The sequence below is a fragment of the Mesorhizobium sp. CA7 genome (assembly GCF_020165015.1).
Lineage (GTDB): Bacteria > Pseudomonadota > Alphaproteobacteria > Rhizobiales > Rhizobiaceae > Mesorhizobium.
The window spans coordinates 1-55497 of the sequence record NZ_JAIUHH010000018.1 but is presented as its reverse complement, the minus strand read 5'-3'; the positions used below and the strand labels follow the sequence as shown (position 1 = coordinate 55497).

At 62.9% G+C, this 55497-nt stretch carries 62 protein-coding genes (1 of these 62 only partly in view); 6 read left to right on the top strand and 56 right to left on the bottom strand.

All coding sequences use genetic code 11. The annotated features are described in order from the left end of the window. On the bottom strand, nt 1-1657 hold the 5' portion of the coding sequence (locus LB552_RS24500; RefSeq protein ID WP_224610708.1) for a hypothetical protein. Its footprint begins 344 nt before the window's first position; the window shows 1657 of its 2001 coding nt (coding positions 1-1657); its start codon is at nt 1655-1657; the stop codon falls past the left edge of the window. Next, entirely contained in the window at nt 1654-3171 is a 1518-nt protein-coding gene (locus LB552_RS24495) for an NAD(P)H-hydrate dehydratase (RefSeq protein ID WP_224610794.1), read from the bottom strand. Before LB552_RS24495 ends, LB552_RS24500 begins: the two co-directional genes overlap by 4 nt. Nucleotides 3172-3517: 346 nt before the next feature. Here LB552_RS24495 and LB552_RS24490 point away from each other — a divergent pair, with 346 nt between their 5' ends. Further along, nucleotides 3518-3856, top strand: a complete 339-nt coding sequence (locus LB552_RS24490) for a P-II family nitrogen regulator (protein ID WP_018428041.1) — start codon at nt 3518-3520, stop codon at nt 3854-3856. A gap of 50 nt (nt 3857-3906) precedes the next feature. Continuing rightward, complete coding sequence (gene glnA / locus LB552_RS24485) at nt 3907-5316, top strand: type I glutamate--ammonia ligase (protein ID WP_095765489.1); 1410 nt, start codon at nt 3907-3909, stop codon at nt 5314-5316. Nucleotides 5317-5685: 369 nt separating this feature from the next. Here glnA and LB552_RS24480 read toward each other — a convergent pair whose 3' ends face one another. Further along, the gene (locus tag LB552_RS24480) at nt 5686-6723 is read right to left on the bottom strand and encodes a glutamine synthetase beta-grasp domain-containing protein (protein WP_095765491.1); all 1038 of its coding nucleotides are present in this window, start codon (nt 6721-6723) and stop codon (nt 5686-5688) included. Nucleotides 6724-7032: 309 nt separating this feature from the next. Here LB552_RS24480 and LB552_RS24475 point away from each other — a divergent pair, with 309 nt between their 5' ends. Next, nucleotides 7033-7227, top strand: a complete 195-nt coding sequence (locus LB552_RS24475) for a DUF2735 domain-containing protein (RefSeq protein ID WP_224610706.1) — start codon at nt 7033-7035, stop codon at nt 7225-7227. An 86-nt stretch (nt 7228-7313) separates the two neighbouring features. Here LB552_RS24475 and LB552_RS24470 read toward each other — a convergent pair whose 3' ends face one another. The 11 genes from LB552_RS24470 to LB552_RS24420 all read right to left on the bottom strand — a co-directional run bounded on the left by LB552_RS24470 (nt 7314) and on the right by LB552_RS24420 (nt 20164). After that, nucleotides 7314-9203: an MFS transporter gene (locus LB552_RS24470; protein ID WP_224610705.1), complete on the bottom strand. Its 1890-nt coding sequence runs from the start codon at nt 9201-9203 to the stop codon at nt 7314-7316. 282 nt (nt 9204-9485) lie between these two features. Next, nucleotides 9486-9950 carry a cupin domain-containing protein gene (locus LB552_RS24465; RefSeq protein ID WP_224610704.1) on the bottom strand — a complete coding sequence of 155 codons (465 nt, stop codon included), beginning with the start codon at nt 9948-9950 and terminating at the stop codon, nt 9486-9488. A gap of 113 nt (nt 9951-10063) precedes the next feature. Further along, entirely contained in the window at nt 10064-10855 is a 792-nt protein-coding gene (locus tag LB552_RS24460; RefSeq protein WP_224610703.1) for an ATP12 family chaperone protein, read from the bottom strand. Between the two features lie 103 nt (nt 10856-10958). Further along, nucleotides 10959-11834 carry a DMT family transporter gene (locus LB552_RS24455; RefSeq protein WP_224610793.1) on the bottom strand — a complete coding sequence of 292 codons (876 nt, stop codon included), beginning with the start codon at nt 11832-11834 and terminating at the stop codon, nt 10959-10961. A gap of 43 nt (nt 11835-11877) precedes the next feature. Then, nucleotides 11878-12858, bottom strand: coding sequence for an RluA family pseudouridine synthase (locus LB552_RS24450; RefSeq protein WP_224610702.1), 981 nt, complete (start codon nt 12856-12858; stop codon nt 11878-11880). Between the two features lie 101 nt (nt 12859-12959). Next, nucleotides 12960-13322 (bottom strand): DUF779 domain-containing protein, encoded by a 363-nt coding sequence (locus tag LB552_RS24445; RefSeq protein ID WP_224610701.1) that lies wholly within the window; start codon nt 13320-13322, stop codon nt 12960-12962. 64 nt (nt 13323-13386) lie between these two features. Continuing rightward, nucleotides 13387-14904, bottom strand: a complete 1518-nt coding sequence (gene adh / locus LB552_RS24440; protein WP_224610700.1) for an aldehyde dehydrogenase — start codon at nt 14902-14904, stop codon at nt 13387-13389. A 136-nt stretch (nt 14905-15040) separates the two neighbouring features. Beyond that, the gene (locus tag LB552_RS24435) at nt 15041-16051 is read right to left on the bottom strand and encodes a helix-turn-helix domain-containing protein (RefSeq protein ID WP_224610699.1); all 1011 of its coding nucleotides are present in this window, start codon (nt 16049-16051) and stop codon (nt 15041-15043) included. A gap of 196 nt (nt 16052-16247) precedes the next feature. Further along, entirely contained in the window at nt 16248-17075 is an 828-nt protein-coding gene (locus LB552_RS24430) for an aspartyl/asparaginyl beta-hydroxylase domain-containing protein (RefSeq protein WP_095765500.1), read from the bottom strand. A 167-nt stretch (nt 17076-17242) separates the two neighbouring features. After that, entirely contained in the window at nt 17243-18553 is a 1311-nt protein-coding gene (locus tag LB552_RS24425; protein ID WP_224610698.1) for a replication-associated recombination protein A, read from the bottom strand. 123 nt (nt 18554-18676) lie between these two features. Next, the gene (locus tag LB552_RS24420; protein ID WP_224610696.1) at nt 18677-20164 is read right to left on the bottom strand and encodes a DegQ family serine endoprotease; all 1488 of its coding nucleotides are present in this window, start codon (nt 20162-20164) and stop codon (nt 18677-18679) included. A gap of 135 nt (nt 20165-20299) precedes the next feature. On the opposite strand from LB552_RS24420, the gene LB552_RS24415 reads away from it, so the two are divergent. Beyond that, nucleotides 20300-20926, top strand: coding sequence for a hypothetical protein (locus LB552_RS24415; RefSeq protein ID WP_224610694.1), 627 nt, complete (start codon nt 20300-20302; stop codon nt 20924-20926). A 63-nt stretch (nt 20927-20989) separates the two neighbouring features. Here the strand turns inward: LB552_RS24415 and rplQ are convergent, their stop codons facing one another. From rplQ to rpsL, 31 genes are all read right to left on the bottom strand, one after another. Beyond that, the gene (gene rplQ / locus LB552_RS24410) at nt 20990-21421 is read right to left on the bottom strand and encodes a 50S ribosomal protein L17 (protein WP_224610692.1); all 432 of its coding nucleotides are present in this window, start codon (nt 21419-21421) and stop codon (nt 20990-20992) included. Between the two features lie 104 nt (nt 21422-21525). Further along, nucleotides 21526-22536 carry a DNA-directed RNA polymerase subunit alpha gene (locus LB552_RS24405; RefSeq protein WP_027170350.1) on the bottom strand — a complete coding sequence of 337 codons (1011 nt, stop codon included), beginning with the start codon at nt 22534-22536 and terminating at the stop codon, nt 21526-21528. Nucleotides 22537-22633: 97 nt separating this feature from the next. Next, nucleotides 22634-23023, bottom strand: coding sequence for a 30S ribosomal protein S11 (gene rpsK, locus LB552_RS24400; RefSeq protein WP_006205444.1), 390 nt, complete (start codon nt 23021-23023; stop codon nt 22634-22636). 127 nt (nt 23024-23150) lie between these two features. Further along, the gene (gene rpsM / locus LB552_RS24395; protein ID WP_027170351.1) at nt 23151-23519 is read right to left on the bottom strand and encodes a 30S ribosomal protein S13; all 369 of its coding nucleotides are present in this window, start codon (nt 23517-23519) and stop codon (nt 23151-23153) included. Nucleotides 23520-23751: 232 nt separating this feature from the next. Beyond that, nucleotides 23752-24342, bottom strand: a complete 591-nt coding sequence (locus LB552_RS24390; protein ID WP_095765504.1) for an adenylate kinase — start codon at nt 24340-24342, stop codon at nt 23752-23754. Next, complete coding sequence (gene secY / locus LB552_RS24385) at nt 24339-25679, bottom strand: preprotein translocase subunit SecY (RefSeq protein ID WP_140847563.1); 1341 nt, start codon at nt 25677-25679, stop codon at nt 24339-24341. Before secY ends, LB552_RS24390 begins: the two co-directional genes overlap by 4 nt. 256 nt (nt 25680-25935) lie before the next feature. Beyond that, the gene (rplO, locus tag LB552_RS24380; protein WP_140708828.1) at nt 25936-26409 is read right to left on the bottom strand and encodes a 50S ribosomal protein L15; all 474 of its coding nucleotides are present in this window, start codon (nt 26407-26409) and stop codon (nt 25936-25938) included. Between the two features lie 22 nt (nt 26410-26431). Further along, nucleotides 26432-26629, bottom strand: a complete 198-nt coding sequence (gene rpmD / locus LB552_RS24375; RefSeq protein ID WP_027170355.1) for a 50S ribosomal protein L30 — start codon at nt 26627-26629, stop codon at nt 26432-26434. A gap of 25 nt (nt 26630-26654) precedes the next feature. Beyond that, nucleotides 26655-27218 (bottom strand): 30S ribosomal protein S5, encoded by a 564-nt coding sequence (gene rpsE / locus LB552_RS24370; protein ID WP_032933400.1) that lies wholly within the window; start codon nt 27216-27218, stop codon nt 26655-26657. A 77-nt stretch (nt 27219-27295) separates the two neighbouring features. Further along, the gene (rplR, locus tag LB552_RS24365) at nt 27296-27658 is read right to left on the bottom strand and encodes a 50S ribosomal protein L18 (protein ID WP_095765507.1); all 363 of its coding nucleotides are present in this window, start codon (nt 27656-27658) and stop codon (nt 27296-27298) included. A gap of 139 nt (nt 27659-27797) precedes the next feature. Continuing rightward, the gene (gene rplF / locus LB552_RS24360) at nt 27798-28331 is read right to left on the bottom strand and encodes a 50S ribosomal protein L6 (protein WP_095765508.1); all 534 of its coding nucleotides are present in this window, start codon (nt 28329-28331) and stop codon (nt 27798-27800) included. A gap of 90 nt (nt 28332-28421) precedes the next feature. Continuing rightward, the gene (gene rpsH / locus LB552_RS24355; protein ID WP_066989600.1) at nt 28422-28820 is read right to left on the bottom strand and encodes a 30S ribosomal protein S8; all 399 of its coding nucleotides are present in this window, start codon (nt 28818-28820) and stop codon (nt 28422-28424) included. A 12-nt stretch (nt 28821-28832) separates the two neighbouring features. Then, nucleotides 28833-29138, bottom strand: a complete 306-nt coding sequence (gene rpsN, locus LB552_RS24350) for a 30S ribosomal protein S14 (RefSeq protein ID WP_042642199.1) — start codon at nt 29136-29138, stop codon at nt 28833-28835. Nucleotides 29139-29165: 27 nt separating this feature from the next. Further along, on the bottom strand, nt 29166-29744 hold the full coding sequence (gene rplE / locus LB552_RS24345; protein ID WP_095765509.1) for a 50S ribosomal protein L5: 579 nt from the start codon (nt 29742-29744) through the stop codon (nt 29166-29168). Next, entirely contained in the window at nt 29737-30051 is a 315-nt protein-coding gene (gene rplX, locus LB552_RS24340; protein WP_095765510.1) for a 50S ribosomal protein L24, read from the bottom strand. The genes rplE and rplX overlap by 8 nt, the downstream gene beginning before the upstream one ends. A 12-nt stretch (nt 30052-30063) precedes the next feature. Then, nucleotides 30064-30432, bottom strand: a complete 369-nt coding sequence (rplN, locus tag LB552_RS24335) for a 50S ribosomal protein L14 (RefSeq protein WP_006205457.1) — start codon at nt 30430-30432, stop codon at nt 30064-30066. An 82-nt stretch (nt 30433-30514) separates the two neighbouring features. Next, nucleotides 30515-30754 carry a 30S ribosomal protein S17 gene (rpsQ, locus tag LB552_RS24330; protein ID WP_023675136.1) on the bottom strand — a complete coding sequence of 80 codons (240 nt, stop codon included), beginning with the start codon at nt 30752-30754 and terminating at the stop codon, nt 30515-30517. Between the two features lie 4 nt (nt 30755-30758). Further along, complete coding sequence (gene rpmC, locus LB552_RS24325; RefSeq protein WP_042642190.1) at nt 30759-30959, bottom strand: 50S ribosomal protein L29; 201 nt, start codon at nt 30957-30959, stop codon at nt 30759-30761. Between the two features lie 12 nt (nt 30960-30971). Continuing rightward, the gene (gene rplP, locus LB552_RS24320; protein ID WP_095765511.1) at nt 30972-31385 is read right to left on the bottom strand and encodes a 50S ribosomal protein L16; all 414 of its coding nucleotides are present in this window, start codon (nt 31383-31385) and stop codon (nt 30972-30974) included. 27 nt (nt 31386-31412) lie between these two features. Continuing rightward, entirely contained in the window at nt 31413-32147 is a 735-nt protein-coding gene (gene rpsC / locus LB552_RS24315; RefSeq protein WP_095765512.1) for a 30S ribosomal protein S3, read from the bottom strand. Further along, nucleotides 32147-32536 (bottom strand): 50S ribosomal protein L22, encoded by a 390-nt coding sequence (gene rplV / locus LB552_RS24310; RefSeq protein WP_006205462.1) that lies wholly within the window; start codon nt 32534-32536, stop codon nt 32147-32149. Before rplV ends, rpsC begins: the two co-directional genes overlap by 1 nt. A 2-nt stretch (nt 32537-32538) precedes the next feature. Continuing rightward, on the bottom strand, nt 32539-32817 hold the full coding sequence (gene rpsS, locus LB552_RS24305; protein ID WP_006205463.1) for a 30S ribosomal protein S19: 279 nt from the start codon (nt 32815-32817) through the stop codon (nt 32539-32541). Nucleotides 32818-32833: 16 nt separating this feature from the next. Then, a complete protein-coding gene (gene rplB / locus LB552_RS24300; RefSeq protein ID WP_126084116.1) occupies nt 32834-33667 on the bottom strand; it encodes a 50S ribosomal protein L2 in 834 nt (277 codons plus the stop codon). Between the two features lie 22 nt (nt 33668-33689). Beyond that, nucleotides 33690-33983, bottom strand: a complete 294-nt coding sequence (locus tag LB552_RS24295) for a 50S ribosomal protein L23 (RefSeq protein WP_040983033.1) — start codon at nt 33981-33983, stop codon at nt 33690-33692. Next, on the bottom strand, nt 33980-34600 hold the full coding sequence (gene rplD, locus LB552_RS24290) for a 50S ribosomal protein L4 (RefSeq protein WP_095765514.1): 621 nt from the start codon (nt 34598-34600) through the stop codon (nt 33980-33982). The genes LB552_RS24295 and rplD overlap by 4 nt, the downstream gene beginning before the upstream one ends. Then, nucleotides 34600-35316 carry a 50S ribosomal protein L3 gene (gene rplC / locus LB552_RS24285; RefSeq protein WP_095765515.1) on the bottom strand — a complete coding sequence of 239 codons (717 nt, stop codon included), beginning with the start codon at nt 35314-35316 and terminating at the stop codon, nt 34600-34602. The genes rplD and rplC overlap by 1 nt, the downstream gene beginning before the upstream one ends. A gap of 61 nt (nt 35317-35377) precedes the next feature. Beyond that, complete coding sequence (gene rpsJ / locus LB552_RS24280) at nt 35378-35686, bottom strand: 30S ribosomal protein S10 (RefSeq protein ID WP_006205468.1); 309 nt, start codon at nt 35684-35686, stop codon at nt 35378-35380. Between the two features lie 69 nt (nt 35687-35755). Further along, nucleotides 35756-36931, bottom strand: a complete 1176-nt coding sequence (gene tuf / locus LB552_RS24275; RefSeq protein WP_095765516.1) for an elongation factor Tu — start codon at nt 36929-36931, stop codon at nt 35756-35758. A gap of 65 nt (nt 36932-36996) precedes the next feature. Next, nucleotides 36997-39087: an elongation factor G gene (fusA, locus tag LB552_RS24270; protein WP_095765517.1), complete on the bottom strand. Its 2091-nt coding sequence runs from the start codon at nt 39085-39087 to the stop codon at nt 36997-36999. Nucleotides 39088-39116: 29 nt separating this feature from the next. Continuing rightward, nucleotides 39117-39587: a 30S ribosomal protein S7 gene (gene rpsG, locus LB552_RS24265; protein ID WP_027170372.1), complete on the bottom strand. Its 471-nt coding sequence runs from the start codon at nt 39585-39587 to the stop codon at nt 39117-39119. Nucleotides 39588-39596: 9 nt separating this feature from the next. Then, entirely contained in the window at nt 39597-39968 is a 372-nt protein-coding gene (gene rpsL / locus LB552_RS24260) for a 30S ribosomal protein S12 (protein ID WP_006202128.1), read from the bottom strand. Between the two features lie 463 nt (nt 39969-40431). On the opposite strand from rpsL, the gene LB552_RS24255 reads away from it, so the two are divergent. Then, entirely contained in the window at nt 40432-40713 is a 282-nt protein-coding gene (locus LB552_RS24255; protein WP_095765518.1) for a transcriptional regulator, read from the top strand. Between the two features lie 75 nt (nt 40714-40788). Next, entirely contained in the window at nt 40789-41718 is a 930-nt protein-coding gene (locus LB552_RS24250; RefSeq protein ID WP_224610691.1) for a Gfo/Idh/MocA family protein, read from the top strand. A gap of 6 nt (nt 41719-41724) precedes the next feature. On the opposite strand, the gene LB552_RS24245 is transcribed toward LB552_RS24250, so the two are convergent. The 11 genes from LB552_RS24245 to LB552_RS24195 all read right to left on the bottom strand — a co-directional run. Further along, the gene (locus LB552_RS24245; protein WP_224610689.1) at nt 41725-42390 is read right to left on the bottom strand and encodes an O-methyltransferase; all 666 of its coding nucleotides are present in this window, start codon (nt 42388-42390) and stop codon (nt 41725-41727) included. A gap of 80 nt (nt 42391-42470) precedes the next feature. Beyond that, nucleotides 42471-46667, bottom strand: coding sequence for a DNA-directed RNA polymerase subunit beta' (gene rpoC / locus LB552_RS24240; protein WP_224610687.1), 4197 nt, complete (start codon nt 46665-46667; stop codon nt 42471-42473). 184 nt (nt 46668-46851) lie between these two features. Next, a complete protein-coding gene (gene rpoB / locus LB552_RS24235) occupies nt 46852-50988 on the bottom strand; it encodes a DNA-directed RNA polymerase subunit beta (protein WP_095765521.1) in 4137 nt (1378 codons plus the stop codon). A gap of 283 nt (nt 50989-51271) precedes the next feature. Continuing rightward, nucleotides 51272-51652, bottom strand: coding sequence for a 50S ribosomal protein L7/L12 (gene rplL, locus LB552_RS24230; RefSeq protein WP_059189560.1), 381 nt, complete (start codon nt 51650-51652; stop codon nt 51272-51274). A 54-nt stretch (nt 51653-51706) separates the two neighbouring features. Next, entirely contained in the window at nt 51707-52225 is a 519-nt protein-coding gene (gene rplJ, locus LB552_RS24225) for a 50S ribosomal protein L10 (protein WP_095765522.1), read from the bottom strand. 3 nt (nt 52226-52228) lie between these two features. Further along, entirely contained in the window at nt 52229-52573 is a 345-nt protein-coding gene (locus LB552_RS24220; protein WP_224610685.1) for a hypothetical protein, read from the bottom strand. A gap of 56 nt (nt 52574-52629) precedes the next feature. Further along, on the bottom strand, nt 52630-53328 hold the full coding sequence (gene rplA / locus LB552_RS24215) for a 50S ribosomal protein L1 (RefSeq protein ID WP_224532654.1): 699 nt from the start codon (nt 53326-53328) through the stop codon (nt 52630-52632). Nucleotides 53329-53332: 4 nt separating this feature from the next. Next, a complete protein-coding gene (gene rplK, locus LB552_RS24210; protein WP_095765524.1) occupies nt 53333-53761 on the bottom strand; it encodes a 50S ribosomal protein L11 in 429 nt (142 codons plus the stop codon). Nucleotides 53762-53951: 190 nt separating this feature from the next. Continuing rightward, the gene (nusG, locus tag LB552_RS24205) at nt 53952-54479 is read right to left on the bottom strand and encodes a transcription termination/antitermination protein NusG (RefSeq protein ID WP_140545994.1); all 528 of its coding nucleotides are present in this window, start codon (nt 54477-54479) and stop codon (nt 53952-53954) included. A gap of 27 nt (nt 54480-54506) precedes the next feature. After that, nucleotides 54507-54710, bottom strand: a complete 204-nt coding sequence (gene secE, locus LB552_RS24200) for a preprotein translocase subunit SecE (protein WP_095765634.1) — start codon at nt 54708-54710, stop codon at nt 54507-54509. A 451-nt stretch (nt 54711-55161) separates the two neighbouring features. Beyond that, the coding region (locus tag LB552_RS24195; RefSeq protein ID WP_224610684.1) for an autotransporter outer membrane beta-barrel domain-containing protein at nt 55162-55497 on the bottom strand (336 nt) is incomplete at its 5' end.

The following is a 55497-nucleotide window of genomic DNA, read 5'->3' as shown; positions in this document are numbered from 1 at the left end:
AGAAGGCGCCATCCTTGTCATCGCAAGCGCGATACGCGAAGCCTCCCGGAACGCCGATCTTCGGCGGCCGGCAGGTATAGGCAGTGCGCGAGATCGCCGGCGCGAAAGCAGCGAATTGGCCGGTGATCTTGTAGCGATCGTTGAACGGCTGGGCGCTGTTGCTCTCGATCGAGCCGGTCAGGCAAGGATGGCCGGAAAACATCGCAGGGCTCTCCTTGGGCAGCAGGCATTGCGCCAATTTGGTCCTCACGCCCGATGCGGTCGCGATCGGCGTGCAGACCGTGCCGGCGCCGCATTGCCAAGTGCCGCCAAAGCGGCTTGCGTCATCCGGCACCAGGCATGGCATTGCCATTTCGGCCGGCGCATAGGCGGGCTCGCCCGCATCCTTCCAGGCGGCGGGCGGCGCGAAGGAGAGCGGACGAAAACGATTGGGCTCCCTGGCTTCAGCCGTCGCCTTGAGCCACGCCTCGCGGCGCGCAATCTCGGCATGAAGATGCGGCGAGATGCCGACTTCGATACGGTTGAGCGGCGAGGTCGTGGCGTCGTCGAGACCGATGAAATGGAAGCCGGCGGTCGAGCCCGCCTGATGGCAACCCTGGCAGGCACCGTTGTCGAGCCGCTCGATCAAAGCGTCCGGCGTGCACGCCAAGGTAAACTTCGAATAGTCGAGCCCGGCGAACTCCTTTGGGTCGAACAGCGGCGTGAACGGATGATTGGCTTGCCTTGCACTGCCGAAGGTCGACCAGGAGACGACTTTTCGGGCGAGGAATTCGTCCGGGATTTCGTAGACGCCGAGATCGACCGCAGCGGCATTGGCGCGGACATAGTCGGCAAGCCGCGCTTTCAGATCGGCGTCCTCGGCAAGCCGGGCTGTGTCCGGCGTATTTTCCAGCGGTTTTTCGCCGGCCCTCGAACCATCGATGCTGAAGATGCGCATCAGGTAAGCGGCCTGCCCGCCGAACTCGGTTTCCTGGCCGGAAGGAAAGCGCACCACCTGCGCGTTGAGCTCGAGTTGCTTGAAGGACAGCGAGGCCTTTTCGAGCGGCCCGCCGGTCAGCCAGCCGGCATCGACCGTTTCGTCGAGCTGCGGCGTCCAGCGGCCGGCAGCGCCCACACAGCCGCCGTCGGCATCTTGAGCGACGCGGTATATGGCGCTGAAGTTGAACGGCAGGCGCGAGGCCAGTTGCTTGTCGTTCTTCCTGAAGCTGTAGGCCAGGCGATAGATGAACCGCACCTCGCCGCAGCTCGTCTCGTTGCCAAGCGTTGCGAAATCGCGTCGGTCGAGCCGGTTGACGACGCCGACAAGGCGGAAGCGCGCCGCATTCGTCTTCAGCCAGCGCATGTCGATGATGCGGCCGACATTGCCGTCGGTCACTTCGTAGAGAGAGCGGCCGCCGGCCTTCATCTCGGTGCGCAACGCGGCGACATCTCCGGCCACTGTGTCGACGATGGCGTGATAGGCTGGTGCCTCATCATAGAGGGATTCCAGATCGTCGCTGCCGTCGACGCCGAAGAGGTCGGCGAAGCCATATCCCCCGACATCTAGTGCGGCGAGCACGCGTGGGTCGTCGATGATGGCAACCGGATGATCGGTGGCGCGCGCCGGCTGGGCAATGAAAGCGGCCAGGACGGCAACAAGCAGCCCCAGCCGCTTCATAGGACAGCGCTCTGCGCCAGTTCGCGAAGAACCGGCACCATTGCCAGAGGCAGGTCTTCCGCAATCAAACCCGGCCCAAAGCGGCTGCCGGCTTCGGCATGAATCCACACCGCGGCGCAAGCCGCTTCGAAGGCCGGCATGCCTTGCGCCAGGAGCCCGGCAATGATGCCCGCCAGCACGTCGCCCGACCCGGCGGTGGCGAGCCATGGCGCGCCATTGCTGTTGATCGCGGCGCGGCCATCCGGCGAGGCGATCACGCTGTCGGCACCCTTGTAGACGATAACGGCGTTGGCGCGCCGCGCGGCTTCGCGCGCCTTGGCCAGCTTCGACAAGGCCTTGTTGCCGGCAATGTCGGCAAACAACCTGCCGAACTCACCCTCATGCGGCGTCATGATCAACGCCGGCGCGTCCGGTCTGGCGGCCGCCTCGAACAGCGTCGAAGCCGCATTGCGGAAAGAGGTGATGCCGTCGGCGTCGAGCACGAGGCCCTCAACGCCGCCGTCCTGCCGGTTTTTGGCGAGCACGGCGAGCGCGAAATCGCGCGCCTTGTCACCGATGCCGAAGCCGGGGCCGAGAACGAAGGCGGACGGCCGGCGATCGCCGATAAGATCATGCACGTCCTCGATCCCGTCGACCTTGCGCAGCATGATCGAGGTCAGATGCGCCGCGTTGATCTGCATGGCGTTGGCGGGCGAGAGCACGGTGACGGCCCCTGCCCCGCTTCTTGCGGCCGCAAGCGCCGACAGCCGCGCCGCGCCCGTCGCGGATGGTCCGCCCGAAAAGACGCTCGCATGACCGCGCTTGTATTTGTGCGTGTCGACGGCGGGCGCGGGAAAGCTTGCGATCCAGAGCCCGGGGCGGTTCTCAAAGGCCCGCGGCGCGACCTCGTCGATGATCTCGTCACGGATGCCGATGTCGGCCAACACGATCTCGCCGCATCGCTCGCGGCCAGGCAGCAGCAGATGCCCAGGCTTCTTTCGTGCGAAGGTCACCGTGAGCGCCGCGCCAAATGCCGAACCGAGGATTTCGCCGCTTTCGCCTGAAACGCCCGAAGGCAGGTCGATCGCGACAACGGGCAGGTTCATGCCCGTCGCGGTATCGACCGCGCCTTTGGCGTCGCCGGCGAGCGGCTTCGACAGGCCCGCACCATAGATGGCGTCGACAACCAGCGATCCAGCTTCCGCGGTGAAGGCTGAAAGCGGGTGCCGCTCCAGAGCGCAATCAGCCGCCGCGAGCGCGGCGTCGCTGCCTGCCTTCGGTTCGCCCGACGCCCACAGGGCCACATCGACGCCGGCCTCGGCCAGCAGCCGCGCCACGACGTAGCCGTCGCCGCCATTGTTGCCCGGGCCGCACAGCACGTGCACCTTCTTCGAGCCAGGATAGCGCGCCAGCACGACGGCCGCGACCGCCTCGCCCGCGCGTAGCATCAAGCGATAGCCGTCGAGCGGTCCGGCCGCGATTGTCAGCCTGTCGGCCTCGGCCATTTCGGCCGGCGATAGAAGTTCATTGCGCATGGGATTGCCGATCTCCATGCGATCAAGCATTGTCCAGTTTTCGGTTCGAAGCAAACCAGTGATCGCGCATTGTCTTGCAAATGCGGTCGCATCCGGGAGGGGTTCAGCCTGCAAATTGCGCTGTCTGCCCATTTTTTGCGCAGACGCGAGGAGGAGCGATGTATACGGTTTGGGCGTCCATGACGCATCCGATGCAGCCGATGACGCGAATTTGCATCCGGACGCGGCATGGGCGCGAAAACGCCCCTCACCGTCTGCTCTCCTCAGGATTGGCACGCTTCGTGCTTGATGAAGGCGCAAGCGGGGCACACAACCCGTCTTCTTGGCAGTGGAGGCCACTTTTTACATGAAAAAGATCGAAGCGATCATCAAGCCATTCAAGCTGGACGAAGTGAAGGAAGCGCTTCAGGAGGCCGGACTGCAAGGCATCACCGTCACCGAAGCAAAGGGTTTCGGCCGTCAGAAGGGCCATACCGAGCTCTATCGCGGCGCCGAATATGTCGTCGATTTCCTCCCCAAGGTGAAGATCGAGGTGGTGCTTGGCGACGAGGCTGTCGAAGGCGCAATCGAGGCCATCCGCAAGGCGGCGCAGACCGGCCGCATCGGCGATGGAAAAATCTTCGTCTCCAACATAGAGGAAGTCGTGCGCATCCGCACGGGCGAGACCGGCATCGACGCCATCTGACCAAAACCTACAATCCATTTCCGGACGTCATCACACAGGGAAGAAATGACATGACGACAGCCAAAGACATCATGAAGCAGATCAAGGACAACGACGTGAAATTCGTCGACCTGCGCTTCACCGATCCGCGGGGCAAGCTGCAACATGTGACGATGGATGTCGTCGAAGTGGAGGAAGACATGTTCGCCGACGGCGTCATGTTCGACGGCTCCTCGATCGCCGGCTGGAAGGCGATCAACGAGTCCGACATGGTGCTGATGCCGGACACGGATACCGTCCATATGGATCCGTTCTTCGCCCAGTCGACCATGGTCATCCTGTGCGACATCCTCGATCCGATTTCGGGCGAGGCTTACAACCGCGATCCGCGCGGCACCGCCAAGAAGGCCGAGGCCTACATGAAGGCGGAAGGCATCGGCGACACCATCTATGTCGGTCCCGAGGCCGAGTTCTTTGTGTTCGACGACGTCAAGTACAAGGCCGATCCCTACAACACCGGCTTCCGTCTCGACTCGACCGAACTGCCCTCCAACGACGACACCGACTACGAGACCGGCAATCTCGGCCACCGTCCGCGCATCAAGGGTGGCTATTTCCCGGTGCCGCCGATCGATTCCTGCCAGGACATGCGTTCCGAGATGCTGACCGTGCTCGCCGAAATGGGCGTGCGCGTCGAAAAGCACCACCATGAGGTCGCCGCCGCGCAGCACGAGCTCGGCATCAAGTTCGACACGCTGGTGCGCAACGCCGACAAGATGCTGATCTACAAGTATGTCGTGCACCAGGTCGCCAACGCCTACGGCAAGACAGCCACCTTCATGCCGAAGCCGGTGTTCGGCGACAACGGCTCGGGCATGCACGTCCACCAGTCGATCTGGAAGGGCGGCAAGCCGACCTTCGCCGGCAACGAATATGCCGGCCTGTCGGAGAGCTGCCTCTATTACATCGGCGGCATCATCAAGCACGCCAAGGCGATCAACGCCTTCACCAACCCGCTGACCAACTCCTACAAGCGTCTGGTGCCGGGCTATGAGGCGCCGGTGCTGCTCGCCTATTCGGCGCGCAACCGCTCGGCGTCCTGCCGCATTCCGTTCGGCAACTCGCCGAAGTCGAAGCGCGTCGAGGTCCGCTTCCCCGATCCGGGCGCGAACCCCTATCTCGGTTTCGCCGCCATGCTGATGGCCGGCCTCGATGGCATCAAGAACAAGATCCACCCCGGACAGCCGATGGACAAGGATCTCTACGACCTGCCGCCGAAGGAGCTGAAGAAGATCCCGACCGTCTGCGGCTCGCTGCGCGAAGCCCTGCAGAACCTCGACAAGGACCGCGGCTTCCTGAAAGCCGGCGGCGTCTTCGACGACGATCAGATCGACAGCTATATCGAGCTCAAGATGGCCGAGGTCATGCGCTTCGAAATGACCCCGCACCCGGTCGAGTACGACATGTACTATTCGGTCTAAGCTTCTGATCGGATAGAAAAATTCTGCCCTTGGAAGGTGCTCCCTTCCAAGGGCTTTTCATTTCTGAAGACGCGTTTTCGCGCTGGCGCGGCGCGTGCCGGTCGGGCTCGCGCACCGGCACCGCCGGCTGCTCGCATTTCTCCGGCGATATCTTCCTCGCCCTGGTCAACAGCGACGGGAACCGCACGCCCTGCCCCACGCCAAGATGTGGCGGCGCTCAAATTGCGTGCGTGATTGCCGCCTGACGGTGGCGGCAGACTGGCCTGTATTGCCGGCTCATCCCATGCAAAAAGCGCCAGCGGGTTTCCGCTGGGGCTTTTCTAGCGTGCTCATCGCGCCAGGGGCCTGCGCCCCTGGCAAGCGAGGAGATCAGGCGGCGGCCGAAACCGCGGCGGTCGAAACCTGCGAGATCGTCTTCAGCACCTGCGAGGCGATCTGGTAGGGGTCGCCCTGCGAGTTCGGGCGACGGTCTTCCAGGTAGCCCTTGTAGTCGTTCTTGACGAAAGAGTGCGGCACGCGGATCGAAGCGCCGCGGTCGGCGACGCCGTAGGAGAACTTGTTCCACGGCGCGGTTTCGTGCTTGCCGGTCAGGCGCTTGTCGTTGTCCGGGCCGTAGACCGCGATATGATCCATCAGGTTCTTGTCGAACTGCGCCATCAGCGCCTCGAAATAGGCCTTGCCGCCGACTTCACGCATGTACTTGGTCGAGAAGTTGCAGTGCATGCCCGAGCCGTTCCAGTCGGTGTCGCCGAGCGGCTTGCAGTGGAACTCGATGTCGATGCCGTATTTTTCGGTCAGACGCAGCAGCAGGTAGCGCGCCATCCAGATCTGGTCGGCGGCCTTCTTGGAGCCCTTGCCGAAAATCTGGAATTCCCACTGGCCCTTGGCCACTTCGGCGTTGATGCCTTCATGGTTGATGCCGGCGGCGAGGCAAAGGTCGAGATGCTCCTCGACGATCTGGCGGGCGACATCGCCGACGTTCTTGTAGCCGACGCCGGTGTAATACGGACCCTGCGGGGCCGGGTAGCCGCTCTCGGGGAAGCCGAGCGGACGGCCGTCCTTGTAGAAGAAATATTCCTGCTCGAAGCCGAACCAGGCATCCTCGTCGTCGAGGATGGTCGCGCGGCTGTTCGATTCATGCGGGGTCACACCATCGGGCATCATGACCTCGCACATGACCAGAATGCCGTTGGTGCGGGCCGGATCCGGATAAAGCGCGACCGGCTTCAGCACGCAATCGGAGCTGCGCCCCTCAGCCTGGTTCGTGGAGGAACCATCGAAGCCCCATAGCGGCAGCTGCTCGAGCGTCGGGAACTCGGCGAATTCCTTGATCTGGGTCTTGCCGCGCAAATTGGGGACCGGTGTGTAGCCGTCCAGCCAGATATACTCGAGCTTGTATTTGGTCATTCTAGAGCCTCTCGTTGCTTGATCACCGCCAAATGGTGGCGACGCTCGGCCGGCTCGAGCCGGCCTGCCGACGGTCAAAAAGCAATTCGTATGCCACTCGGCCGCCGCGGGGTGCGGCAAAATGGTCATGGCAACGCGTTGATTTTGTTGAACCGTCTCAGCAATGCGACTGGATCGTTCAGGCCCCGTTTTTGCTTACAAAATAGGCATTTGCTGATCTTTTTGTAAGCATATTGCCTAAAGGAGTCGCAGGGCATATTTTGATGGGAAGATGAATCGGTACGCTCCTGAAAGGCGAGGAGATCGGCAATGCAAATCACGCCATCGCGGCCGTCGGCAAAAGTCCTGCTGTTCCCGCTCGCAGCACGCAAGTCTGCCTCAAATTTAGGCGCCAAGGCCAAATTCGCGGCAGAACTTGCAGCGCTTCGCGGCGAGCACGCCGACTTCGACGGCTGGTACCACGAAGCGGCGATCGAGGAAGAGAACCAGCAGCGCAAGAGCTGAGCTGTCCGCTTTCTTCCAATTGGGCATGAAAAAGGCCCGGCGTGATCGCTCACGCCGGGCCTTCTGTTTGAACGGGATGACCGAGGTCATTCCTTGGCGTGGAGGTCTGTGCCGAGCGTATCCCTGACGAAGATCATGCCGATGATAAGCGACATTGCCGCGATGATGACCGGGTACCAGAGACCGTAGTAGATATCGCCCTTGTAAGCGCTGAGCGCGAACACCGTTGCCGGCAGCAGACCGCCGAACCAGCCATTGCCAATGTGGTAGGGCAGCGACATGCCGGTGTAGCGAATGCGGGTCGGGAACATCTCGACCAGGATGGCCGCGATCGGCCCATAGACCATGGTCACGAACAGCACCAGGATGAACAAGATGCCGATGGTCATCGGCCAGTTGATGGCTGCCGGATCGGCAGTCATGGCGAACGGACCGCCGCCCGGGATGTTGTAGACGGTGACTTCGGGCGCACCCGCCGCCTCCTCCTTGGTCAGCAGCTTGTCGGCGATCGCCTTGTCGGCCGGAACCGTCGCCTTTTCGCCGCCGCGGATGGCCGCGGCATCGAGCTTGAGTTCGGGATTGGCCCCGATGAAGGCGTCGAGCTTCTGGTCCGGAACCTTGGCCGCGGCCCGCTTCAGCGGATAGCCGCCGTCCCGCAGCGCCATGTTCACCGCTTTCTGGAAGGCCGCCTCCTTGGCCTTGGCCTGATCGCCAGCGGCAACGGCATCATAGGATGCCACCGTCTCATTGCCGATCTTGACCGTGGCAGCCGTGCCAGGCGCCGCCGTCGCAACGACGTCGTAAGGCACTGAGTTCTTGGTCAGGAACGACGTCGCGATATCACAGGAAGTCGTGAACTTCGCCGTGCCGACAGGGTTGAACTGAAACTTGCAGTCGCCGGGCGCCGCCGTCACCGTCGCGCGGGTGTTCTGCTGCGCGGTGGCCAGAGCCGGATTGGCGGCCCAGGTAAGCGCCTTGAACAGCGGGAAGGTGCAGACGATGCCGAGCGCAAGGCCCGCCATGATGATGGGCTTGCGGCCGATCTTGTCCGACAGCCAGCCGAACACGACGAAGAAGATCGAGCCGACGGCCAGCGCGATAGCGATCATGACGTTGACCGACCATGCGTCGACCTTCAGCACGTTCTGCAGGAAGAACAGGGCGTAGAACTGCCCGTTGTACCAGATCACGGCCTGGCCGGCGGTAAGGCCGAGCAGCGCCAGAAGGGCGATCTTGGCGTTCTTCCACTGACCGAAAGCTTCCGTTAACGGCGCCTTCGAGCCCTTGCCTTCCTCCTTCATGCGCTGGAAGGTCGGCGACTCCGAAAGCGACAGCCGGATCCAGATCGAGATGGCGAGCAGCAGGAACGAGACGATGAAGGGGATGCGCCAACCCCAACTGGCGTAGGTCTCCTTGCTGAGCGAGCCCTGGACGATCAGGATGACGATCAGCGACAGGAACAGGCCGAGCGTCGCCGTGGTCTGGATCCAGGACGTGTAGTAGCCGCGTCGGTCGTCCGGCGCGTGTTCGGCGACGTAGGTCGCGGCACCGCCATATTCGCCGCCAAGCGCAAGGCCCTGCAGCATGCGCAGCCCGATCAGGATCACGGGTGCCGCAATGCCCCAGCTGGCATAGCCGGGCAGCAGGCCGACCAGAAAGGTGGACAGGCCCATGATCGTCATGGTGACGAGGAAGGTGTATTTGCGGCCGACGAGATCGCCGATGCGGCCGAACACCAGCGCGCCGAACGGACGCACGAGGAAGCCGGCGGCAAAGGCCAGCAGCGCGAAGATGTTGCGCGTCGCTTCCGGGATCGCCGGGCTGAAAAAGGTCGAGCCGATGAAGGCGGCCAGCGAGCCGTAGAGATAGAAATCATACCACTCGAAAACGGTACCGAGCGAGGAGGCGAAGATGACCTTCTTCTCCTCCCGCGTCATGCCGCGGCTGGTTCCGCCGGCGGTCGAGGCCATTGCCATTGATGTATCCTCCCGTGAGATCCCGTCTGTCCTCGATGACTGCGCGCCATCGTCCGCGCTCCTGTGAACGCGGACTCGAAAACGCAGCCAACGAAGGAAAAAATGACAGAAAGAGCGGGCGAAAGGCACCGCGACGATGGGATTATGACTTTGGTATTAGGTGCACTGCGAAAGCTGAGTACAGCACTTGGAGCGGATCATTTCCGGCACTGGGCAGCAAATATCGCCGATCGAATGCGTCTTCTTGGAAAGGAAGCGTTTCTCAAGATGCATGGCCAAGCGTCAGCGATTGAGCGCCAACGTCTCGTCATTGATTATTCCAAGGCGGGCTTCAATCAATGCGATCTCGTCGGGCGTGTCGGCGCCAGAGGCCTCTATCTCCATGAAGAGTTGCTCGAAGCCACCCGGCGTCACTATTGCGAACATCTGCCCGGGCTCGTCGCCAATGTTTCGCCAACTGTGACGCACGTGAGGAGGCAAAACAACGACGGCGCCTGGAGGGGCATCGAATTCCTCGTCACCACATTGGAAACGATAGATCCCGCGTATCACCCGAAAAACCTCGGTCTCTCGGGTGTGAGTGTGAGAGGCCGGGCCTTTCCCGGGTGGGGTGAAAGTTTCCCACATCCCGAATGCGCCGTTCGTCTCGGCGGCAGTGGCATGGATTACAACTTTTGCGCCATGGGGCGCTTTAGCCAGGCGCTCCCTGCCCGGCATTGAGGTTACCGCATTCCGAAAGTCTGACATTGCCGCCCCCCGATTGCGCGGCGAATAATAGCATAGGATCGGTTGCCGGATAGCTGTCAGTGGCCAAGCGGTATTCTGAACGGAACCCGTTGTGCGGCGTTCCTGAAGTTACTTTAGCCCCGCAGCGCCTCGAGCAGGCTGACCGCCGCCATCATGTCGCGCTTGCGCGCCAAGCGGCGCGCCAAGGCCTCCGCATCCTGGCCCCAATGCTCGATCTGCCAATCCTCGTCGACATGGCCGGCCGCCCAGGCTTCCTCGCCGTCGAGCTCGCCGAAATCGACGGCCAGCGCCAGCAGCGCCGAGCCGGTCAGCGCGGTCATGACATGGATGGCGGCCAGCCGCATCGGCTCCGAGCGCTGGCCAAGATGCGCGCCGAGGACGGCGATGGTTTCGCGGGGCTGCTCGACATGGACGACGCCTTCGGCAAGGTTGAAGCGTGCGCCGAGATGGCCGCGCGCCCAGTCCAGCACCGGGTCCCAATGCTTGTTCTGGCGATCGACCAGGCCTTGCGGGCCGTCGGCGCGGTAGCAAAGAAGATCGGACGAGGCGAAGCGCAGGATATCCTCCAGCACCGCCTGCGGATCGGAGGCGACGCCGTCGATGGCGGTGTTCACTAGCCGCATGACCGGCATCGTCACGGGATCGATGACTTCGCCTTGCGCGCTGAATTCAGCGGCCACAAGTGCTGCAGCCTTTTCGGTCGGCAGCACCATCACAGCCTTGCCAGGCGTGCGCACCGGCCGTCCGTCGAGATTGATTGCAAAGCCATTCTCGACGGGAGCCACCGAAACAGCCTGGTAGAAACGCTTCGGCAGCGGCGTCTTCATCTGGATCTGTGCGCGACGCACAGGATCGGGATCCGAAAGCAGCTTGCCGGCTTCGAGGTCTTCGAGGATGTCGCGCATGCCGAACTCCTTAAAGCAATTCCAGGAAAAGTGTGAAGCGGTTTTGCGTCCGCAATCGCGTCAACATAAAGAGATAGGGCAGCTTGCCGTTCCGCGAGCTGATCTATGGTGTGGGTTGTCTGCGCGCCGGGCGATTGACGATGATCAGCCCGGTGGCAATCAGGCCGAGCGCCAGGAAAATCCTGGTCGTCGGCAGCTCGCCCAACAGCACCGCGCCGCACAGGACGCCGAACACCGGCGACAGAAAGGCGAAGCTCGACAAGCCGGCTGCCGGATAGCGCGTGAGCAGCCAGAACCACAACACATAGGTGAAGGCGACGATATAGATAGACTGGAACAGCAGCGCCAGTGTCGGCAGGACAGCAAGCGCGCGGATGGGTGGGCCGGCGAAAGGCATCACCAGCAGGCCGACGACGGCGGCGCCGGCCAGCTGATAGAGCAGCAGTTTCTCCGCGCGCGTGTCGACCAGCCTCGATCGTTTGATGACGATGCTGGTCGCCGCCCAGAGAATGCCCGAGCCGAGACTGAGCAGATCACCGGTCAGTGTCGCGCCGCTGCCGGCAGTGATGCCGTCGGAGAAGACCGCCGCCAGACCGCAGAAGGCGAGAACAAGGCCACCGAGCTTGCGCGCATTGATACGCTCGCCAAGCAGGAAATGTCCGCCGATCAGCACCCAGAACGGCATGGTGTTGACCAGGAGCGTGTTGCGGGCAACGGTCGTGTATTCGAGGCCGATATAGAGACACAGGAACTCGACGCCGAAGAGCACGCCGACGACGATACCGGCGGCCAGCGTCCGATCCGCTTCGAAGAGCTTGATGCCGCGCAGCCGGCACCAGACGAACACGCAGGCTCCCCCGATGAGCGAACGTGCGATCGAGACGAAGACAGGGTCGTAGCCGGAGTATGACACCTTGGCGGCGACATAGTTCAGGCCCCAGGAAAAGGTCAGCCCGACCATGATGGCCGCCGCGGCCATGTCGACTGCATCGCGGCGATCCAATGCGGGGGCGACAGCCAAGTCAGTCTTCCGCGCTCTGGTCGTCGAAGCCGATCAGGTTCCAGCTCTGGCGCATATGCGGCGGCATCGGCGCCGTGACGTCGATGACGCCGTGGTCCGGATGCGGGATGATGATGCGGCGCGCATGCAGGTGCAGGCGGTTTTGAATGCCGCCCGGGAAATCCCAGTTGGTATCGGCCTCGAAATATTTGGGATCGCCGATGATCGGGCAACCTATGTAGGCGGCGTGAACGCGAAGCTGGTGCGTGCGGCCGGTATAGGGCTCCATCTCCAGCCAGGTCATCGTCTGCGCCGCCTGCTCAATGACACGGTAGTGGGAGACGGCGTGGTCGGCGCCCTTCTCGCCATGCGCGGCTACGCGCACGCGGTCGCCATCTTCCGTGGGCTCCTTGATGAGCCAGGTCGAGATCTTGTCCTCGCGCTTGGGCGGCACGCCCTTGACAAGCGCCCAGTAGGTTTTCTTGGTCTCGCGCGCGCGGAACGCTTCCGAAAGCTTCATCGCCGCAAGACGGGTGCGGGCAACCACCAGCACGCCGGACGTGTCGCGGTCGAGGCGATGGACGAGGCGCGGCTTCTCGCCCTTCTTGTTGCGCCAGGCCTCCAGCATGTCGTCGACATTGCGGGTGACGCCTGAGCCGCCCTGCACGGCGAGCCCCGCCGGCTTGTTGAAGACGAAGACTTTCGGGTCCTCATGCAGAAGCATCTTGGCGAGCACGTCGGCATCGCCCTGGTTGCGGATCGAGTGGCCGGTGAGCGGCGCATCGCCCTTCTTATCGACATCGAGCGGCGGAACGCGGACAGACTGGCCGGGCTCCACACGCGTGTCGGCCTTCACCCGGCCGCCATCGACGCGGATTTGCCCCGACCGAAGCAACTTCTGCAGATGGCCGAAGCCGAGGCCCGGATAATGGACCTTGAACCAGCGGTCGAGCCGCATGCCCGCCTCGCCGGCCTCAACCGTGATCTGTTCAACACCCGCCATGACTTTGCTTTTCCATTCGAAAGCGGCGCCATAGCACTAAGGCGGACAGGTTGCGAGCCAAAGGCCCAACAAAGCGCGATAATTACCCCAACGTCGTCTGATCAACTGCCCGAAGGCGTAAGCACCGCGCAGACCGTCGAGCGCGTCAGGAAGCGCTTCTCGCGACCATTGTCGAGCGAGAACATGCCGCCCCTGCCCTTCACCACGTCGATGATGAGGTCGGTGTGCTTCCACGCCTCATATTGAGAGGCGCTGATATAGACCGGCGTATCGCCGATTTCGCGCAATTTCACGTCATTGTCGCCGATCATGAACTCGCCACGCGGGTAGCACATCGGCGAGGAGCCGTCGCAGCAGCCGCCGGATTGATGGAACAGAATCGGGCCGTGATCGGCGATGATCTCGGCAAGCAGCGCCTCGGCCTCCGGCGTGGCCGACACCTTGCCCAATGAAGGCTTATCCATCAAATCCTCCTCGACTGACGGGAGGACGCGGGTGGGCCGCGCCCTCCTCTTCGCCCTGGGAGGATCAGAAGAAGCCGAGCTTCTTCGGGCTGTAGCTGACCAGCATGTTCTTGGTCTGCTGATAGTGGTCGAGCATCATCTTGTGCGTCTCGCGGCCGATGCCGGACTGCTTGTAGCCGCCGAAGGCGGCATGCGCCGGATAGGCGTGATAGCAGTTGGTCCAGACACGCCCGGCCTGGATGGCGCGGCCGAAGCGGTAGCAGCGGTTCGCGTCGCGGCTCCATATGCCGGCGCCGAGGCCGTAGAGAGTGTCGTTGGCGATCGACAGCGCCTCGTCATCGTCCTTGAAGGTCGTCACGGACACGACGGGTCCAAAGATCTCCTCCTGGAAGATGCGCATCTTGTTGTTGCCCTTGAACACGGTCGGCTTGATGTAGTAGCCGCCGGCGAGATCGCCCGGCAGATGGTTCTGCTCTCCACCGGTCAGAACTTCGGCGCCTTCCTGGCGGCCGATGTCGAAGTAGGACAGGATCTTTTCCAGCTGCTCGCTCGAGGCCTGCGCGCCGATCATGGTGGCGGGATCGAGCGGATCGCCCTGGACGATCGCCTCGACACGCTTCAGCGCGCGCTCGATGAACTTGTCGTAGATCTTCTCATGCACCAGCGCGCGGCTGGGGCACGTGCAGACCTCGCCCTGGTTGAGCGCGAACATGACGAAGCCCTCGATCGCCTTGTCGAAGAAATCGTCGTCTTCCGCCGTCACATCCTGGAAGAAGATGTTGGGCGACTTGCCGCCAAGCTCGAGCGTCACCGGAATGAGGTTGTGGCTGGCATATTGCGAGATCAGGCGGCCCGTGGTCGTCTCGCCGGTGAAAGCGATCTTGGCGATGCGGTTCGACGAGGCGAGCGGCTTGCCGGCCTCAAGGCCGAAGCCGTTGACGATGTTGAGCACGCCTTCTGGCAAGAGGTCACCGATGAGGTCGGCCCACAGCATGATCGTGGCGGGTGTCTGCTCGGCGGGCTTCAGCACCACGCAATTGCCGGCGGCGAGCGCCGGCGCCAGCTTCCACACCGCCATCAGCAACGGGAAGTTCCACGGAATGATCTGACCGACAACACCGAGCGGCTCATGGAAATGGTAGGCGACGGTGTCGTGGTCGATTTCGGAGATCGAGCCTTCCTGGCTGCGCAGCACGCCGGCGAAATAGCGGAAATGGTCGATGGCCAGAGGCAGGTCGGCGGCGGTCGTCTCGCGGATCGGCTTGCCATTGTCCCAGGTCTCGGCGAGCGCCAGCAGGTCGAGATTGTCTTCCATGCGATCGGCGATGCGGTTGAGGATCAGCGCGCGAGCCGCGGGGCTGGTCTTGCCCCAGGCGTCCTTGGCCTTGTGGGCGGCATCAAGCGCGGCCTCGATGTCATTTGCGTCCGACCGGGCAATTTCGCAGAGCGGCCGGCCGGTGACCGGCGAGATGTTGTCGAAATATCTGCCGGAGAGCGGCGCCGCCCATTTGCCGCCGATAAAGTTGTCGTAGCGCTTGGCGAAAGGAACCTTGGCCGTACGCGAGAATTCCACCTTGTTCATCACTGCCTCCCAATGAGCACGCCGCGGGATGCGGCGCTATGGGAGGAAGGGTTGCGGATCGGCACTGGCTTGTCAGCCCGGGGCTGGATGATCGTGGCGCCCGACTGTCGCAGAACTGCGACAGTCCGGTCTGCAATCAATGCGGGCGGCGAATGTCGAAGCGGGCGAGCTTGCGATGCAGGGTGGCGCGGGAGATGCCGAGGTTCTGCGCGGCGGCCGAGACGTTGCCGCCGGCGCGCGCCAGCGCCCGCTGAACCACACCGCGCTCGGCATCGTCCAAATCCTCAGCGGTCTTTGCGCAGTCGCCGAGAATATCGGTGGCAAGCAGTCCTCTCGCCAGCGCTTCCCGCGTTATGCCGAGACCAAGACGGGCAGAGCGCGTCGCGCCGATCACAAGATCATCCGAATCGACCGCTATCAGCGCACCGGCGCTGCGCTCGGTGACGGGTGCGAGCAAGATGCGGGCACCCGAAAACACCATGCTGAAATTTTCCGCTTCGATCCGGCGCGCGGCGTCGCCGACGGCGACCGCGATGAGCTGGACAAAGCCCTCGGTCAGGTCCGACCGGCAGGACGAGACATCGAGCGCCGCCGCCAGATTGCCTTCATGGTCATAGACCGGAGCCGTGGTGCAGCTCAGCAGCGTGTTGCGGGAGAAGAAATGCTGATCGCGGTGGATGGTCAGAGCGCGCTGGTCGGCGATGCAGGTGCCGATGCCGTTGGTGCCTTCGCTGTCCTCGCTCCAGACGGTGCCGGTCCACAGGCCCCATTCATCGAATGTCTCGTCGTCCGCGACAGCGCCCCGTCGCTCCACCGGGATGCCGTCGCGATCCGCCAGCATGACGCAGCAGCCGACGCCGCCCACGGCGAGATAGAGCCGATTGAGGCTGGGTTCGGCCGCGCGGATCAACCGCTCCATGCGCTGTCTCGTGAGCCTGAGCTCGCCTTCGGTCAGTCGCCGCGGCGCCGTGCGTGCTGCGGGGTCCAGGCCGTGCAATTGGAGGGACCGCCGCCACGAAGCGACGACCGCCGAATGGGCTGCATCGCTCTTGGCGACCGAGGCCTGGACCTGGTCCGCGTGCACGGCTGGTTGCCGTCCAATCAACCTAATCCTCCCGGTGAGCGGAACCTCCTGCCGCTCCGTCATCATGCTCGCTGGAATATTTCCAGTTGCGGGTCAGCTTTCGATAGAACGCCGGCCGGAACGCGTATTTGATCTTGCGCAATTCCCGACGAAAAATCGCTACGCGTGTCCTGGAGCCGCGCTGGAGTCCTAAAGGTCGCGGTTCGTCCGCGCCATTGGACGTTGGTTTAAGGCCGATTGAGGCGAGGTTCGGCCGTGGTCAGTTGGCGGCCGCCTTCGGCTTGGACGAGCCGATCATCTTCCAGTTCTTGTAGAAGACAGAATTGATACGCTCCACGCTGACGGAGACGATGGCGAGAAGGCCCGCGATCAGCCTGGGAAACGGAGACGGCCGGATGATATCGACGAAGACGCAGTAGCGGCGGCCGTCATATTCGTTGACCGAGCGGTGGAACAACGTGTCGTCGAAGATGAACAGCGGATTGTCGTACCAGTAGTTCTTCTTGCTGCCGCACTGGACGAAGATCTCGGCCTTGACCGGTATCAGATTGTAGAGGATGCGCAGGCTGAGCCTGAGCGGACCGAAATGCCAGGACGTCGATTCGCGCTTGCTGAAAACGGATACCGCGATCGTCTTGATGTATTTGTAATCCTTGTTGAATTCGGGGACGTTGTCGATCTTGTGCTTGCCGTACCACTGGTAGACATACATGCCGCGGCGGCCGGCGCCGAAATTGGCATCGATATCGGCGATGATCTCGTCCTTGCGCGCCTTGAAAACGCCCAGCACCTCGTTGATCTCGCGCTGATAGTCCTCGGGGAACTGCTCGGGCTTCCAGACGCCGGGGTTGCGGTAGCTGAGAAGGTCGACGATCAGGTTGAACGGCGACAACAGCCAGGTGAACAGGCCGTTGCCGAGGAAGTAGCGCTCGAACAGGTTCTGGTTCTTCTGGTCGTTGCGCATGACATCGATCAGGCCGCAGACGACCCAGATGGTGGTCAGGATCGGGATGAAATAGAAGGCGAGCGCGAGAACCACGACGGCGATGGCGGCCTTGCGGAGCGTCTTGACGGTTTGCTTTGTCATTGTCATTCGCGCGGGAGCGCGATCCTGTTCCATGGGACAACATCACGGCGACCCCCGCCAGCCGTGCGTCTTGATAGGATTTTTTGTTTCCCGGCACAATGCCACAGCAGGTGTGGTCCACCACAACGCGGCTTCGCTCGACGCGCGCCGACCGCGGGCCGCGGAACTCAGCTGTTCCGTTCGCCGCGCAGCTTTGCCCAGTATTCCAGCCGCTTGCGGATATCGCGCTCGAAACCGCGTTCCGGCGGATCGTAGAAAGTGCGCCGGCCCATCTTCTCCGGAAAATAGTCCTGTCCCGAAAACGCCTCCGGCTCATCATGGTCGTAGCGATAGCCGGCGCCGTAATCCTCCTGCTTCATCAGCTTGGTCGGCCCGTTTAGGATATGCTTGGGCGGCAGCAGCGAGCCGAACTCCTTGGCTGCCGCGGTCGCGGCCTTGAAGGCAGTGTAGACGGCGTTCGATTTCGGCGCCGTGGCGAGATAAACGGCGGCCTGGGCAAAGGCGAGCTCGCCCTCTGGCGAGCCTAGATAGTCATAGGCGTCCTTGGCCGCATTGGCTACGACAAGCGCCTGTGGGTCGGCGAGCCCGATATCCTCCACCGCCATGCGCACGAGCCGGCGGCCGAGATAGAGCGGATCCTCGCCGGCATCGAACATGCGGGCGAGGTAATAAAGCGCGGCATCCGGATCGGAGCCGCGCACCGATTTGTGTAGCGCCGAGATCAGATTATAATGGCCGTCCTGGCCCTTGTCGTAGATGGGCGCACGGCGCTGGATGACGCGCTGCAGGCCTTCTGGCCCGAACACCTCGCCTTTCTTGGCGGCGCGCCAGACTTCCTCAGCCAGCGTCAGCGAGGCGCGGCCGTCGCCATCCGCCATGCGGATCAGCATGGCGCGCGCTTCTTCGTCGAGCGGCAGCGCCCTGCCCTCTGTTTCTTCCGCTCGCGCCAGCAGCTTGGCGATGCTGTCCTCGCCTAGCGAACGGAACACCAGCACACGCGCGCGCGACAGAAGCGCTGCATTGAGCTCGAAGGATGGGTTCTCGGTGGTGGCGCCGACCAGCACCACGGTGCCGTCTTCCATCACCGGCAAAAACCCGTCCTGCTGGGCGCGGTTGAAGCGATGGATCTCGTCGACGAAGAGCAGCGTCTGGCGGCCGTTGGAGCGCCTCAGCTTCGCCGCCTCGAAGACTTTCTTGAGGTCCGCGACGCCGGAAAACACGGCAGAGATCTGCTCGAAGGCAAGGTTGGTCTCGCCGGCGAGCAGCCGCGCCACTGTCGTCTTGCCGGTGCCGGGGGGACCCCAGAAGATCATCGAGCCGAGTGAGCCCGAATCGATCAGCCTGGTCAGCGCGCCGTCAGGTCCGGTCAGATGCTCTTGCCCGACGACCTCGCCGAGGTTTTTTGGGCGCAACCGATCGGCCAGCGGCCGCCCGGGCGGCGCCTTTTCCGGCTCATCGGAACTGAACAGATCTGCCATGCAAGTCTTTTGTTTGAACGCGGTTCCGCTCGTTTTAGAGCACGATCTTGTCCGAATGCCGGTCCCCGCTTTTTGCTACGCGGGCCTCCAGTTCGGGATCATGCTCTAAATGGGCAGATCGCCTCAATAACGCAACACCTGGCGCAGTATCTGCCCGCCGCGCTCGACGGTAAAGCGCCACCAGCGCGTGTCCTGCTGGGCAACCTGCGCCAGCATCGCCGCGGTCTCGATGGTGGTGCCGTTCACCTCGCGCACGATATCGCCCGGCTGGAAACCGAAATCGGCGGCCGGCGAATCGCGGCTGATATCGATGACGGTGACGCCCTTGAGGTCAGTGCGAAGGCCAAGCCGCTGGGCAAGCCTGGGCGACAGTTCCGCCACCTTGGCGCCGGAAAAGGGACTGCGGCCACGCAAAGTGACCTCGCTGGGCTTGGCGCCTTCCGGCGCGCGCTCCAGCGGAATCTCCAACGTCGCCTGCTGCCCCTTGCTCAACACGGCGAAGGTCGCCTTGGTGCCGATCGACAGCGTCGCCATGCGGTAGTCGAGCGCCTCGATGCTTTCGACCGGCGTATTGTTGAGCGACAGGATGACGTCGCCAGGCTTCAGGCCGGCCTTGCCGGCAGGCCCGGCGGCGTCCACGGACGACACCAATGCGCCGGTGGGTTTCTCCATGCCGAGCGACTCTGCGATCTGCGGCGTCACCAGTTCGAATTCCGCTCCGATATAGGGACGCTCGAAGAAGTCGAGCCCGGCCTTGGCGGCGTCGGCGAAGGCGCGCACCATGTTCGAAGGAATGGCGAAGCCGATGCCGATCGAACCGCCGCTGCGGCTGTAGATGGCCGTGTTGATGCCGACCAGCTGGCCGCCCATGTTGATCAGGGCGCCGCCGGAGTTGCCGGGATTGATGGCGGCATCGGTCTGGATGAAATAGCCCGAATCCGAAACACCGATATGGCTGCGGGCGAGTGCCGAGACAATGCCGCTGGTGGTGGTCTGGCCGACACCGAACGGATTGCCGATGGCGAGCACAAGGTCGCCGACCTCAAGCGCGTCGGAATCGCCGATGGCAATCACCGGAAACGGCTTGTCGGCCGAGATCTTGAGCACCGCGAGATCGAGCGTCTCGTCCTTGAGCATGACCTTTGAGGTGAACTCGCGCCCGTCGGCGGTCGCGACCTTCACCTCGTCAGCATCCTTGATGACGTGGAAGTTGGTGACGATCACGCCGCTCGGATCGACCAGCACGCCGGAGCCCAGCGAGGACTGGGCGCGCGGCTGGGCACGGCCGAAGAACTCCTCGAAGAAGGGATCGCCTTCGAAGGGCGACGTCACCTTTGCGGTCTGCGAAGCATAGACATTGACGACGGCCGGCGCCGTCTGCTTGACCAGCGGCGCGAAGGAGAGCTGCACCTCCTCGCGGCCGAACGGCACGCGCTTGTCGGGGCCGGACGTGCCGTTCTCGCCTTCGACGCCATGCAACAGATCGGTCAGCACGTCGGAGAGGCCCGGATCGGCCGGCTTGGCGGCGTCCTCGGCAAAAGCCTGTCTTGCGGCCGGTGCCGCGGCGAAGACCGCCAGCGCGGCAACAAGAAACAGTCGTTTGAGGTGCATTCTCGAATCCCTCCAGATAGGGCGCCATTGTCTCGACGAATGTGCAGAATGAAAGGCTAATGCGATGAAATCGAATTATTTTCAGCCAGTAACCGGCTATAGCTGCATCTGCAATCGGGCATTGTGATCCGTCTGATGAAAAAACAGCTCGCTTCCTTCCGCGATTTCTTGGCAACCGGAATCCTGGGGCCGCTCTCCCCTGAGATGAAGATGATCGATGTTGCGAAGGTGCTTGGCACGCCCGACGATTGGAACGTCGATGATGGTGATGACGTTCCACTCTATCGGTCCTTCGGCAAAGTGGAGATTTCGTTCGACATCGCCGCTCCCTACCGGATGAACTGGTTTCAGGTCGAGTGCGCGGCCCAACTCAAGGGCAAATTCGAGCGTGTGACGGAACGGCTAAAGCTGTCCTTGGACAAATTCAATGGAAAGACAAAACCCTCGGAATTTCTCACGGCCGGCCTCTGGGACCTCAAGCGCACGATTGTCTACTACGCCGCGTTGAGCGATGATATCCTGCTGAACATTTGCGCAGGCGGCATTCAGATACACTTTCAGGTCGACACATCATTCATAGATGATGGTGACGCAGTCAGGCATCTGGAGGAAGCAAAGCTGGGTCAGCTTTTGCGAGATATCGATCCTCGGACCAAGGTCGACAGCATCTATTCATATCCGCAACCTGCCACCGAGGACGTGCCAGGGGTCTTCAATTGGTGCTGGCTGACGGGCCATGACTATTTGCATATTCTCGGATAGCGCCTCGCACAGGAACGAAAAAGGGGCCCGCAGGCCCCCTTGAAGTCATTGATGCGCTTGACCTCAGGCGGCCGCGACTTCCTCGTTGGCGCCCTCAGCCTCTATGCGGGCGCGGTCGGCGGCGCCCTTGGCCGAGGTATCGCGATCGACGAATTCGATCACCGCCATCGCGGCGTTGTCGCCCTTGCGGAAGCCCGCCTTCATGATGCGCAGATAGCCGCCATTGCGGGTGGCGTAGCGCGGGGCGATGGTCTCGAACAGTCGCTTGACGACGCCTTCATTGCCGATCTGCGCGATCACCTGGCGGCGGGCGTGCAGGTCGCCGCGCTTGCCGAGCGTCACGAGCTTCTCGACGATCGGACGCAGGTCCTTCGCCTTCGGCAAGGTGGTGACGATCTGCTCGTGCTCGATCAGCGACACGGCGAGATTGGCGAACATCGACTTGCGGTGGCTGATGCTGCGGGCGAAACGACGGCCTTTGAAACCGTGGCGCATGGCTCTTTTCCTTCTTCAGTTGTTCAAGAGGCCACGGCCTCTGATGGTTTTCCGCATGACCGTCGGATCGAGCGGCTCTCGCCGCCGATCCTTGGAATTCATGCTCAATATTGGTCTTCGTAACGCTTGGCGAGGTCTTCGATGTTTTCCGGCGGCCAGTCCGGCACTTCCATGCCGAGATGGAGGCCCATGGCCGCCAGCACTTCCTTGATCTCGTTCAGCGACTTGCGGCCGAAGTTCGGGGTGCGCAGCATCTCGGCTTCGGTCTTCTGGATCAGGTCACCGATGTAGACGATGTTGTCGTTCTTCAGGCAGTTGGCCGAACGCACCGAAAGCTCGAGCTCGTCGACCTTCTTGAGCAGCGCCGGGTTGAAGGCGAGCTCGGTGACGGCCTCGGTGGCGACTTCCTTCTGCGGCTCGTCGAAGTTGACGAACAGGCCAAGCTGGTCCTGCAGGATGCGGGCGGCGAAAGCGACCGCGTCCTCTCCCGAAATCGAGCCGTTGGTCTCGATCGTCATGGTCAGCTTGTCATAGTCGAGAACCTGGCCCTCGCGGGTATTCTCGACCTTGTAGGAGACCTTCTTGACCGGCGAATAGAGGCTGTCGACCGGGATCAGCCCGATCGGCGCGTCCTCGGCGCGGTTGCGCTCGGCCGGCACATAGCCCTTGCCGGTGTCCACGGTGAACTCCATGCGGATCTCGGCGCCCTCGTCCAGCGTGCAGATCACGTGGTCGGGGTTGAGGATTTCGACGTCGCCGACCGTCTGGATGTCGCCGGCGAGCACGGCGCCCGGGCCCTGCTTGCGCACGACCATGCGCTTGGGGCCATCGCCTTCCATGCGGATGGCGATTTCCTTGATGTTGAGCACGATGTCGGTCACGTCCTCGCGCACGCCGGCGATGGACGAGAATTCATGCAGCACGCCGTCGATCTGCACGGCGGTCACAGCCGCGCCGCGCAGCGAAGACAGAAGCACGCGCCGCAGCGCGTTGCCCAGCGTCAGGCCAAAGCCGCGTTCGAGCGGCTCGGCCACCAGCGTGGTCAGCGTCTTCTTCTTCGACGAGAACTCGATCTTGTTCGGCTTGATCAGTTCCTGCCAGTTTTTCTGGATCATAAAAGTCTTCCTTCCTTTGCCCCGCCACCATCCAATCGTGGCGGGCGACACGGAAAACCGCGGAGGAACGCCTTGGCGTTCGCGCGGCGTTTAAAAATCAGACGCGGCGCTTCTTGCGCGGGCGGCAGCCATTGTGCGGGATCGGCGTCACGTCACGGATCGAGGTGATGGTGAAGCCCGCCGCCTGCAGCGCGCGCAGCGCCGATTCACGACCGGAGCCGGGTCCGCAGACCTCGACCTCGAGCATGCGCATGCCGTGTTCCTGCGCCTTCTTGGCGACGTCCTCGGCAGCCATCTGCGCTGCGAACGGGGTCGACTTGCGCGAACCCTTGAAACCCTGGGCACCGGCCGACGACCAGGCGATCGAATTGCCCTGCGCGTCGGTGATGGTGATCATGGTGTTGTTGAAGGTCGAATTGACGTGGGCAACGCCCGACGAAATGTTCTTGCGTTCGCGACGGCGAACACGAGCGGCTTCCTTGGCCATGGTATTCCTTTCAGTTGATCTCTACACCGCCGTAATGCCAGCGGCTCCACCTTGGAAAAGCGAGTAGTGAGTAGGGAATAGCGAATAGGGTCCCCTACTCGCTAACCGCTGCTCGCTATTCGCTCAATTACTTCTTCTTGCCGGCGATCGCCTTGGCCGGGCCCTTGCGGGTGCGGGCGTTGGTATGCGTGCGCTGGCCGCGGACCGGCAGCGAGCGACGGTGACGTAGGCCGCGGTAGCAGCCGAGGTCCATGAGCCGCTTGATGTTCATCGAGACTTCGCGGCGCAGGTCGCCTTCGACCTGGTAGTCGCGGTCGATCGTCTCGCGGATCTGCAGCACTTCCGCGTCGGTCAGCTGGTTGACGCGGCGGTCCGCCGGGATGCCGACCTTGTCGACGATCTCCTGGGCAAACTTCTTGCCGATGCCGTGAATGTACTGAAGCGCGATGACGACGCGCTTGTTGGTCGGAATGTTGACGCCGGCTATACGAGCCATTTTCTTCTCTTTCTCCATTTGGGCCGGACGAGCCGGCGCTGTCGAAGTTGCCCCGCGTCCGGTGGAGGCCGGCCCTTGCGGGAGTTTCCTGGTTCAAAGCGGATGCCTTGCCCGCAAGGGCAAGCAAAGTCCATGCCTGATAGGAAGACGGGCCGCCATACCCCAACGGCCCACTCCAGTCAAGCGCAATCGTTAATCGTCGCCAAGCGCTATCTTTAGTTGTCGGCCCGGTCTACTTCACCGCGGCCGCGAGCACCTTGCCGATCTCGGCGGTCACGGCATCGATACTGGCCATGCCGTCGACGGTCTTGAGCTTGCCCTTGGCGTAGTAATAGCCGGTCAGCGGCGCCGTCTTCTTGTAGTATTCGCGCAGGCGTTCCTCGAACACCTCCGGGTTGTCGTCCTTGCGCACAGGCTGGCCGGCGGCCTTGGCGTCCTCGGCGCGTTTGACGATTCGGCCAACCAGCGCCTTGTCGTCGACGACGAGCTCTATGACGGTGTCGAGCGCTATGCCGCGTTCGGCAAGCATGGCCTCGACCGCGTCGGCCTGGACCAGCGTGCGCGGATAGCCGTCGAGGATGAATCCCTTGGCGCAATCCGGCTGATCGATACGCTCGGCGACGATGGCGTTGACGATCGCATCCGAGACCAGCTCACCGGCATCCATCACCGCCTTGGCACGCTTACCGACCTCGGTTCCGGCCTGGACGGCGGCACGCAGCATGTCACCCGTCGAGAGCTGGGGGATGCCGTGTTTTTCAACCAGTCTTTGTGCTTGTGTCCCCTTGCCCGCTCCTGGCGGCCCAAGCAAAATCAGCCTCATCTGCTCCTCTTCCCCCCGCGCAACTTCGACTTCTTGATCAGGCCCTCATACTGGTGCGCGATCAGGTGACCCTGAATCTGCGCCACCGTATCGAGCGTGACACTGACCACGATCAGAAGCGATGTGCCACCGAGGTAGAAAGGTACGCCAGTCGCCGAAATCAGGAACTCCGGCAGCAGACAGACCAGCACCAGGTAAATGGCGCCGATGACGGTTATGCGCGTCAGAACATAGTCGATATAATCGGCGGTACGCTCGCCCGGACGATAGCCCGGGATGAAGCCGGAGTGCTTCTTGAGCTGGTCGGCCGTGTCCTTCGGGTTGAAGACGATCGCCGTGTAGAAGAAGGCGAAGAAGATGATCATGCCCGCATAGAAGATCATGTAGAGCGGCTGGCCGTGGCCGAGCGAGGCGAGGATCGTGCTTGCCCAGGCCGGCAGGTTGGTCGCCTGCGAGAAGCCCGCCACGGTCGCCGGCAGAAGCAGCAGCGAGGACGCGAAGATCGGCGGGATGACGCCGGAGGTGTTGAGCTTCAGCGGCAAATGCGAGGTATCGCCCTGGAACATGCGATTGCCGACCTGGCGCTTCGGATACTGGATGAGCAGGCGCCGCTGCGCGCGTTCGAAGAAGACGATGAGCGCAATGACGATGATGGCCAGCACGATGATCGCGAGGATGAGGCCCGTCGACAGCGCGCCGGTACGGCCGAGTTCCAGCGTGCCGGAGATCGCGCGCGGCAGGCCCGCGACGATGCCGGAGAAGATGATCAGCGAAATGCCGTTGCCGATGCCGCGCGCGGTGATCTGCTCGCCGAGCCACATCAGGAACATGGTGCCGCCGACGAGCGTGACGACTGTCGAGATGCGGAAGAACATGCCGGGATCGTTGACGATGCCGTTGCCGCCCTCGAGGCCGATCGAAATGCCGTAGGCCTGGATCAGCGCCAGGAGCACGGTGCCGTAGCGCGTGTACTGGTTGATGACCTTGCGGCCCTGCTCGCCTTCCTTCTTCAGCGTTTCCAGCGACGGGATGACCGAGGTCATCAGCTGCATGATGATGGAGGCGGAGATGTAGGGCATGATGCCCAGCGCGAAGATCGCCATGCGCTGCACGGCGCCGCCGGCGAACATGTTGAACATGCCGAGCACGCCCTTGCTCTGCGAGGAGAAGGCCTGGGCGAAAGCATCGGGGTTGATGCCGGGAAGCGGGATATAAGTGCCGAGGCGGTAGACGAGCAGCGCGCCGATGGTGAACCAGATGCGCTTCTTGAGATCCTCGGCCTTGGCGAAGGCCGCGAAATTCAGATTGGAGGCTAGTTGTTCAGCAGCCGAGGCCATGCCTGATTCTCCGCTAGAGCATGATGCCGAAAAATGTGGAACGGTTTTCGGACGACATCATGCTCTACTTCTTTGATTTCTACGTCGCGCTCGATGCCGCAGCTCAGGCGGCGCGTGTCACCGAAGCTCACGAGATAAGCTCGGGACCGTAAACATGCAAGCGGCCGCGTTGACGCGGCCGCCCAATTCATCCGGTCAAAGCGCGGTTCGACGGAATATGCGAAGTCATCCCGGCCGGCCGCGCTTCAAATCGCCGTTACTCGGCGGCGGCCGCTTCCGGCAGCTTCACCGAACCGCCGGCCTTCTCGATTTTCTCGATCGCGGCCTTGGAGGCGCCGGCGACGTCGAAGGACAGCTTGGCTTTGAGTTCGCCGTCGGAGAGCACGCGCACGCCGTCCTTGGCGCGGCGGATGACGCCGGCGGCAACCAGGGCCTCGGCCGTCACGGTCGCCTTGGCGTCGAGCTTCTTGGCGTCGATAGCAGCCTGGATGCGGGCCAGCGACACGACCGTGAAGCTCTTGGCGAAGATGTTGTTGAAGCCACGCTTCGGCAGGCGCCGGTAGAGCGGCATCTGGCCACCCTCGAAGCCGTTGATGGCAACGCCAGAGCGGGCCTTCTGGCCCTTGACGCCGCGACCGGCGGTCTTGCCCGAGCCGGAACCGATGCCGCGGCCGAGACGCTTCTTGGAGTGCGTCGCGCCGTCCTTGTCACGCAGATCGTTGAGTTTCATGTTTCTTCTCCTGCCCTTCCGTTCAGGCCTCGTCCACGACGCGGACGAGGTGCTGGACGGCGGCGATCATGCCGCGCACCGAAGGGGTATCTTCCAGCGTGCGCCGCTTGTGCATCTTGTTCAGGCCGAGGCCGACCAGCGTCGCGCGCTGCTCCTTCGGCCGGCGGATCGGGGAGCCGATCTGCTCGACGGTGATGGTCTTGGTAGCTTTCTTGGCCATGGTCGAAATCCCTGGTCAGCGTCGACTATTCTTCAGCCGCAACGGCGGTGCCGCGGCGGGCCTGAAGGGTCGAGTACTTGATGCCGCGCGCGGCAGCCACATCCTTCGGATGCATCTGGCTCTTCAGCGCGTCGAAGGTGGCGCGAACCATGTTGTAGGGGTTCGACGAACCCATCGACTTGGCGACCACGTCATGCATGCCGAGCGTCTCGAAGACGGCGCGCATCGGACCGCCGGCGATGATGCCGGTACCTTGCTTGGCGGCGCGCAGCAGAACGCGTCCGGCGCCCCAGCGGCCCTCGACGTCATGATGCAGCGTGCGGCCCGAACGCAGCGGCACGAAGATCATGTCGCGCTTGGCCGACTCGGTCGCCTTGCGGATCGCTTCCGGCACTTCGCGCGCCTTGCCGTGGCCGAAGCCGACGCGGCCCTTCTGGTCGCCGACGACGACGAGAGCGGCAAAACCGAAACGACGGCCGCCCTTCACCACCTTGGCGACGCGGTTGATGTGGACGAGCTTGTCCACCATGCCGTCGTCACGCTCTTCGCGCTCGCGGCCGCGGCCGCCTTCTCTACGTTCCTGTGCCATATCCTGTTCCTTGTTCTTTTCCGGAAGCACGGGTTGCTAATTACTGACGCCGCCTTTGGGTCGTCAGCGGCGAAAAATCAGAAGCTGAGACCGCCTTCGCGGGCAGCCTCGGCCAGCGCCTTGACGCGGCCGTGATAGATGTACGGGCCGCGGTCGAAGACGACTTCCTTGACGCCGGCCTTGGCGGCACGCTCGGCGATCAGCTTGCCGACAGCGGCCGCGGCTGCGGTGTCGGCGCCGGTCTTGAGCGAACCCTTGAGGTCCTTCTCCAGCGTCGAGGCGGCGGCCAGCGTGTGGCCGTTGGCGTCGTCGATCACCTGGACGTAGATGTTCTTCGAGGTGCGGTGCACCGAAAGCCTCGGACGCTCGCCGGCGACCTTCTTCAGCTGGCGGCGCACGCGCTGTGCGCGGCGCTGGATGGTTTCTTTGGGGCTTGCCATAATGTCAGTTCCTTGCCTTCAGAAAACGGGGGCAACCCTGTGCGGTAGGCCAAGCCTCCCGCGGCCGCTCCCCGCGGCGTTACACTTCTGCGGCTTGGCCCTTTTTCGAAAAGTCTGCAACTTCTCGGGGCCAGGCCTATTACTTCTTCTTGCCTTCCTTGCGCACGATGCGCTCGTCGGCATAGCGCACGCCCTTGCCCTTATAGGGCTCGGGACCGCGATATTCGCGGATCTCGGCGGCGACCTGGCCGACCTGCTGCTTGTCGATGCCCGAGACCGTGATTTCGGTCGGCTTCGGCACCGTGATGGTGATGCCCTGCGGCGTCTGATAGACCACGTCGTGGCTGAAGCCGAGCGCCAGCTGCAGGTTCTTGCCCTGCAACGCCGCGCGATAGCCGACGCCGGTGATCTCGAGCTTCTTCTCGAAGCCGTCCTTCACGCCCTGCAGGATGTTGACGATCTGCGTGCGCGACATGCCCCACTTGGAGCGGGCGGTCTTGGTCTGGTCGCGCGGCTCGACGGAGATCTCGTTGTTCTCCATCTTCACCAGCACTTCGTCGTTCACCACGAACTTCAGCTCGCCCTTGGGGCCCTTCGCCGTCACGGTCTGGCCGTTGACGGACGCGGTCACGCCTTGCGGCAGCGAAACGGGTTTCTTTCCGATACGAGACATTTTGTTGTCCTCGTCACTTCTTTCGTTTCAGGTTCCAGTTCCCGGGCGCGATCCCGAGAACCGAAGCCCATTCATCAATCTCTTGGCCGATCAGAAGATCTGGCAGAGGATTTCGCCGCCGACATTCTGCTCGCGCGCTTCATGGTCGGCCATGACGCCCTTCGGCGTCGAAAGGATGGCGATGCCGAGGCCGTTGGCGACGTGCGGGATCGACTTGGCCGAGACATAGACGCGACGGCCAGGCTTCGAGACGCGCTCGATCTCGCGCACAACCGGGGCGCCGTCGAAATATTTCAGCTCGATCTCGATTTCCGACTTGCCGTTTTCGAAGTCGGTCTGGCTGTAGTCGCGGATATAGCCTTCCGACTTCAGCACTTCGAGGACGCGGGCACGCAGACGCGAGGCCGGGGTCGAAACGCTCGACTTCTTGCGGCCATAGGCGTTGCGGATGCGGGTCAGCATATCGCCGAGAGGATCGCTCAATGACATCTCAGTGTCTCCTTACCAGCTCGACTTGACCAGGCCCGGGATCTGGCCGGTATTGCCCAGATCGCGAAGCGCGATACGCGAAAGCTTCAGCTTGCGATAGTAGGCGCGCGGACGGCCCGTCACCTCGCAGCGATTGCGGATGCGGATCTTGGCCGAGTTGCGCGGCAGCGCCGAAAGCTTCAACTGGGCGCGGAAACGCTCTTCCATCGGCTTGGACTGATCCATGATGATGGCCTTGAGCGCCGTGCGCTTGGCGGCGTACTGGTCGGCGAGCTTGCGGCGCCGGTTGTTCTTCTCGACTGAGCTGGTCTTTGCCATTTCAGAATGTTTCCTTTTTCGCTGCCGTTACTGGCGGAAGGGGAAGTTGAAGGCCTTGAGCAGCGCTCTTGCCTCGTCGTCCGTCTTCGCCGTCGTACAAACGATGACGTCCATGCCCCAGACCTGATCAACCTTGTCGTAGTTGATCTCCGGGAACACGATGTGTTCCTTGATGCCCATGGCGTAGTTGCCACGGCCGTCAAAGCTCTTCGGGTTCAGTCCGCGGAAGTCGCGAACGCGCGGCAACGCGATGTTCACGAGGCGGTCGAGGAACTCGTACATGCGTTCCTTGCGCAGCGTGACCTTGGCGCCGATCGGCATGTTCTCGCGCACCTTGAAGCCGGCAATCGAGTTGCGGGCGCGGGTGACGACGGCCTTCTGGCCGGCGATCAGCGCGAGATCCTCGGCCGCGACCGAGGGCTTCTTGGAGTCTGCGGTTGCTTCGCCGACACCCATGTTCAGCACGATCTTGTCGATGCGCGGAACCTGCATGTCGTTGTCGTAGCCGAACTGCTCCTGCATCGCCTTGCGGATGGTCTCGTTGTAGACCTTCTTGAGGCGCGGCTCGTTCTTGGCAGTTGCCTGCTTGGTTTCAGCCTTAGCCATTGATGACTTCTCCCGAACGCTTGGCGACGCGCACCTTCTTGCCATCCTTCTGGATGGTGAAGCCGACGCGGGTCGGCTTGCCGTCCTTGGGGTCGGCCAGCGCGATATTCGACAGGTGGATCGGCGCTTCCTTGGTGATGATCCCGGCCTCTTGCGACTGGGTCTGCTTCTGGTGACGGCGAATGAGGTTCACGCCGCGGACGACCGCGGTGTCTTCCTTCGGCTGCACCGACAGGACTTCGCCCGAACGGCCCTTGTCCTTGCCGGCAAGCACGACGACCTTGTCGCCTTTTTTGATCTTTTGCATTGGTCCGGCTCCTTACAGCACTTCAGGCGCGAGCGAGATGATCTTCATGTGGTTCTTGGCGCGCAACTCGCGCGGAACCGGTCCGAAGATACGGGTGCCGATCGGCTCTTTCTTATTGTCGACGAGAACGGCCGCGTTCTTGTCGAAACGGATCACGCTGCCGTCCGGGCGGCGGATGTCCTTGGCCGTGCGAACCACGACCGCCTTCATCACATCGCCCTTCTTAACGCGGCCGCGCGGAATGGCTTCCTTGATCGACACCACGATGATGTCGCCGACGGAGGCGTATTTCCGCTTCGAGCCGCCCAGCACCTTGATGCACATGACACGACGGGCGCCGGAATTATCCGCGACGTCGAGGTTTGTTTGCATCTGAATCATGACTGGCCGCCTTCTTCTTTTCTAACGGGACGGGTTCTTCACCCCTCCCCGGTCTGTCCAAAATTCGGTTCGTTCGCCCGGATCAAGCCTGATCCGAAGAGACGACAACCCAGCGCTTGTCCTTGGAAATCGGCTTCGATTCCTGGATGAACACCTGGTCGCCGACCTTGTGGGCGTTGTTCTCGTCGTGCGCCTTGTACTTCTTGGTCATGCGCACGGTCTTCTTCATCACGGGATGCGTGAAGCGACGCTCGACCTTGACCACGACCGTCTTCTCGTTCTTGTCGCTGACGACGGTGCCCTGCAGGATGCGCTTTGGCATGGTCTTAACCCTTCTTGGCCGCGGCTTTTTCCGCGGCGATGGTCTTGATGCGCGCGATGTCCTTGCGGACCTGCTTCACGCGCGCGGTCTTTTCGAGCTGGCCGGTGGCCTTCTGGAAGCGCAGGTTGAACTGCTCCTTCTTGAGAGCGGCCAGGTCGTCGGTCAGTTGATCCTGGGTCTTGGTCCGGATGTCTTCGGCTTTCATGATCGCCTGTCCTTATTCTGCGATGCGCTGCACGAAGCGCGTCTTGACCGAGAGCTTGGCGGCGCCGAGACGCAGCGCTTCACGAGCCGTCTCCTCGCTGACGCCGTCGATCTCGAACATGATACGGCCGGGCTTGACGCGCGCCGCCCAGTAGTCGACGGCGCCCTTGCCCTTACCCATGCGGACTTCGGTCGGCTTCGAGGTGACCGGCAGGTCCGGGAACACCCGGATCCAGACGCGGCCGGCGCGCTTCATCTCGCGGGTGATCGCGCGGCGGGCCGCCTCGATCTCGCGCGCGGTGACGCGGTTCGGCTCAAGCGCCTTCAGCCCGAAACCGCCGAAATCCAGGTTGGTGCCGCCCTTGGCGGCACCGTGGATACGACCCTTGAACTGCTTGCGGAACTTTGTGCGCTTTGGCTGCAGCATCGTTCTAACTCCAAATTCTCAAATGTCTCAGGCGTTCTCGCGACGGCGGCCGCGTTCGCGCTCACCGCCAGCACCGCCGCCGCCATGCGCGGCATCGCCTTCGGTTGCACGGCGCTCGGAAGCCATCGGGTCATGCTCGAGGATCTCGCCCTTGAACACCCACACCTTGACGCCGCAGATGCCGTAGGCTGTGTTCGCCTCGGCCGTGCCGTAGTCGACGTCGGCGCGCAGCGTATGCAGCGGCACGCGGCCTTCGCGGTACCACTCCATGCGCGCGATCTCGGCGCCGCCGAGACGGCCGGAGCAGTTGATGCGGATGCCTTCGGCGCCGAGACGCATGGCCGACTGAACGGCACGCTTCATGGCGCGGCGGAACGCGATGCGGCGCTCGAGCTGCTGGGCGATCGACTGGGCGACCAGCGTGGCGTCGATTTCCGGCTTGCGCACTTCAACGATGTTGAGGTGCGTTTCGGACTTCGTCATCTCGGTCAGCTTCTTGCGAAGCTTCTCGATGTCGGCGCCCTTCTTGCCGATGATGAGGCCCGGACGCGCGGCGTGGATGGTGACGCGGCACTTCTTGTGCGGACGCTCGATCACGACCTTCGAGATCGCGGCCTGCTTGAGTTCCTTCTCGAGATACTTGCGGATCTTGAGGTCCTCGTGCAGCAGCTGGCCGTATTCGCCGGTGTTCGCGAACCAGCGCGAATCCCAGGTACGGTTGATGCCGAGACGCAGCCCGATCGGATTGACTTTCTGGCCCATTATGCGGCCTCCCCTTTTTCCTCGACTTCACGAACGACGATCGTGAGGTGCGAGAACGGCTTTTCGATACGGCTGGCGCGGCCGCGGCCACGAGCGTGGAAACGCTTCATGACGATCGACTTGCCGACATAGGCTTCCGCCACGATCAGAGCGTCGACGTCGAGGTCGTGATTGTTTTCCGCATTGGCGATCGCCGATTCCAGCGTCTTCTTGACCGTGCCGGAAATCCGCTTGGCCGAGAATTCGAGGTCGGAAAGCGCTGTCGCGACCTTCTTGCCGCGGATCAGCGCGGCAACCAGGTTGAGCTTCTGCGGGCTGATGCGGATCGTGCGCAGAACGGCACGCGCCTCGTTATCAGCAAGCCTGCGCGGAGCTTTGGCCTTGCCCATGATTATTTCCTCTTCGCCTTCTTATCCGCGCCGTGACCGTAATAGGTCCGGGTCGGAGCGAATTCACCGAACTTGTGGCCGACCATGTCCTCGTTCACCGAGACGGGAACGTGCTTCTGGCCGTTGTAGACACCGAAGGTGAAGCCGACGAACTGCGGCAGGATGGTGGAGCGACGGCTCCACATCTTGATCACCTCATTGCGACCACCTTCACGAACCTTGTCCACCTTCTTGAGAAGGTAGCCGTCGATAAAGGGGCCTTTCCAAATCGAACGAGTCACTTGGCGTTACCTCTTCTTAGCTCTTGCGCTGATGACGCGAGCGCAGGATGAACTTGTCGGTCGCCTTGTTGGACCGCGTCTTCTTGCCCTTGGTCGGCTTGCCCCAGGGCGAAACCGGATGACGGCCACCCGAGGTGCGGCCTTCGCCGCCGCCATGCGGATGGTCGACCGGGTTCATGGCCACGCCGCGATTGTGCGGGCGCTTGCCGCGCCACACGGTGCGACCGGCCTTGCCGTCGTTGATGTTGCCGTGGTCGGGGTTCGACACGGCGCCGACGGTGGCCATGCAGGAGCCGTGCACGACACGCTGCTCGCCCGAGTTGAGGCGCAGGATCGCCATGCCCTGGTCGCGGCCGACGAGCTGGGCGTAACCGCCAGCCGAACGGGCGACCTGGCCGCCCTTGCCCGGCTTCAGCTCGATGTTGTGGACGATCGTGCCGACCGGCATCGAGGCCAGCGGCATCGCGTTGCCCGGCTTCACGTCGACCGCTTCGCCGGCCACGATCTTGTCGCCGGCAGCAAGACGCTGCGGGGCCAGGATGTAGGACAGCTCGCCGTCGTCATACTTGATCAGCGCGATGAAGGCGGTGCGGTTCGGATCGTATTCGATGCGCTCGACCGTGCCGACGACGTCGTACTTCTTACGCTTGAAGTCGATGATGCGGTACGAACGCTTGTGACCGCCGCCGATGAAGCGGGCCGTGATGCGGCCGTAGTTGTTGCGGCCGCCCGACTTGGTCAGGCCTTCGGTCAGGCCCTTGACGGGCTTGCCCTTGTAGAGGCCCGAGCGGTCGACGATGACCAGCTGGCGGGTGCTCGGCGTTACCGGGTTGAATTTCTTAAGTGCCATTGTCCTGTCCTCGCGGCCTTGCTCAGAGACCCGTCGCGACGTCGATCGACTGGCCGTCGGCCAGCGTCACAACCGCCTTCTTGACGTCGCCCTGGCGGCCAACGGTGCCGCGGAAGCGCTTGATCTTGCCCTTGCGGACGAGCGTGTTCACAGCCGTCACCTTGACGCCGAAGAGAGCCTCCACGGCAGCCTTGATTTCCGGCTTCGACGCCTTCTTGGCGACGTTGAAGACGACCTGGTTCTGCTCGGAAGCCATGGTCGACTTTTCGGTGATCGCCGGCGAGACAATCACGTCGTAGTGACGGAGGTCGGTCATTTAAAGCGCTCCTCGAGAGCCTCGACGGCGGCCTTCGAAAGGACCAGCGTGCCGCGGCGCAGAATGTCGTAGACGTTGATGCCCTGGATGGGCAGCACGTCGATGTTCGGAATGTTGGTCGCGGCCAGCTTGAAGTTCTGGTCAAGCTCGGCGCCACCGATGACCAGGGCGTTGGTCAGCCCCAGCGTCTCGAAATTCGCCACCAGCGCCTTGGTCTTGGCTTCGGTGAGCTTCAGCTCGTCGACGATGATCAGCGAAGCGCTCTTGGCCTTGGCCGAGAGAGCGTGCTTGAGGCCAAGCGCACGGACCTTCTTCGGCAGCTCGTGCTCATGGCTGCGAACGACCGGGCCGTGTGCCTTGCCGCCGCCGCGGAACTGCGGAGCGCGAGCCGAGTGGTGACGGGCGCGGCCCGTACCCTTCTGCTTGTACATCTTGGCGCCGGTGCGCGCGATTTCGGCGCGGCCCTTGGCCTTGTGTGTGCCCTGCTGCTTCTTGGCGAGCTGCCAGCGCACGACGCGCTGCAGGATGTCTTCGCGCGGGTCAAGGCCGAAAATCTCCTCGGAGAGTTCCACCTTGCCGGCGTCCTTGCCGCCCAGCGTTGTGATCTTGAGATCCATTATTCGGCTCCCTCAGTGGCCGGGGCTTCGTTCTTGGCGGCAGCGGCGCGGATCGCGGCCGGCTTCGGCGCATTGGCCGGCAGCGCAACCTTGGCGGCGTCGCGAACCAGGATCCAGGCGCCCTTGACGCCGGGAACCGCGCCGCGGATCAGGATCAGGCCGCGATCAGCGTCGGTCGAGACGACCTCGACATTCTGCGTGGTGACGCGGGTGTCGCCCATGTGGCCGGCCATCTTCTTGCCCTTGAACACCTTGCCGGGGTCCTGGCGCTGGCCGGTCGAGCCGTGCGTGCGGTGCGAGACCGAGTTACCATGCGTGGCGCGGCCACCGCCCATGTGGTGCCGCTTGATCACGCCCTGAAAACCCTTGCCGGTCGAGGTGCCGGTGACGTCCACCTTCTGGCCGGCGACGAAATGCTCGACGGTCAGCTCGGCGCCGACGTCGATCATGTTGTCGGCGGAGACGCGAAACTCGGCGACCTTGGCCTTCGGCTCGACGGAAGCGGCGGCGAAATGGCCGCGCATCGCCTTCGACGTGTTCTTCACCTTGGCAAGGCCAACGCCGAGCTGGACGGCGGTGTAGCCGTTCTTCTCCTGCGTGCGCTGGGCCACGACCTGGCAGTTCTCCATCTGGAGAACGGTGACGGGAACGTGTTCGCCGGCATCGTTATAGATGCGGGTCATTCCCACCTTCTTTGCAATCACACCTGAACGCATCGGTTCAATTCCTTTAGAGTTCCGGGCCAGGGGCACCGCCCCTTACCGCTCTCTCATTCCCTTAGAGCTTGATCTCGACGTCGACACCGGCGGCCAGATCGAGCTTCATCAAAGCATCGACCGTCTGCGGGGTCGGATCGACAATGTCGAGCAGCCGCTTGTGCGTGCGCATCTCGAACTGTTCGCGGCTCTTCTTGTCGACGTGGGGCGACCGGTTGACCGTGAATTTTTCGATCCGCGTCGGCAGCGGGATTGGGCCGCGGACGTTGGCGCCGGTGCGCTTGGCGGTCGACACGATTTCGCGCGTCGAGGCGTCGAGCACCCGGTGGTCAAACGCCTTAAGGCGGATGCGGATATTCTGTCCGTTCATGCGTCAATTCCTTGTTCTGGCGCGGCGCGGGCAGCTCCCGCGCCCGCGACAGATCGGTTTCAGTCCAAATTACTCTTTGATGGTGACGACGATGCCGGCACCGACGGTGCGGCCGCCTTCACGGATGGCGAAGCGCAGCTTCTCTTCCATCGCGATCGGCACGATCAGCTCGACGTCGACGGTGATGTTGTCGCCGGGCATCACCATCTCGGTGCCGGCCGGCAGCGTCACGATGCCCGTCACGTCCGTCGTGCGGAAGTAGAACTGCGGACGGTAGTTGGTGAAGAACGGCGTGTGACGGCCGCCCTCGTCCTTGGTCAGGATATAGGCTTCGGCCACGAACTTCTTGTGCGGCTTGACCGTGCCGGGCTTGGCCAGAACCTGGCCGCGCTCCACACCTTCACGGTCGACGCCGCGCAGCAGCGCGCCGATGTTGTCGCCGGCCTGGCCCTGGTCGAGCAGCTTGCGGAACATCTCAACGCCCGTGCAGGTCGTCTTGGTGGTCGGACGGATGCCGACGATCTCCAGCTCCTCGCCGACCTTGACCACGCCGCGCTCGACGCGGCCGGTCACAACCGTGCCGCGGCCCGAGATCGAGAACACGTCCTCGATCGGCATCAGGAACGGCTTGTCCAGCGGACGAACCGGCGTCGGGATATAGGCGTCGACCTGCGCCATCAGCTCGCGGATGGCGTCCTCGCCGATGGTCTTGTTGGAATCTTCCAACGCAGCCAGCGCCGAACCCTTGACGATCGGAATGTCGTCGCCGGGGAACTCGTTCTTCGACAGAAGCTCGCGAACCTCGAGCTCGACCAGCTCCAGCAGCTCGGCGTCGTCGACCTGGTCAACCTTGTTCAGGAACACCACGATCGAGGGAACGCCGACCTGGCGGGCAAGCAGGATGTGCTCGCGGGTCTGCGGCATCGGGCCGTCGGCGGCCGAAACCACCAGGATCGCGCCGTCCATCTGCGCGGCACCCGTGATCATGTTCTTCACATAGTCGGCGTGGCCGGGGCAGTCGACATGGGCATAGTGACGGTTGGCCGTCTCATACTCGACATGCGCCGTCGAGATCGTGATGCCGCGCGCCTTCTCTTCCGGTGCTGCGTCAATCTGGTCATAGCGCTTGTATTCGCCAAAATACTTCGTGATCGCCGCCGTCAGCGACGTCTTGCCATGATCGACGTGACCGATCGTGCCAATGTTCACATGCGGCTTGGTGCGCTCGAATTTACCTTTTGCCATGTGATCTCTCCAATCCTGCTTGCCCGTGCGGGCCTTGAATTAAGGTCTCGTGCAACCCGCTCGAGTTACGCGTATTTCTTCTGAACTTCCTGGGCGACCGCGGTCGGAACCGGCTCGTAGTGGTCGAACTGCATCGTGTACTGGGCGCGGCCCTGCGACATCGAACGCAGATTGTCGACGTATTTGAACATGTTGGCCAAAGGCACCATCGCATTGATGACGACGGCAACGCCGCGTGCTTCCTGACCCTGGATCTGGCCACGACGGCCGTTGAGATCGCCGATGACGCCGCCGACGTAATCTTCCGGCGTCACGACCTCGACCTTCATGATCGGCTCCAGAAGCTGCACGCCGAGGCGCGGAGCGGCTTCCTTGAAGCAGGCGCGGGAGGCGATTTCGAACGCCAGCACCGAGGAGTCGACGTCGTGGAAGGCGCCATCGACCAGCGTGGCCTTGACACCGATCATCGGGAAGCCGGCGAACGGGCCGGAACCCATGACGCTGTTGATGCCCTTCTCGACGCCCGGGATGTATTCCTTCGGAACCGCACCGCCGACGATCTTGGACTCGAACACGAACTCTTCGCTCTCGGTGTTCGGCTCGAAGATGATCTTGACGCGGGCGAACTGGCCGGTACCGCCGGTCTGCTTCTTGTGCGTGTAGTCCTGCTCGTGCGTGCGGGTGATCGTCTCGCGATAGGCCACCTGCGGGGCGCCGACATTGGCTTCGACCTTGAACTCGCGGCGCATGCGGTCGACGATGATGTCGAGATGCAGCTCGCCCATGCCGGCGATGATGGTCTGGCCGCTTTCCTCGTCGGTCTTGACGCGGAAGGACGGATCCTCAGCCGCCAGGCGATGCAGCGCGAGGCCCATCTTTTCCTGGTCGTTCTTGGTCTTCGGCTCGATGGCGATCTGGATGACCGGATCGGGGAATTCCATGCGCTCCAGGATGACCGGATGCAGCGGATCGCAGAGCGTGTCGCCGGTGGTCGTGTCCTTGAGGCCGGCCAGGGCGACGATGTCGCCGGCATAGGCTTCCTCGATGTCGGCGCGCGAGTTCGCATGCATCTGCAGCATGCGGCCGATGCGCTCCTTCTTGCCCTTCACCGTGTTGTCGAGCGAGGTGCCCTTGGTGAGCTTGCCCGAATAGATGCGGGCAAAGGTCAGCGAGCCGACGAACGGGTCGTTCATGATCTTGAACGCCAGCATCGACAGCGGCTCGTTGTCGTCGGCATGACGCTCGATCTCGGCGTCGGTCTTGGCATCGACGCCCTTGATGGCCGGCACGTCGATCGGCGACGGCAGGTATTCGACGACGGCGTCGAGCAGCGGCTGCACGCCCTTGTTCTTGAAGGCCGAACCGCAGAACATCGGGAAGAACTTGACCGCGATGGTGCCCTTGCGGATCAGCGCGCGGATCTCGTCATTCGACGGCATCTTGCCTTCGAGGTAATTCTCGAGCGCGGTCTCGTCCATCTCGACGGCGGCTTCGATCATCTTCTCGCGGTACTGCTCGGCCTTGTCCTTGAGGTCGGCCGGGATCTCGACGACATCCCAGGCAGCGCCAAGGGTCTCGTCACGCCAGACGAGCGCGTTCATCTCGACGAGGTCGACGACGCCCTTGAACTCGGTCTCGGCGCCGATCGGCAGCTGCATGACGACGGCCTGCGCGCCGAGGCGCGAACCGATCATTTCCTCGGAGCGGTAGAAGTCGGCGCCGATCTTGTCCATCTTATTGCAGAAGATCATGCGCGGCACGTGGTACTTGTCGGCCTGGCGCCACACGGTCTCGGTCTGCGGCTCCACGCCGGCGTTGGCGTCGAGCAGCGCGATGGCACCGTCGAGCACGCGCAGCGAACGCTCGACTTCGATGGTGAAGTCGACGTGTCCGGGGGTGTCGATGATGTTGAAGCGGCGCATCTTGCCGTCCCGACCCTTCCAGAAGGTCGTGGTCGCGGCCGAGGTGATGGTGATGCCGCGTTCCTGCTCCTGCTCCATCCAATCCATGGTGGCAGCGCCGTCATGGACTTCGCCGATCTTGTGCGACTTGCCCGTATAATAGAGGACGCGCTCGGTCGTCGTCGTCTTGCCGGCGTCGATATGCGCCATGATACCGAAATTGCGGTAGTCTTCGATCTTGTATTCGCGGGCCATGGGAGGTGCCTCTCAGTCTCGTTCGCGCTTTACCAGCGGTAGTGCGCGAAGGCGCGGTTGGCTTCCGCCATCTTGTGGGTGTCTTCACGCTTCTTGACGGCCGTGCCGCGGTTGTTGGCCGCGTCCATCAGCTCGCCCGAGAGGCGATCGACCATGGTGGTCTCGTTGCGGTTGCGCGCGGCGGCGATCAGCCAGCGGATGGCCAGCGCCTGACGACGCTCGGGGCGCACATCGACCGGAACCTGATAGGTGGCGCCGCCGACACGACGCGAGCGCACTTCCACATGCGGCGCGACATTGTCGAGCGCCTGATGGAAGACGGTGACCGGCTCCTGCTTGGTCTTGGCCTGGACCTGGTCCAGCGCGCCGTAGACGATGGTCTCGGCAACCGACTTCTTGCCGTCATACATGACGGCGTTCATGAACTTGGTGACGATCAGATCGCCGAACTTGGGGTCCGGATTGATCTCACGCTTTTCTGCACTGTGACGACGGGACATGGGAAACCCTTACTTCGGACGCTTGGCGCCGTATTTCGAACGACGCTGCTTGCGGTTCTTCACACCCTGCGTGTCGAGCACGCCGCGGATGATGTGGTAGCGGACGCCCGGCAGATCCTTGACGCGACCGCCGCGGATCATGACCACCGAGTGTTCCTGCAGGTTGTGACCTTCGCCGGGGATGTAGCCGATCACTTCAAAACCGTTGGTCAGGCGAATCTTGGCCACCTTGCGAAGCGCCGAGTTCGGCTTCTTCGGCGTCGTGGTGTAGACGCGCGTGCAGACGCCCCGCTTCTGCGGGTTCTGCTGCATGGCCGGGACCTTGTTGCGCTTCACCGGCGCCAGGCGCGGCTTGCGGATCAGCTGGTTGACGGTAGGCATTAAACCCTCTTGTCTCTCAATTCCGTGTCTGCCCTGTCAGGGGGCCGCTCAAAGCGTCATTTCCATACGCAAATTCGGGCAACACACCGCGTCTCGCGGTCCTGCCCGAACAAATTGCAGAGGAAGCGGAAGCCGCTTCATGCGCGCCGGAAATGTCTTTTCGCTCGTAAAACGAACCCTGTTTGAGGCAAACTCCAAAGCGTGTCGCTTCGGACAGGAGAGCCTCACATCGGTTCTGACAGGGCGGCTTCTACTCGCAAGCCTTCTAACCGTCAACCCCGGCCCGGCAAATATTGCGCCCAACGCGAAGCTGGGCAGCCATGCGGAAAACGCATGTAATTTTCTTGCGTCTTTTTTCAAGAGCGGGGAAGAAAGTGACCGGCTTTGCGCTGTCCTGTGGCCCGGCTTCGTGCCAAAAGGCGGCTTGCATCGGACAATCTCGGGGAAAACGAGGAATCAGCCCGTGAACGACAATGAAGAACGGCCGGTCACGATCATCACCGGACGGGTCTGGAAGAAAAAAGGCGGCAAGCCTGAAGGCGTTCATGTGATGCTTGTGGCGCCCGACGATGATTCTGCCGTGCGCCGCGCGCTCGAATCGCTTGCCGCCGAAGGTTACGCCGAGGCCGAGCTCGACCAGATCGGCGACATGGAGGGCGAGCCCGACGACGAGCCGCATCTGTCGGCCTATCAGGGCGCATTGGAGGGCGAGGTTTCGATCGTCACCTTTGAAGAGCCGATCTGAAAAGCGCAGCCAGCGTCATACTCGCCGGACAAACCTGCCCCGCCTAGACACCCCCTTTCATTCCTTGGAGTTCCCATGACCAGCAATCCCATCAAGCTCGGCATCGTCGGCGTGGGAAAGATCGTCCGCGACCAGCACCTGCCGGCGGTCGCCAAGGACGGCAACTATCAACTGACAGCGGCGGCCAGCCGCCACGGCAAGGTGGACGGCATTGCGAACTATCCCAGCATCGAAGCGATGCTTGCGGCCGAACCTGGCCTAGAGGCGGTCTCGCTCTGCATGCCGCCTCAGTTCCGTTACGACGCCGCGCGTACCGCGCTGGAAGCAAGGAAGCACGTGTTCCTCGAAAAGCCGCCGGGCGCCACGGTCAGCGAGGTCGAGCACCTCAAGGCGCTTGCCGAAAGGAACGGTGTCTCGCTCTTTGCCAGCTGGCATTCGCGCTACGCGCCGGCGGTGGAGGCCGCGCGCGCTTTCCTTGCGTCGGCCAGACTGACTTCGGCCGCCATCAACTGGAAGGAAGACGTGCGGCGATGGCATCCGAACCAGGAATGGATCTGGGAGCCGGGCGGCTTCGGTGTGTTCGATCCCGGCATCAACGCGCTGTCGATCGCCACACACATCTTGCCTGCGATGTTCATCACCTCGGCCGTGCTCGATTTCCCCGAGAATCGCGCAGCACCGGTCGCGGCGCATGTCGCCTTCCGCACGTCGACCGGCTTGCCGGTGACGATGGAGCTCGAATGGCTGCAGACCGGCCCGCAAAGCTGGGACATCGTCGCCGAGACCGACAAGGGCAGGATGGTGCTGTCGGGCGGCGGCGCCAAGCTCGCCGTCGACGGGCGCATGATCCATGACGAGCCGGAGGCCGAATATCCGATGCTTTACAAGCGCTTCGCCGAGATTGTTCGCGCAGGAACGTCCGATGTCGACCTCGCGCCGCTGCAGCACGTCGCCGATGCGTTCATGCTGGGCAAGCGCAATGTGGTCGAGGCGTTCTTCGATTAGGCATCCTCATTCTACGATCGCGATGGTAAATCCGTCATAGCCCTTGGCGCCGACGGTCTGGATGGCGGTGCCGTCCAGCCGCTTCTCGCCGCCGATGAACGAAAAAGCGGCGCGAGCGCCTTCGACATTGGCGTCGCCGCTGTTCTTTTTCACGACCGCGCCGTCGCGGATGACGTTGTCGCAGACGATGACCGTGCCTGAGCGCGAGAGTTTCATCGCCCAGTCGAGATAATTCGGGTTGTTCGGCTTGTCGGCGTCGATGAAGATCAGGTCGAACGGACCGGCATTTTCCCCTGCCAGCGCGGCAAGCGATTGCAGCGCTGGACCGACCCGCAGGTCGACCTTGTCGGAAACCCCTGCCCGCGCGAAGTTCGAACGCGCGACCTTGGCGTGATGCGGATCGAGCTCCAGCGTCACCACCTTGCCGTCCGCCGGCAATCCTCTTGCCATCCAGATGGTCGAGTAGCCGCCAAGCGTGCCGACCTCCAGCACCTTCTTGGCGCCGCGAATACGCACCAGCAGCGACAGCAACTTGCCCTGCGCGGCCGAGACGTCGATCGCTGGCAGGCCGTGGTCGCGGTTGGCCGCGAGCGTGGCATCCAGCACGGGGTCCGCTTCGAAAAGGGAGGAAACGATGTAGTCGTCGACAGTCGTCCAGGTTTCGCGGCTCATAGCTCTTCCTCGTTGCATCAAGCCAAAATGCGAAAAGGGGCCGCGCGGGCCCCTTTTCTTGTTTTCTCATTTCATCGCGCTTACTGCGCGGCGTTGACCATGTCGGTCAGCATCGGCTCGGCGACCTCTACACCGGAGGCCTTGCGGCGCTCGTCGATGATGAGCTCGTCGCGCGAGGTGGCGATGCGCCTTATCTGGCTCATCGTGCCGCCCGTGCCGGCCGGGATCAGACGGCCGACGATGACGTTTTCCTTCAGGCCCTGCAGCATGTCGGTCTTGCCGGCAACCGCAGCCTCGGTGAGCACCCTGGTCGTCTCCTGGAAGGAGGCGGCCGAGATGAAGGACGGCGTCTGCAGCGAGGCCTTGGTGATGCCAAGCAGCACCGGCTGACCTTCGGCCGGCTTCTTGCCGTCGTCGATCAGGCGCTCGTTGACCTCCTCCAGTTCGATCACATCGACGTGGTCTCCCGGGATGTAGGTCGAATCGCCCTGCGTGGTGATCTCGACCTTCTGCAGCATCTGGCGAACGATCACCTCGATGTGCTTGTCGTTGATCGACACGCCCTGCAGACGGTAGACCTCCTGGATCTCGTTGACGAGGTAGGAGGCAAGCGCCTCCACGCCCTTGATCGCCAGGATGTCGTGCGGCGCCGGATTGCCGTCGAGGATGTAGTCGCCCTTCTCGATGACGTCGCCGTCCTGGAGATGGAACGGCTTGCCCTTCGGGATCAGGTACTCCACCGGCTCGAGCGTCGAGTCATGCGGCTCGATGATGATGCGGCGCTTGTTCTTGTAGTCGCGGCCGAAACGGATCGTGCCATCGATCTCGGCGATGATGGCATGATCCTTCGGACGGCGAGCCTCGAACAGTTCCGCAACGCGCGGCAGACCACCGGTGATGTCCTTGGTCTTGGCGCTTTCCATCGGGATACGCGCCAGCACGTCGCCAGGCTTCACATGCGCGCCCGGCTCGACCGAGAGGATGGCCTCGACCGAAAGCAGGAAGCGTGCATCGCCGCCCTTCGACAGCTTGCCGACCTTGCCCTTGGCGTCCTGGATGGCGATCGCGGGCTTCAGGTCGTTGCCGCGCGGCGTCGAACGCCAGTCGATGACCTCGCGCTTAGTGATGCCGGTCGACTCGTCGGCCGTTTCCTGCACGGAGATGCCGTCGACCAGATCCTCGAACGCCACCCTGCCCTCGATTTCGGTGAGGATCGGGCGGGTATAGGGATCCCACTCGGCGATACGCTGGCCGCGCTTCACCTTGTCGCCATCGTCCACGAAAATACGCGAACCATAGGCGACGCGGTGCGTGGCGCGCTCCTTGCCGGTCTCATCGAGGATGAGCACCGCCATGTTGCGGCCCATGACCATCTGCTGGCCTTCCGAGTTGCGGACCACGTTGCGGTTGCGGATCTGCACCTTGCCCTCATAGGAGGCTTCAAGGAAGGAGGAATCCACCACCTGCGCCGTGCCGCCCATGTGGAACGTACGCATGGTGAGCTGGGTGCCCGGCTCGCCGATCGACTGCGCCGCGATAACGCCGACGGCCTCGCCCTGGTTGACGGGCGTGCCGCGGGCCAGGTCGCGACCGTAGCAGACCGCGCACACACCGGTCCTGACCTCGCAGGTCAGCGCCGAACGGATGCGGACCGACTGCACGCCGGCCTTCTCGATCTGCTCCACATCGCGCTCGTCCATCAACGTTCCGGCCTTGACCAGCAGATCGCCGGTGACCGGATGATTGATGTCGTCGAGCGAAGTGCGGCCCAGCACGCGCTGGCCGACCGAGGCAACGATCTGACCGGCATCGACGATCGGCTGCATGGTGAGGCCCTTGTCGGTGCCGCAATCCACGGAGTTGACGATGCAGTCCTGCGCCACGTCGACGAGGCGGCGGGTGAGGTAACCCGAGTTCGCCGTCTTCAAGGCGGTGTCGGCCAGACCCTTGCGGGCGCCGTGGGTCGAGTTGAAATACTCGAGCACGGTGAGGCCTTCCTTGAAGTTCGAGATGATCGGCGTCTCAATGATTTCACCCGAGGGCTTGGCCATCAGGCCACGCATGCCGGCGAGCTGACGCATCTGGGTGGGCGAACCGCGCGCACCCGAATGCGACATCATGTAGATCGAGTTCATCGGCTTCTGACGGCCGTTGTCCTCGAACTCCACCGCCTTGATGCGCGCCATCATCTCGTCGGCGACCTTCTCCGAGCACTTGGCCCAGGCGTCGACGACCTTGTTGTACTTCTCGCCCTGCGTGATCAGGCCGTCATTGTACTGCTGCTCGTATTCCTTGGCCAAAGCCTCGGTGTCGGAAACGAGCTTCAGCTTGGTGTCCGGGATCAGCATGTCGTCCTTGCCGAACGAAATGCCGGCACGGCAGGCGTGCGCAAAGCCGAGCGCCATGATGCGGTCGCAGAAGATGACCGTCTCCTTCTGACCGCAGTGGCGGTAGACGGTGTCGATCATCTTGGAGATGTTCTTCTTGGTCATCTCCTGGTTGGCGGTCTCATACGGCACGTTGACGTTCTTCGGCAGAAGCTCGCCGATGATCATGCGGCCAGGCGTGGTGTCGTAGATCTTCGACACGACGTTGCCTTCCGCGTCGACGCTGCGGAAGCGGCCCTTGATCTTGGCGTGCAGCGTCACGGCTTTGGTCTCCAGCGCATGCTGGAGCTCGCCCATGTCGGCAAACATCATGCCTTCGCCCGGCTCGTTCTGGTTGACGATCGAGAGATAGTAGAGACCGAGAACCATGTCCTGCGACGGCACGATGATCGGCGCGCCGGAGGCCGGGTGCAGGATGTTGTTGGTCGACATCATCAGCACGCGGGCTTCAAGCTGCGCTTCCAGGGACAGCGGCACGTGGACCGCCATCTGGTCGCCGTCGAAGTCGGCGTTGAAGGCGGTGCAGACCAGCGGGTGCAGCTGGATCGCCTTGCCTTCGATCAAGATCGGCTCGAACGCCTGGATGCCGAGGCGGTGCAGCGTCGGCGCCCGGTTCAAGAGCACCGGATGCTCGCGGATGACCTCGTCGAGGATATCCCAAACCTCCGGACGCTCCTTCTCGACCAGCTTCTTCGCCTGCTTGACGGTAGAGGAGAAACCCTTGGCGTCGAGGCGGGCGTAGATGAAGGGCTTGAAGAGCTCCAGCGCCATCTTCTTCGGCAGGCCGCACTGATGCAGCTTGAGCTCCGGACCGGTCACGATGACCGAGCGGCCGGAATAGTCGACGCGCTTGCCGAGCAGGTTCTGGCGGAACCGGCCCTGCTTGCCCTTCAGCATGTCGGACAGCGACTTCAGCGGACGCTTGTTGGCGCCGGTGATGACGCGGCCGCGACGGCCGTTGTCGAACAGCGCATCGACGGCTTCCTGCAGCATGCGCTTTTCGTTGCGCACGATGATGCCGGGCGCGCGCAGCTCGATCAGCCGCTTCAGGCGGTTGTTGCGGTTGATGACGCGGCGGTAGAGGTCGTTGAGGTCCGACGTGGCGAAGCGGCCGCCGTCCAGCGGGACAAGCGGGCGCAGGTCCGGCGGGATCACCGGAACCACCTTCATGATCATCCATTCCGGACGGTTGCCGGATTCCATGAAGTTCTCGACGACCTTGAGCCGCTTCAGGTATTTCTTCTGCTTGAGCTCGGACGTGGTCGAGGCCAGCTCCGAACGCAGGTCGCCGGCAATCTTCTCCAGGTCCATGCCGGCCAGAAGGTCATGAATGGCCTCAGCGCCGATCATGGCGGTGAAAGAATCCTCGCCGTACTCGTCGACGGCAATCATGTACTCTTCCTCGCTGAGGAGCTGGTTCTCCTTCAGCGCGGTGAGGCCCGGCTCGGTGACGATGTAGTTTTCGAAGTAGAGCACGCGCTCGATGTCCTTGAGCGTCATGTCGAGCAGCGTGCCGATGCGCGAAGGCAGCGACTTCAGGAACCAGATATGGGCGACGGGCGCGGCGAGCTCGATATGGCCCATGCGCTCGCGGCGAACGCGCGACAGCGTGACCTCGACGCCGCACTTTTCGCAGATGACGCCCTTGTACTTCATGCGCTTGTACTTGCCGCACAGGCACTCATAGTCCTTGATCGGGCCAAAAATGCGCGCGCAGAACAGGCCGTCACGCTCCGGCTTGAAGGTGCGGTAGTTGATGGTCTCCGGCTTCTTGATCTCGCCGAACGACCAGGACAGAATCTTCTCTGGGCTGGCAAGCGAGATCCGGATGGAATCGAACACCTGCGCAGGCGCCTGCGGATTGAAGAGATTCATGACCTCTTGGTTCATGCCGTTCTCCTTTTCGGGGTCCTCGATAACCCCTTGCATCGATCGCGGACGAAATGTCCGCAGACTGGCCGGTCGAACCGGCCGAAGACTTCTTGGTTGAGCATGATCGCGGCCGAAAACCGGTAACCGCTTTTCGGGATCATGCTCAGGGCGCGCCGCGCTTAGAACGCGGCGCGCCAATGCCTTACTCGGCTGCGTCGGGCAGACGCGTCGGGGTCTCTTCGACCTGGGTGTTCTCCAGCTCGACATTGAGGCCGAGCGAGCGCATTTCCTTGACGAGAACGTTGAAGCTCTCGGGGATGCCCGCCTCGAACGTGTCGTCGCCGCGCACGATCGCCTCGTAGACCTTGGTGCGGCCGGCGACGTCGTCCGACTTCACCGTCAGCATTTCCTGCAGCGTGTAGGCCGCGCCGTAGGCTTCGAGCGCCCAGACCTCCATTTCGCCGAAGCGCTGACCGCCGAACTGCGCCTTGCCGCCCAGCGGCTGCTGGGTGACGAGCGAGTACGGACCGATCGAACGCGCGTGGATCTTGTCGTCCACCAGGTGATGCAGCTTGAGCATATAGATATAGCCCATCGTCACCTTGCGATCGAACGGCTCGCCAGTGCGGCCGTCATAGAGCTGCGACTGACCGCTGGTGTGCAGGCCAGCCTGCTCCAGCATGGTGTTGATGTCGGCCTCATGCGCGCCGTCGAACACCGGTGTCGCGATCGAGACGCCGCGGCGCATCTGCTCGCTCAGGCGAACGATGCTCTCGTCGTCATACTCGCGGATCGGCTCGTTGCGGTCGTTGGCCGGCATGAAGCTTTCCAGCGTCTTGCGCAGCGGCTTGATGTCGCCGCCACCCTTGTACGCGTCGATCAGCTCGCCGATCTTCCTGCCCATGCCGGCGCAAGCCCAGCCCAGATGCGTTTCCAGGATCTGGCCGACATTCATGCGGCTCGGCACACCCAGCGGGTTGAGCACGATATCGGCATGCGTGCCGTCCTCGAGGAAAGGCATGTCCTCGACCGGAACGATGCGCGACACGACACCCTTGTTGCCGTGACGACCGGCCATCTTGTCGCCCGGCTGCATCTTGCGCTTCACCGCCACGAAGACCTTGACCATCTTCATGACGCCCGGAGGCATTTCGTCGCCGCGCTGCACCTTCTCGACCTTGTCCATGAAGCGCTGCTCGAGCGCCTTCTTGGACTCGTCATACTGGCCGCGCAGAGCCTCGAGCTCGCCCTGGAGCTTCTCGTTCTCCACGGCGAACTGCCACCACTGCGAACGCGGATACTCGTCGAGCGTGTCCTTCGACAGCTTCGAGCCCTTCTTGAAGCCCTTCGGTCCGGCGATCGCCTCCTTGCCGACCAGCACGTCGGAAAGACGCGCATAGACGTTGCGGTCGAGGATCGCCTGCTCGTCGTCGCGGTCCTTGGCCAGACGCTCGATCTCCTCGCGCTCGATCGCCATCGCGCGCTCGTCCTTCTCCACGCCGTGGCGGTTGAAGACGCGCACTTCGACGACCGTGCCGAAGGTGCCCGGAGGCATGCGCATGGAGGTGTCGCGAACGTCCGAGGCCTTTTCGCCGAAGATGGCGCGCAGGAGCTTTTCTTCCGGCGTCATCGGGCTTTCGCCCTTCGGCGTGATCTTGCCGACCAGGATGTCGCCCGGCTGCACTTCAGCACCGATATAGACAATGCCGGCCTCGTCGAGGTTCTTCAGCGCCTCTTCCGAAACGTTCGGAATGTCGCGCGTGATTTCCTCCGGCCCGAGCTTGGTGTCGCGCGCCATGACCTCGAATTCCTCGATATGGATCGAGGTGAAGACGTCGTCGGCCACGATGCGCTCGGAGAGCAGGATCGAGTCCTCGTAGTTGTAGCCGTTCCACGGCATAAACGCGACCAGCACGTTGCGGCCGAGCGCCAGATCGCCGAGCTCGGTCGACGGACCGTCGGCAATGATGTCGCCCTTGTTGACGCGGTCGCCCATGCGCACCAGCGGACGCTGGTTGATGCAGGTGTTCTGGTTCGAACGCTGGAACTTCATCAGCCGGTAGATATCGACGCCGGATTTGCCGGGATCGAGATCTTCCGTGGCGCGGATGACGATACGGGTGGCGTCCACCTGGTCGACCACGCCGCCGCGGCGGGCGCCGATGGCAGCGCCCGAGTCACGGGCGACGACCGGCTCCATGCCGGTGCCGACGAACGGCGCTTCGGCGCGCACCAGCGGCACGGCCTGACGCTGCATGTTCGAGCCCATCAGCGCGCGGTTGGCGTCGTCGTTCTCGAGGAACGGGATGAGCGCCGCCGCGACGGACACCATCTGCTTCGGCGAGACGTCCATCAGGTCGACGTTCTCGCGCGGCGCCATCATCACTTCGCCAGCATTACGGCAAATGACGAACTCGTCGACAAAACTGCCGTTCTTGTCGAGCTCGGCGTTGGCCTGCGCGACATAGTGCTTGGCCTCTTCCATCGCCGACAGGTAGACAACCTCGTTGGTCAGCTTGCCGCCCACGATCTTGCGGTACGGGCTTTCGATGAAGCCGTATTTGTTGACGCGCGCAAAAGTGGCCAAAGAGTTGATCAGACCGATATTCGGGCCTTCCGGCGTCTCGATCGGGCAGATGCGGCCGTAATGCGTCGGATGCACGTCACGCACCTCGAAGCCGGCGCGCTCGCGGGTCAGACCGCCCGGTCCAAGCGCCGACAGGCGACGCTTGTGGGTGATCTCCGAGAGCGGGTTGGTCTGGTCCATGAACTGCGACAGCTGCGAGGAACCGAAGAACTCACGCACGGCGGCGGCCGCCGGCTTGGCGTTGATCAGGTCCTGCGGCATGACCGTGTCGATCTCGATCGAGGACATGCGTTCCTTGATCGCGCGCTCCATGCGCAGTAGCCCGACGCGGTACTGGTTCTCCATCAACTCGCCGACCGAACGCACGCGGCGGTTGCCGAGATTGTCGATGTCGTCGATCTCGCCCTTGCCGTCACGCAGCTCGACCAGCGTCTTGACCACGGCCAGGATATCTTCCTTGCGCAGGACGCGCACGGTGTCCTCAGCCTTGAGCTCGAGGCGCATGTTCATCTTGACGCGGCCTACGGCCGACAGATCGTAGCGCTCGCTGTCGAAGAACAGCGAGTTGAACATGGCTTCGGCGGTCTCGAGCGTCGGCGGCTCGCCCGGGCGCATGACACGGTAGATGTCGAACAGCGCGTCCTGGCGGCTCTCGTTCTTGTCGACGTTGAGCGTGTTGCGGATGTAGGCGCCGACATTGACGTGGTCGATGTCCAGGATCTGGATCTCGTCCTCGCCGGTGCTGAGCAGCACCTTCAGGGTCTTGTCGTCGATCTCGTCGCCGGCTTCGAGGAAGATCTCGCCGGTGCCGTAGTTGACGATGTCCTCGGCAAGGTAGTTGCCAAGCAGGTCCTCGTCGGTCGCCTTGATGGCCTTGAGACCCTTCTCGCCGAGCTGACGTGCCTGGCGGGCGGTGATCTTCTTGCCTTGCTCGACCACGATCTCGCCGGTGTCGGCGTCGACCAGGTCGCCGACGGCCTTGAGGCCGCGGAAACGCTCGACGTTGAACGGAATCCGCCAGTGGTCGCCGGCGCGCTTGTAGGTGATCTTGTTGTAGAAGGTCGACAGGATCTCCTCGCCGTCCATGCCGAGCGCCATCAGCAGCGACGTCACCGGGATCTTGCGGCGGCGGTCGATGCGGGCATGCACGACATCCTTGGAGTCGAACTCGATGTCGAGCCACGAACCGCGATAGGGAATGACACGCGCGGCAAACAGAAGCTTGCCCGACGAGTGCGACTTGCCCTTGTCATGGTCGAAGAAGACGCCCGGCGAACGGTGCATCTGCGAGACGATGACGCGCTCGGTGCCGTTGACGATGAAGGTGCCGTTCGACGTCATGAGCGGCATGTCGCCCATGTAGACGTCCTGCTCCTTGATGTCCTTGATCGACTTGGCGCCGGTATCCTCGTCGATATCGAACACGATGAGGCGCAGCGTCACCTTCAGCGGCGCAGCATAGGTCAGGTCGCGCTGACGGCATTCGTCAACGTCGAATTTCGGTGCCTCGAACTCGTACTTCACGAACTCCAGCATCGAGGAGCCGGAAAAGTCGGAGATCGGGAAGACCGACTTGAAAACGGCCTGCAGTCCTTCGTCCGGACGGCCGCCCTTGGGCTCGTCCACCATCAGGAACTGATCATAGGATGCCTTCTGGACCTCAATGAGGTTCGGCATCTCCGCAACTTCCGGGATCTTTCCGAAGAACTTGCGTACGCGTCTGCGGCCATTGAAAGTCTGGGTCTGGGCCATCGTCGCTCCTTAGCTATAAACTCGGGACGAACCTCGCCGCGGCTCGCCTTGCACCAACGGGCTGCCTCGGCGGCTGCCCCTATCTGTTTTTCCGGCCGCCCCTGCCAATTTCTTGGGCCAATCGCTTGGCGGCTACCGGCTAAAACGGGAGAAAACCCGTTTCCGGAAGGCCGCTTTTCGGCCCTCAGGAAAGAGGTTTTCAAACGCCTCGCGTGACAGAACCCTCCCTCAGTCCAAGGGAGGGGGCGGACGGCGCGAGACCGTCCGCCCTCGCCTAACAGGCTTACTTCAGCTCGACCTTGGCGCCAGCTGCTTCCAGCTGAGCCTTGAACTTGTCGGCGTCGGCCTTGGAAACGCCTTCCTTGACCGGCTTCGGAGCCGCTTCGACCAGGTCCTTGGCTTCCTTGAGGCCAAGGCCGGTGATGGCGCGGACTTCCTTGATGACGTTGATCTTCTGGGCGCCGGCATCGGCGAGAACGACGTCGAATTCCGTCTTCTCTTCAGCCGGAGCAGCGGCAGCGGCACCAGCGCCGCCGGCAGCGGCAACCGCCACCGGAGCGGCGGCCGAAACGCCCCACTTCTCTTCCAGGAGCTTCGACAGCTCGGCCGCCTCGAGGACGGTCAGCTTCGAAAGGTCGTCTACGATCTTTGCAAGATCAGCCATTTTTGTATTCCTTCACTAGGTTCGAACGTGTGTTGTTGACAGCGAGGAACGGCCTCATGCCGCCTCGTCCTTCCGGGCGTAAGCGCCGATGACACGCGCGACCGAAGCCGCGGGCGCATTGACGATCTGGGCGATCCGGGTAGCCGGCGTGGCGATCATGCCAACCAGCTTGGCGCGCAGCTCGTCGAGCGACGGTAGTGTGGCGAGTGCCTTCACACCGTCGGCGTCGAGCGAGGTCGCACCCATCGCGCCACCGAGAATGATCAACTTGTCATTCCCCTTGGCGAAATCGGACGCGACCTTCGGCGCCGCAATCGGATCCTCCGAATAAGCGACCAGCGTCTGTCCCTTGAACAGATCGATGATCGATGCGGAGTCCGTGCCCTGAAGAGCGATCTTGGCGAGACGGTTCTTCGCGACTTTGACGGTGCCACCGGCGGCGCGCATCTTCGACCGAAGGTCGTTCATTTGCGCGACGGTGATACCGGCGTAGTGGGCCACGACGACTGAACCAGCGCTTGAAAACGCATCATTCAGGCCCGTGACGAGTTCGCGTTTTTCCGCTCTGTCCACTGCCTATCTCCAGTTGACCCCTGCCCCATTGACGAGGTCAGGCGTCGGTTGCCTTTTGCCGGCCGGGCCATCCAGTAACGGATCGCCCGAACGACGCTCGAGGATCCTGCCCCCTTTCGCCACACCAGCCGGCACGCCGGATAGTGCGCAGACAAAAGGCAAACACGGTTCGAACCTTTCATTGGAGCTTGGCTCCTTTGTCCGGTCTTCACCCGTCTCATGCAGGCCCAATCGAATTAAGGCTTTTGGGCCGCCTGCAATCTCGGACAGGATATCCGGAAACCTTTCGGCTTCCGGGTACCGGGCCGCCGACGGATCGGCGGTCCGGAATTCTTTCTTCTGGAGCATGTTCCCGCTTTTCGGGATCATGCCCTAGCGATCGGCCTTACCCGATCGGCCGACACTTACGACGCGGCGAGCGTCGCGATGTCGAGCTTGAGGCCAGGGCCCATCGTCGAGGTGACCGACACCTTCTTGACGTAGTTGCCCTTGGCGCCCGCGGGCTTGGCCTTGGTCACCGCGTCGGCGAAGGCGCGGACATTTTCTTCCAGCGCCTTGACGTCGAACGAGACCTTGCCGACGCCGGCCTGGACGATGCCGGCCTTCTCGACGCGGAACTCGACGGCGCCGCCTTTCGAAGCCTTGACGGCCGCGGCCACATCGGTGGTCACAGTGCCGACCTTCGGGTTCGGCATCATGCCACGCGGGCCGAGAACCTTACCCAGACGACCGACCAGCGGCATCATGTCCGGCGTGGCGATGCAGCGATCGAAATCGATCGTGCCCTTCTGGACGATGTCGACAAGGTCCTCGGCGCCGACGATATCGGCGCCGGCGGCCTTGGCTTCCTCGGCCTTGTCGCCACGCGCAAACACGGCGACACGCACCGAGCGGCCGGTGCCGTTCGGCAGGTTGACCACGCCGCGAACCATCTGGTCGGCATGGCGCGGATCGACGCCGAGGTTCATCGAGATCTCGACGGTCTCGTCGAACTTCACCGCGGACCGGTCCTTGAGCAGCTGCAGCGCCTCGGAGAGGCCGTAAGCCTTGTTCGGATCGATGCCTTCGCGGCTCTTGGCAACACGCTTTGCAATCTTTGCCATAATCTTAGCCCACCACTTCCAGGCCCATCGAGCGGGCGGAACCCTCGACCATGCGCATGGCCGCCTCGACGTCGTTTGCGTTCAGGTCCTTCATCTTCTGCTCGGCGATCGCGCGCACCTTGTCGCGGCTGATCGTGCCGGCCTTGACCTTGCCCGGCTCCTTGGAGCCCGACTTCAGGTTGGCGGCCTTCTTCAGGAAGTAGCTCACCGGCGGCGTCTTCATGACGAAGGTGAACGACTTGTCCTGGTAGTAGGTGATGACGACCGGTATCGGCGATCCCTTCTCGAGCTCCTGGGTCTGCGCGTTGAACGCCTTGCAGAATTCCATGATGTTGATGCCGCGCTGACCAAGCGCCGGGCCGATCGGGGGCGACGGCGTGGCCGAGCCCGCGGCAACCTGGAGCTTGAGCTGGCCTGCAACTTTCTTAGCCATCTCTATTCCTGCCTTTTCTCATGCCGGCCCCGTTACCCGGGAAACGCGGCGGTTGCAGTCTGGTGGTGCGGTTCCGACGGCCGGCTATGCCGCCTTCGCCTCCCACCCGTTCATGCGGCGTCTGTTCACGCCGCCTCCCGACGCCTTACGGCGCGGTATCCCGACGCCCTTTCGGGCGCGGGTATGCGGATCAGCCCTTTTCGACCTGCCCGAACTCCAGATCGACGGGCACGGCGCGCCCGAAGATCGAAACTTCCACCTTGAGGCGAGCCCGCTCCTCATCCACCTCCTGGACGACGCCGTTGAACGACGCGAAAGGACCGTCCGAAACGCGGATCGCCTCGCCGATCTCGAAGGTGACCGAAGGCTTCGGCCGCTCGACGCCTTCCTGGACCTGGTTCAGGATGCGCTGCGCCTCGGTCTCGGTGATCGGCACGGGCTTGGAGTCGCCCAGGAAGCCGGTGACCTTCGGCGTGTTCTTGACCAGCGAGAACACGGCGTCGGTCAGATTTGCCTTCAAGAGCACGTAGCCCGGGAAGAACTTGCGCTCGGCATCGACCTTGCGGCCGCGACGGATCTCGACGACCTTCTCGGTCGGGACCACGATCTGCTCAATGTCCCCGGACAAGCCCTTCTGCTTGGCCTTGTTCTCGATGTCCTCGGCGACCTTCTTCTCGAAGTTCGAATAGGCGTGGACGATATACCACCGCGCAGTCATTTCACGACCTCTCCGTAATCCGCCGAATTAATGCCCGAGACCCAGGATCCACTCGATCGCATAGCCCATCAGAATATCGGCAGCGAAGAAGAACAGCATCGCGATCACCGCGAATATCAGGACCATCACGGTCGAGATCATGGTTTCGCGCCGCGAAGGCCATGTCACCTTGGCCGTCTCCGCGCGAACCTGCTGGAGAAAGGTGAAGGGATTAGTGGTTTTCGAAGCCATGCGCCGCCTGTTTTCGAGACCCGTTGGCCGGGCCTCCTGGATGATCCCGCTGACCGGGACGTGCCGCCTGGGCTCATGCGGCGCGAACCAGCGCCGCTATTTCACCCACGCAAATCAGACGCGTAAAGCCGGCTTCCCAGCTCCACGCGTCGCGTGTCTGTCTTGTCTACATAAAACCGATTCTTAATCCACGCAAGTGGCAAGGGTCCGCTTTATGTCTCAACGCCGCCTCGGAACCATCCAGTCGTCCCGTCCCGGCTATACGGGGCTTATGCCCCAATTCCTGCCATATGGCAAGCCGTCCGCCGATTTTCAACGCCGGAGCGGCCGCTCATCGGCTTGCGACCCGGGAAAATGGCACGGGCAGCAGGGCTTCGGATTTGCGACTTGCGGTTTTGGAGACCGAACAATCTACCGGCGGACAGCTTTGTCCGGTGCCCCGCTGACGCTGCTACCAGTGCACGCTGAAGCCGAGCTTGCCGCTGACGACATTGCTGTCGCCGAAGCTCGCCAGGCTGGTCTTGGCCAGCGCCTCGCCATAGACCGAGTACTTGCCGTCGCCGAAGTCGAGCGAGCCGCCGAGGCCGACGCCGCCCCAGAATTTCTGGTTTTGGCTGGAAAGCTTCACGCCCGAGACATCGACATCGGTTCCGTCGAGGAAGTCGTAATAAAGGTTGGCGATGCCATAGACATGCGCCCGGCTCACCTGCCCGGCGCTGTCGGCCCACTGGTCCTCATAGTCGGCCGAGATGCCGAGGCGGCCGATCAGGCTGTCGCCGCTGCCGGG

Coding starts and splice junctions, on each gene's coding strand:
- rplL (WP_059189560.1), bottom strand. CDS start 51,652: ATGGCTGATCTTGCAAAGATCGTAGACGACCTTTCGAAGCTGACCGTC.
- rpsM (WP_027170351.1), bottom strand. CDS start 23,519: ATGGCTCGTATAGCCGGCGTCAACATTCCGACCAACAAGCGCGTCGTC.
- rplQ (WP_224610692.1), bottom strand. CDS start 21,421: ATGCGCCACGGTTTCAAAGGCCGTCGTTTCGCCCGCAGCATCAGCCAC.
- LB552_RS24390 (WP_095765504.1), bottom strand. CDS start 24,342: ATGAGGCTGATTTTGCTTGGGCCGCCAGGAGCGGGCAAGGGGACACAA.
- rplB (WP_126084116.1), bottom strand. CDS start 33,667: ATGGCACTTAAGAAATTCAACCCGGTAACGCCGAGCACCCGCCAGCTG.
- rpmD (WP_027170355.1), bottom strand. CDS start 26,629: ATGGCCAAGAAAGCTACCAAGACCATCACCGTCGAGCAGATCGGCTCC.
- rplO (WP_140708828.1), bottom strand. CDS start 26,409: ATGAAACTCAACGATCTGCGTGACAAGGACGGCGCGACGCACTCCAAG.
- LB552_RS24460 (WP_224610703.1), bottom strand. CDS start 10,855: ATGCGCGACATCCTCGAAGACCTCGAAGCCGGCAAGCTGCTTTCGGAT.
- rpsJ (WP_006205468.1), bottom strand. CDS start 35,686: ATGAACGGACAGAATATCCGCATCCGCCTTAAGGCGTTTGACCACCGG.
- secE (WP_095765634.1), bottom strand. CDS start 54,710: ATGGCTTCGAAAACCACTAATCCCTTCACCTTTCTCCAGCAGGTTCGC.
- rpmC (WP_042642190.1), bottom strand. CDS start 30,959: ATGAAAGCCGAAGACATCCGGACCAAGACCCAGGATCAACTGACCGAC.
- LB552_RS24490 (WP_018428041.1), top strand. CDS start 3,518: ATGAAAAAGATCGAAGCGATCATCAAGCCATTCAAGCTGGACGAAGTG.
- LB552_RS24250 (WP_224610691.1), top strand. CDS start 40,789: ATGACCAGCAATCCCATCAAGCTCGGCATCGTCGGCGTGGGAAAGATC.
- LB552_RS24430 (WP_095765500.1), bottom strand. CDS start 17,075: ATGACAAAGCAAACCGTCAAGACGCTCCGCAAGGCCGCCATCGCCGTC.
- fusA (WP_095765517.1), bottom strand. CDS start 39,087: ATGGCCCGCGAATACAAGATCGAAGACTACCGCAATTTCGGTATCATG.
- rplP (WP_095765511.1), bottom strand. CDS start 31,385: ATGCTGCAGCCAAAGCGCACAAAGTTCCGCAAGCAGTTCAAGGGTCGT.
- LB552_RS24405 (WP_027170350.1), bottom strand. CDS start 22,536: ATGATCCAGAAAAACTGGCAGGAACTGATCAAGCCGAACAAGATCGAG.
- rpsC (WP_095765512.1), bottom strand. CDS start 32,147: ATGGGCCAGAAAGTCAATCCGATCGGGCTGCGTCTCGGCATCAACCGT.
- rplC (WP_095765515.1), bottom strand. CDS start 35,316: ATGCGTTCAGGTGTGATTGCAAAGAAGGTGGGAATGACCCGCATCTAT.
- LB552_RS24295 (WP_040983033.1), bottom strand. CDS start 33,983: ATGACCGACCTCCGTCACTACGACGTGATTGTCTCGCCGGCGATCACC.
- nusG (WP_140545994.1), bottom strand. CDS start 54,479: ATGACTGCGCGGTGGTATATCGTCCACGCCTATTCGAACTTCGAGAAG.
- secY (WP_140847563.1), bottom strand. CDS start 25,679: ATGGCCTCGGCTGCTGAACAACTAGCCTCCAATCTGAATTTCGCGGCC.
- rplE (WP_095765509.1), bottom strand. CDS start 29,744: ATGGCTAAGGCTGAAACCAAGCAGGCAACTGCCAAGAACGAGCCGCGC.
- rpsE (WP_032933400.1), bottom strand. CDS start 27,218: ATGGCACAGGAACGTAGAGAAGGCGGCCGCGGCCGCGAGCGCGAAGAG.
- rplD (WP_095765514.1), bottom strand. CDS start 34,600: ATGGATCTCAAGATCACAACGCTGGGCGGCAAGGACGCCGGCAAGGTG.
- LB552_RS24445 (WP_224610701.1), bottom strand. CDS start 13,322: ATGGATAAGCCTTCATTGGGCAAGGTGTCGGCCACGCCGGAGGCCGAG.
- adh (WP_224610700.1), bottom strand. CDS start 14,904: ATGAACAAGGTGGAATTCTCGCGTACGGCCAAGGTTCCTTTCGCCAAG.
- rplN (WP_006205457.1), bottom strand. CDS start 30,432: ATGATTCAGATGCAAACAAACCTCGACGTCGCGGATAATTCCGGCGCC.
- rpsK (WP_006205444.1), bottom strand. CDS start 23,023: ATGGCCAAGGAAGCCGCTCGTGTTCGCCGTCGCGAACGCAAGAACATT.
- LB552_RS24245 (WP_224610689.1), bottom strand. CDS start 42,390: ATGAGCCGCGAAACCTGGACGACTGTCGACGACTACATCGTTTCCTCC.
- rpoB (WP_095765521.1), bottom strand. CDS start 50,988: ATGGCCCAGACCCAGACTTTCAATGGCCGCAGACGCGTACGCAAGTTC.
- rpsQ (WP_023675136.1), bottom strand. CDS start 30,754: ATGCCAAAGCGCATCCTGCAGGGCACCGTCGTCAGCGACAAGAACGAG.
- rplA (WP_224532654.1), bottom strand. CDS start 53,328: ATGGCAAAGATTGCAAAGCGTGTTGCCAAGAGCCGCGAAGGCATCGAT.
- LB552_RS24220 (WP_224610685.1), bottom strand. CDS start 52,573: ATGCTCCAGAAGAAAGAATTCCGGACCGCCGATCCGTCGGCGGCCCGG.
- LB552_RS24435 (WP_224610699.1), bottom strand. CDS start 16,051: ATGACGGAGCGGCAGGAGGTTCCGCTCACCGGGAGGATTAGGTTGATT.
- glnA (WP_095765489.1), top strand. CDS start 3,907: ATGACGACAGCCAAAGACATCATGAAGCAGATCAAGGACAACGACGTG.
- rpsN (WP_042642199.1), bottom strand. CDS start 29,138: ATGGCAAAGACCAGCTCAGTCGAGAAGAACAACCGGCGCCGCAAGCTC.
- rplF (WP_095765508.1), bottom strand. CDS start 28,331: ATGTCTCGTATCGGAAAGAAACCCGTTTCGCTGCCGCAAGGCGTGACC.
- rpsL (WP_006202128.1), bottom strand. CDS start 39,968: ATGCCTACCGTCAACCAGCTGATCCGCAAGCCGCGCCTGGCGCCGGTG.
- rplX (WP_095765510.1), bottom strand. CDS start 30,051: ATGCAAAAGATCAAAAAAGGCGACAAGGTCGTCGTGCTTGCCGGCAAG.
- rplR (WP_095765507.1), bottom strand. CDS start 27,658: ATGGCAAGCCCCAAAGAAACCATCCAGCGCCGCGCACAGCGCGTGCGC.
- LB552_RS24465 (WP_224610704.1), bottom strand. CDS start 9,950: ATGTCAGACTTTCGGAATGCGGTAACCTCAATGCCGGGCAGGGAGCGC.
- LB552_RS24475 (WP_224610706.1), top strand. CDS start 7,033: ATGCAAATCACGCCATCGCGGCCGTCGGCAAAAGTCCTGCTGTTCCCG.
- tuf (WP_095765516.1), bottom strand. CDS start 36,931: ATGGCAAAAGGTAAATTCGAGCGCACCAAGCCGCATGTGAACATTGGC.
- rplV (WP_006205462.1), bottom strand. CDS start 32,536: ATGGGCAAGGCCAAAGCTCCGCGCAGGCTTGCTGATAACGAGGCGCGT.
- LB552_RS24425 (WP_224610698.1), bottom strand. CDS start 18,553: ATGGCAGATCTGTTCAGTTCCGATGAGCCGGAAAAGGCGCCGCCCGGG.
- LB552_RS24420 (WP_224610696.1), bottom strand. CDS start 20,164: ATGCACCTCAAACGACTGTTTCTTGTTGCCGCGCTGGCGGTCTTCGCC.
- LB552_RS24480 (WP_095765491.1), bottom strand. CDS start 6,723: ATGACCAAATACAAGCTCGAGTATATCTGGCTGGACGGCTACACACCG.
- LB552_RS24495 (WP_224610794.1), bottom strand. CDS start 3,171: ATGCGCAATGAACTTCTATCGCCGGCCGAAATGGCCGAGGCCGACAGG.
- LB552_RS24455 (WP_224610793.1), bottom strand. CDS start 11,834: ATGGCCGCGGCGGCCATCATGGTCGGGCTGACCTTTTCCTGGGGCCTG.
- LB552_RS24470 (WP_224610705.1), bottom strand. CDS start 9,203: ATGGCAATGGCCTCGACCGCCGGCGGAACCAGCCGCGGCATGACGCGG.
- rpsH (WP_066989600.1), bottom strand. CDS start 28,820: ATGTCATTGAGCGATCCTCTCGGCGATATGCTGACCCGCATCCGCAAC.
- rplK (WP_095765524.1), bottom strand. CDS start 53,761: ATGGCTAAGAAAGTTGCAGGCCAGCTCAAGCTCCAGGTTGCCGCGGGC.
- rpoC (WP_224610687.1), bottom strand. CDS start 46,667: ATGAACCAAGAGGTCATGAATCTCTTCAATCCGCAGGCGCCTGCGCAG.
- LB552_RS24415 (WP_224610694.1), top strand. CDS start 20,300: ATGAAAAAACAGCTCGCTTCCTTCCGCGATTTCTTGGCAACCGGAATC.
- LB552_RS24450 (WP_224610702.1), bottom strand. CDS start 12,858: ATGGCGGGTGTTGAACAGATCACGGTTGAGGCCGGCGAGGCGGGCATG.
- rpsG (WP_027170372.1), bottom strand. CDS start 39,587: ATGTCCCGTCGTCACAGTGCAGAAAAGCGTGAGATCAATCCGGACCCC.